This window comes from Geodermatophilus sp. SYSU D00766, from assembly GCF_054049915.1.
On the sequence record NZ_JBJGYI010000005.1, the window covers coordinates 1 to 54,378 of the forward strand.

At 76.6% G+C, this 54,378-nt stretch carries 63 protein-coding genes and 1 pseudogene (1 of these 64 only partly in view); 38 read left to right on the forward strand and 26 right to left on the reverse strand.

What is annotated here, in order from left to right; translation table 11 throughout:
- The first annotated feature begins 108 nt into the window (after positions 1-108).
- Both mshB and ACI8AD_RS06100 read left to right on the forward strand, forming a co-directional pair.
- Positions 109-1,005, forward strand: a complete 897-nt coding sequence (gene mshB / locus ACI8AD_RS06095) for an N-acetyl-1-D-myo-inositol-2-amino-2-deoxy-alpha-D-glucopyranoside deacetylase (protein WP_456869633.1) — start codon at positions 109-111, stop codon at positions 1,003-1,005.
- Entirely contained in the window at positions 1,002-1,403 is a 402-nt protein-coding gene (locus tag ACI8AD_RS06100; protein ID WP_456869634.1) for a hypothetical protein, read from the forward strand. The genes mshB and ACI8AD_RS06100 overlap by 4 nt, the downstream gene beginning before the upstream one ends.
- Here the strand turns inward: ACI8AD_RS06100 and ACI8AD_RS06105 are convergent.
- Positions 1,376-2,119, reverse strand: coding sequence for a GNAT family N-acetyltransferase (locus ACI8AD_RS06105; protein ID WP_456869635.1), 744 nt, complete (start codon positions 2,117-2,119; stop codon positions 1,376-1,378). The genes ACI8AD_RS06100 and ACI8AD_RS06105 overlap by 28 nt on opposite strands.
- A 161-nt stretch (positions 2,120-2,280) precedes the next feature.
- Here ACI8AD_RS06105 and fdxA point away from each other — a divergent pair, with 161 nt between their 5' ends.
- From fdxA to ACI8AD_RS06120, 3 genes are all read left to right on the forward strand, one after another.
- Positions 2,281-2,607, forward strand: a complete 327-nt coding sequence (gene fdxA / locus ACI8AD_RS06110) for a ferredoxin (protein WP_089404596.1) — start codon at positions 2,281-2,283, stop codon at positions 2,605-2,607.
- Positions 2,608-2,627: 20 nt separating this feature from the next.
- Positions 2,628-3,722, forward strand: a complete 1,095-nt coding sequence (dapC, locus tag ACI8AD_RS06115) for a succinyldiaminopimelate transaminase (protein ID WP_456869636.1) — start codon at positions 2,628-2,630, stop codon at positions 3,720-3,722.
- 126 nt (positions 3,723-3,848) lie between these two features.
- Positions 3,849-4,013 (forward strand): hypothetical protein, encoded by a 165-nt coding sequence (locus ACI8AD_RS06120; protein ID WP_456869637.1) that lies wholly within the window; start codon positions 3,849-3,851, stop codon positions 4,011-4,013.
- 4 nt (positions 4,014-4,017) lie between these two features.
- On the opposite strand, the gene ACI8AD_RS06125 is transcribed toward ACI8AD_RS06120, so the two are convergent.
- The gene (locus ACI8AD_RS06125; protein WP_456869638.1) at positions 4,018-4,674 is read right to left on the reverse strand and encodes a hypothetical protein; all 657 of its coding nucleotides are present in this window, start codon (positions 4,672-4,674) and stop codon (positions 4,018-4,020) included.
- Between the two features lie 116 nt (positions 4,675-4,790).
- Here ACI8AD_RS06125 and ACI8AD_RS06130 point away from each other — a divergent pair, with 116 nt between their 5' ends.
- The 3 genes from ACI8AD_RS06130 to ACI8AD_RS06140 all read left to right on the forward strand — a co-directional run bounded on the left by ACI8AD_RS06130 (position 4,791) and on the right by ACI8AD_RS06140 (position 6,704).
- On the forward strand, positions 4,791-5,891 hold the full coding sequence (locus ACI8AD_RS06130) for an alpha/beta fold hydrolase (protein ID WP_456869639.1): 1,101 nt from the start codon (positions 4,791-4,793) through the stop codon (positions 5,889-5,891).
- 71 nt (positions 5,892-5,962) lie between these two features.
- Positions 5,963-6,103: a hypothetical protein gene (locus ACI8AD_RS06135; protein ID WP_456869640.1), complete on the forward strand. Its 141-nt coding sequence runs from the start codon at positions 5,963-5,965 to the stop codon at positions 6,101-6,103.
- 22 nt (positions 6,104-6,125) lie between these two features.
- The gene (locus tag ACI8AD_RS06140; RefSeq protein WP_456869641.1) at positions 6,126-6,704 is read left to right on the forward strand and encodes a class I SAM-dependent methyltransferase; all 579 of its coding nucleotides are present in this window, start codon (positions 6,126-6,128) and stop codon (positions 6,702-6,704) included.
- Between the two features lie 69 nt (positions 6,705-6,773).
- On the opposite strand, the gene dapD is transcribed toward ACI8AD_RS06140, so the two are convergent.
- A complete protein-coding gene (dapD, locus tag ACI8AD_RS06145) occupies positions 6,774-7,751 on the reverse strand; it encodes a 2,3,4,5-tetrahydropyridine-2,6-dicarboxylate N-succinyltransferase (protein WP_456869642.1) in 978 nt (325 codons plus the stop codon).
- 10 nt (positions 7,752-7,761) lie between these two features.
- A complete protein-coding gene (locus tag ACI8AD_RS06150) occupies positions 7,762-8,964 on the reverse strand; it encodes an MFS transporter (protein ID WP_456869643.1) in 1,203 nt (400 codons plus the stop codon).
- Between the two features lie 29 nt (positions 8,965-8,993).
- On the opposite strand from ACI8AD_RS06150, the gene ACI8AD_RS06155 reads away from it, so the two are divergent.
- Genes ACI8AD_RS06155 through ACI8AD_RS06175 form a run of 5 tightly spaced genes read left to right on the forward strand, consistent with a single transcriptional unit; the run spans position 8,994 to position 12,963 of the window.
- Positions 8,994-10,079 carry a LacI family DNA-binding transcriptional regulator gene (locus tag ACI8AD_RS06155; protein ID WP_456869644.1) on the forward strand — a complete coding sequence of 362 codons (1,086 nt, stop codon included), beginning with the start codon at positions 8,994-8,996 and terminating at the stop codon, positions 10,077-10,079.
- Between the two features lie 11 nt (positions 10,080-10,090).
- Positions 10,091-11,197, forward strand: coding sequence for a succinyl-diaminopimelate desuccinylase (gene dapE / locus ACI8AD_RS06160; RefSeq protein WP_456869645.1), 1,107 nt, complete (start codon positions 10,091-10,093; stop codon positions 11,195-11,197).
- Entirely contained in the window at positions 11,194-12,036 is an 843-nt protein-coding gene (locus ACI8AD_RS06165) for an LOG family protein (RefSeq protein WP_456869646.1), read from the forward strand. Before dapE ends, ACI8AD_RS06165 begins: the two co-directional genes overlap by 4 nt.
- A gap of 8 nt (positions 12,037-12,044) precedes the next feature.
- A complete protein-coding gene (locus ACI8AD_RS06170) occupies positions 12,045-12,458 on the forward strand; it encodes a DivIVA domain-containing protein (protein WP_456869647.1) in 414 nt (137 codons plus the stop codon).
- Positions 12,451-12,963: an SRPBCC family protein gene (locus tag ACI8AD_RS06175; RefSeq protein ID WP_456869648.1), complete on the forward strand. Its 513-nt coding sequence runs from the start codon at positions 12,451-12,453 to the stop codon at positions 12,961-12,963. Before ACI8AD_RS06170 ends, ACI8AD_RS06175 begins: the two co-directional genes overlap by 8 nt.
- Here the strand turns inward: ACI8AD_RS06175 and ACI8AD_RS06180 are convergent.
- Together ACI8AD_RS06180 and ACI8AD_RS06185 are read right to left on the reverse strand one after the other, a co-directional pair.
- Positions 12,906-13,667, reverse strand: a complete 762-nt coding sequence (locus tag ACI8AD_RS06180; RefSeq protein WP_456869649.1) for a cytochrome c oxidase assembly protein — start codon at positions 13,665-13,667, stop codon at positions 12,906-12,908. The two genes, ACI8AD_RS06175 and ACI8AD_RS06180, sit on opposite strands and share 58 nt — an antisense overlap.
- The gene (locus ACI8AD_RS06185; RefSeq protein WP_456869650.1) at positions 13,664-14,137 is read right to left on the reverse strand and encodes a DUF2243 domain-containing protein; all 474 of its coding nucleotides are present in this window, start codon (positions 14,135-14,137) and stop codon (positions 13,664-13,666) included. The genes ACI8AD_RS06180 and ACI8AD_RS06185 overlap by 4 nt, the downstream gene beginning before the upstream one ends.
- Before the next feature lie 108 nt (positions 14,138-14,245).
- On the opposite strand from ACI8AD_RS06185, the gene ACI8AD_RS06190 reads away from it, so the two are divergent.
- Positions 14,246-15,061: a MerR family transcriptional regulator gene (locus ACI8AD_RS06190; protein WP_456869651.1), complete on the forward strand. Its 816-nt coding sequence runs from the start codon at positions 14,246-14,248 to the stop codon at positions 15,059-15,061.
- A gap of 21 nt (positions 15,062-15,082) precedes the next feature.
- Here the strand turns inward: ACI8AD_RS06190 and ACI8AD_RS06195 are convergent, their stop codons facing one another.
- Positions 15,083-15,418 carry a hypothetical protein gene (locus ACI8AD_RS06195; protein ID WP_456869652.1) on the reverse strand — a complete coding sequence of 112 codons (336 nt, stop codon included), beginning with the start codon at positions 15,416-15,418 and terminating at the stop codon, positions 15,083-15,085.
- A gap of 70 nt (positions 15,419-15,488) precedes the next feature.
- On the opposite strand from ACI8AD_RS06195, the gene ACI8AD_RS06200 reads away from it, so the two are divergent.
- The 6 genes from ACI8AD_RS06200 to ACI8AD_RS06225 all read left to right on the forward strand — a co-directional run bounded on the left by ACI8AD_RS06200 (position 15,489) and on the right by ACI8AD_RS06225 (position 21,592).
- Entirely contained in the window at positions 15,489-16,379 is an 891-nt protein-coding gene (locus ACI8AD_RS06200) for a DMT family transporter (protein WP_456869653.1), read from the forward strand.
- Positions 16,380-16,473: 94 nt separating this feature from the next.
- Entirely contained in the window at positions 16,474-17,646 is a 1,173-nt protein-coding gene (locus ACI8AD_RS06205; RefSeq protein WP_456869654.1) for a DUF222 domain-containing protein, read from the forward strand.
- A 29-nt stretch (positions 17,647-17,675) separates the two neighbouring features.
- A complete protein-coding gene (locus tag ACI8AD_RS06210; RefSeq protein WP_456869655.1) occupies positions 17,676-18,224 on the forward strand; it encodes a DNA-3-methyladenine glycosylase I in 549 nt (182 codons plus the stop codon).
- 117 nt (positions 18,225-18,341) lie between these two features.
- Positions 18,342-18,509, forward strand: coding sequence for a DUF3117 domain-containing protein (locus ACI8AD_RS06215; RefSeq protein ID WP_012947303.1), 168 nt, complete (start codon positions 18,342-18,344; stop codon positions 18,507-18,509).
- 89 nt (positions 18,510-18,598) lie between these two features.
- Positions 18,599-20,125, forward strand: coding sequence for a leucyl aminopeptidase family protein (locus ACI8AD_RS06220; RefSeq protein ID WP_456869656.1), 1,527 nt, complete (start codon positions 18,599-18,601; stop codon positions 20,123-20,125).
- Between the two features lie 9 nt (positions 20,126-20,134).
- The gene (locus ACI8AD_RS06225; RefSeq protein ID WP_456869657.1) at positions 20,135-21,592 is read left to right on the forward strand and encodes a hypothetical protein; all 1,458 of its coding nucleotides are present in this window, start codon (positions 20,135-20,137) and stop codon (positions 21,590-21,592) included.
- Positions 21,593-21,599: 7 nt separating this feature from the next.
- Here the strand turns inward: ACI8AD_RS06225 and ACI8AD_RS06230 are convergent, their stop codons facing one another.
- Together ACI8AD_RS06230 and ACI8AD_RS06235 are read right to left on the reverse strand one after the other, a co-directional pair.
- The gene (locus ACI8AD_RS06230; RefSeq protein ID WP_456869658.1) at positions 21,600-22,109 is read right to left on the reverse strand and encodes a DinB family protein; all 510 of its coding nucleotides are present in this window, start codon (positions 22,107-22,109) and stop codon (positions 21,600-21,602) included.
- A gap of 20 nt (positions 22,110-22,129) precedes the next feature.
- Complete coding sequence (locus ACI8AD_RS06235) at positions 22,130-23,632, reverse strand: phytoene desaturase family protein (protein WP_456869659.1); 1,503 nt, start codon at positions 23,630-23,632, stop codon at positions 22,130-22,132.
- Positions 23,633-23,767: 135 nt separating this feature from the next.
- Between ACI8AD_RS06235 and ACI8AD_RS06240 the strand changes: the two genes are divergently transcribed.
- Together ACI8AD_RS06240 and ACI8AD_RS06245 are read left to right on the forward strand one after the other, a co-directional pair.
- A complete protein-coding gene (locus ACI8AD_RS06240) occupies positions 23,768-24,145 on the forward strand; it encodes a hypothetical protein (protein ID WP_456869660.1) in 378 nt (125 codons plus the stop codon).
- 94 nt (positions 24,146-24,239) lie between these two features.
- A complete protein-coding gene (locus ACI8AD_RS06245) occupies positions 24,240-24,914 on the forward strand; it encodes a DUF6766 family protein (protein WP_456869661.1) in 675 nt (224 codons plus the stop codon).
- On the opposite strand, the gene ACI8AD_RS06250 is transcribed toward ACI8AD_RS06245, so the two are convergent.
- From ACI8AD_RS06250 to glgA, 5 genes are all read right to left on the reverse strand, one after another.
- Complete coding sequence (locus ACI8AD_RS06250) at positions 24,911-26,023, reverse strand: spore photoproduct lyase family protein (protein ID WP_456869662.1); 1,113 nt, start codon at positions 26,021-26,023, stop codon at positions 24,911-24,913. The genes ACI8AD_RS06245 and ACI8AD_RS06250 overlap by 4 nt on opposite strands.
- 70 nt (positions 26,024-26,093) lie before the next feature.
- On the reverse strand, positions 26,094-26,828 hold the full coding sequence (locus ACI8AD_RS06255; protein WP_456869663.1) for a GAF domain-containing protein: 735 nt from the start codon (positions 26,826-26,828) through the stop codon (positions 26,094-26,096).
- A gap of 40 nt (positions 26,829-26,868) precedes the next feature.
- On the reverse strand, positions 26,869-27,945 hold the full coding sequence (locus ACI8AD_RS06260; RefSeq protein WP_456869664.1) for a hypothetical protein: 1,077 nt from the start codon (positions 27,943-27,945) through the stop codon (positions 26,869-26,871).
- Positions 27,942-29,144, reverse strand: coding sequence for a PP2C family protein-serine/threonine phosphatase (locus tag ACI8AD_RS06265; protein ID WP_456869665.1), 1,203 nt, complete (start codon positions 29,142-29,144; stop codon positions 27,942-27,944). Before ACI8AD_RS06265 ends, ACI8AD_RS06260 begins: the two co-directional genes overlap by 4 nt.
- A 43-nt stretch (positions 29,145-29,187) precedes the next feature.
- Positions 29,188-30,360: a glycogen synthase gene (gene glgA, locus ACI8AD_RS06270; RefSeq protein ID WP_456869666.1), complete on the reverse strand. Its 1,173-nt coding sequence runs from the start codon at positions 30,358-30,360 to the stop codon at positions 29,188-29,190.
- Between the two features lie 62 nt (positions 30,361-30,422).
- Here glgA and glgC point away from each other — a divergent pair, with 62 nt between their 5' ends.
- Both glgC and ACI8AD_RS06280 read left to right on the forward strand, forming a co-directional pair.
- A complete protein-coding gene (glgC, locus tag ACI8AD_RS06275) occupies positions 30,423-31,643 on the forward strand; it encodes a glucose-1-phosphate adenylyltransferase (RefSeq protein ID WP_456869667.1) in 1,221 nt (406 codons plus the stop codon).
- Positions 31,644-31,662: 19 nt separating this feature from the next.
- Positions 31,663-32,274: a 2'-5' RNA ligase family protein gene (locus ACI8AD_RS06280; protein ID WP_456869668.1), complete on the forward strand. Its 612-nt coding sequence runs from the start codon at positions 31,663-31,665 to the stop codon at positions 32,272-32,274.
- A gap of 4 nt (positions 32,275-32,278) precedes the next feature.
- Here ACI8AD_RS06280 and ACI8AD_RS06285 read toward each other — a convergent pair whose 3' ends face one another.
- A complete protein-coding gene (locus tag ACI8AD_RS06285; RefSeq protein WP_456869669.1) occupies positions 32,279-32,938 on the reverse strand; it encodes an O-methyltransferase in 660 nt (219 codons plus the stop codon).
- Positions 32,939-33,133: 195 nt separating this feature from the next.
- On the opposite strand from ACI8AD_RS06285, the gene sigE reads away from it, so the two are divergent.
- From sigE to ACI8AD_RS06310, 5 genes are all read left to right on the forward strand, one after another.
- Positions 33,134-33,730: an RNA polymerase sigma factor SigE gene (sigE, locus tag ACI8AD_RS06290; protein WP_456869670.1), complete on the forward strand. Its 597-nt coding sequence runs from the start codon at positions 33,134-33,136 to the stop codon at positions 33,728-33,730.
- Positions 33,727-34,302, forward strand: coding sequence for an anti-sigma factor family protein (locus ACI8AD_RS06295; RefSeq protein WP_456869671.1), 576 nt, complete (start codon positions 33,727-33,729; stop codon positions 34,300-34,302). Before sigE ends, ACI8AD_RS06295 begins: the two co-directional genes overlap by 4 nt.
- A 79-nt stretch (positions 34,303-34,381) precedes the next feature.
- Positions 34,382-35,962, forward strand: a complete 1,581-nt coding sequence (locus tag ACI8AD_RS06300) for a trypsin-like peptidase domain-containing protein (RefSeq protein WP_456869672.1) — start codon at positions 34,382-34,384, stop codon at positions 35,960-35,962.
- A 52-nt stretch (positions 35,963-36,014) separates the two neighbouring features.
- The gene (locus tag ACI8AD_RS06305) at positions 36,015-36,395 is read left to right on the forward strand and encodes a twin-arginine translocase TatA/TatE family subunit (protein WP_456869673.1); all 381 of its coding nucleotides are present in this window, start codon (positions 36,015-36,017) and stop codon (positions 36,393-36,395) included.
- A 25-nt stretch (positions 36,396-36,420) separates the two neighbouring features.
- Entirely contained in the window at positions 36,421-36,891 is a 471-nt protein-coding gene (locus ACI8AD_RS06310) for a mycothiol-dependent nitroreductase Rv2466c family protein (protein WP_456869840.1), read from the forward strand.
- 50 nt (positions 36,892-36,941) lie between these two features.
- On the opposite strand, the gene ACI8AD_RS06315 is transcribed toward ACI8AD_RS06310, so the two are convergent.
- The gene (locus ACI8AD_RS06315; RefSeq protein ID WP_456869674.1) at positions 36,942-38,102 is read right to left on the reverse strand and encodes an Mrp/NBP35 family ATP-binding protein; all 1,161 of its coding nucleotides are present in this window, start codon (positions 38,100-38,102) and stop codon (positions 36,942-36,944) included.
- 220 nt (positions 38,103-38,322) lie between these two features.
- On the opposite strand from ACI8AD_RS06315, the gene ACI8AD_RS06320 reads away from it, so the two are divergent.
- The 4 genes and pseudogenes from ACI8AD_RS06320 (at position 38,323) to ACI8AD_RS06335 (ending at position 39,908) form a co-directional block, all read left to right on the forward strand.
- Positions 38,323-39,012 (forward strand): AzlC family ABC transporter permease, encoded by a 690-nt coding sequence (locus ACI8AD_RS06320; RefSeq protein ID WP_456869675.1) that lies wholly within the window; start codon positions 38,323-38,325, stop codon positions 39,010-39,012.
- Complete coding sequence (locus ACI8AD_RS06325) at positions 39,009-39,326, forward strand: AzlD domain-containing protein (protein ID WP_456869676.1); 318 nt, start codon at positions 39,009-39,011, stop codon at positions 39,324-39,326. The genes ACI8AD_RS06320 and ACI8AD_RS06325 overlap by 4 nt, the downstream gene beginning before the upstream one ends.
- A pseudogene (locus tag ACI8AD_RS06330) lies at positions 39,323-39,646 on the forward strand (SDR family NAD(P)-dependent oxidoreductase); the annotation flags it as partial. The gene ACI8AD_RS06325 and the pseudogene ACI8AD_RS06330, both read left to right, overlap by 4 nt.
- Before the next feature lie 34 nt (positions 39,647-39,680).
- Positions 39,681-39,908: a hypothetical protein gene (locus ACI8AD_RS06335; RefSeq protein ID WP_456869677.1), complete on the forward strand. Its 228-nt coding sequence runs from the start codon at positions 39,681-39,683 to the stop codon at positions 39,906-39,908.
- A gap of 19 nt (positions 39,909-39,927) precedes the next feature.
- Here the strand turns inward: ACI8AD_RS06335 and ACI8AD_RS06340 are convergent, their stop codons facing one another.
- The 3 genes from ACI8AD_RS06340 to ACI8AD_RS06350 are packed head-to-tail and all read right to left on the reverse strand — an operon-like array spanning position 39,928 to position 42,214.
- Positions 39,928-40,404, reverse strand: coding sequence for a methylated-DNA--[protein]-cysteine S-methyltransferase (locus ACI8AD_RS06340; protein WP_456869678.1), 477 nt, complete (start codon positions 40,402-40,404; stop codon positions 39,928-39,930).
- Positions 40,405-40,443: 39 nt separating this feature from the next.
- Positions 40,444-40,983: a DUF1003 domain-containing protein gene (locus tag ACI8AD_RS06345; protein WP_456869679.1), complete on the reverse strand. Its 540-nt coding sequence runs from the start codon at positions 40,981-40,983 to the stop codon at positions 40,444-40,446.
- Positions 40,976-42,214 (reverse strand): magnesium transporter MgtE N-terminal domain-containing protein, encoded by a 1,239-nt coding sequence (locus ACI8AD_RS06350; RefSeq protein ID WP_456869680.1) that lies wholly within the window; start codon positions 42,212-42,214, stop codon positions 40,976-40,978. Before ACI8AD_RS06350 ends, ACI8AD_RS06345 begins: the two co-directional genes overlap by 8 nt.
- 24 nt (positions 42,215-42,238) lie before the next feature.
- Between ACI8AD_RS06350 and ACI8AD_RS06355 the strand changes: the two genes are divergently transcribed.
- The 4 genes from ACI8AD_RS06355 to ACI8AD_RS06370 all read left to right on the forward strand — a co-directional run bounded on the left by ACI8AD_RS06355 (position 42,239) and on the right by ACI8AD_RS06370 (position 46,463).
- Complete coding sequence (locus tag ACI8AD_RS06355) at positions 42,239-43,108, forward strand: PhzF family phenazine biosynthesis protein (protein ID WP_456869681.1); 870 nt, start codon at positions 42,239-42,241, stop codon at positions 43,106-43,108.
- Positions 43,105-44,037, forward strand: a complete 933-nt coding sequence (locus tag ACI8AD_RS06360) for a DMT family transporter (RefSeq protein WP_456869682.1) — start codon at positions 43,105-43,107, stop codon at positions 44,035-44,037. The genes ACI8AD_RS06355 and ACI8AD_RS06360 overlap by 4 nt, the downstream gene beginning before the upstream one ends.
- A 107-nt stretch (positions 44,038-44,144) precedes the next feature.
- Positions 44,145-45,098: an HpcH/HpaI aldolase/citrate lyase family protein gene (locus tag ACI8AD_RS06365; RefSeq protein WP_456869683.1), complete on the forward strand. Its 954-nt coding sequence runs from the start codon at positions 44,145-44,147 to the stop codon at positions 45,096-45,098.
- Between the two features lie 168 nt (positions 45,099-45,266).
- The gene (locus tag ACI8AD_RS06370; RefSeq protein ID WP_456869684.1) at positions 45,267-46,463 is read left to right on the forward strand and encodes an acyl-CoA dehydrogenase family protein; all 1,197 of its coding nucleotides are present in this window, start codon (positions 45,267-45,269) and stop codon (positions 46,461-46,463) included.
- A gap of 47 nt (positions 46,464-46,510) precedes the next feature.
- On the opposite strand, the gene ACI8AD_RS06375 is transcribed toward ACI8AD_RS06370, so the two are convergent.
- The 6 genes from ACI8AD_RS06375 to ACI8AD_RS06400 all read right to left on the reverse strand — a co-directional run bounded on the left by ACI8AD_RS06375 (position 46,511) and on the right by ACI8AD_RS06400 (position 51,677).
- Positions 46,511-47,218 (reverse strand): DUF4230 domain-containing protein, encoded by a 708-nt coding sequence (locus ACI8AD_RS06375; RefSeq protein ID WP_456869685.1) that lies wholly within the window; start codon positions 47,216-47,218, stop codon positions 46,511-46,513.
- A gap of 138 nt (positions 47,219-47,356) precedes the next feature.
- A complete protein-coding gene (locus tag ACI8AD_RS06380; protein WP_456869686.1) occupies positions 47,357-48,148 on the reverse strand; it encodes an ABC transporter permease in 792 nt (263 codons plus the stop codon).
- The gene (locus ACI8AD_RS06385; RefSeq protein ID WP_456869687.1) at positions 48,145-49,077 is read right to left on the reverse strand and encodes an ATP-binding cassette domain-containing protein; all 933 of its coding nucleotides are present in this window, start codon (positions 49,075-49,077) and stop codon (positions 48,145-48,147) included. Before ACI8AD_RS06385 ends, ACI8AD_RS06380 begins: the two co-directional genes overlap by 4 nt.
- 11 nt (positions 49,078-49,088) lie before the next feature.
- Positions 49,089-49,880, reverse strand: a complete 792-nt coding sequence (locus tag ACI8AD_RS06390; protein WP_456869688.1) for a DUF4097 family beta strand repeat-containing protein — start codon at positions 49,878-49,880, stop codon at positions 49,089-49,091.
- Between the two features lie 77 nt (positions 49,881-49,957).
- A complete protein-coding gene (locus ACI8AD_RS06395) occupies positions 49,958-50,458 on the reverse strand; it encodes a hypothetical protein (protein WP_456869689.1) in 501 nt (166 codons plus the stop codon).
- Between the two features lie 58 nt (positions 50,459-50,516).
- The gene (locus tag ACI8AD_RS06400; RefSeq protein WP_456869690.1) at positions 50,517-51,677 is read right to left on the reverse strand and encodes an MFS transporter; all 1,161 of its coding nucleotides are present in this window, start codon (positions 51,675-51,677) and stop codon (positions 50,517-50,519) included.
- Positions 51,678-51,782: 105 nt separating this feature from the next.
- On the opposite strand from ACI8AD_RS06400, the gene ACI8AD_RS06405 reads away from it, so the two are divergent.
- A complete protein-coding gene (locus tag ACI8AD_RS06405; protein ID WP_456869691.1) occupies positions 51,783-52,913 on the forward strand; it encodes a LacI family DNA-binding transcriptional regulator in 1,131 nt (376 codons plus the stop codon).
- On the opposite strand, the gene ACI8AD_RS06410 is transcribed toward ACI8AD_RS06405, so the two are convergent.
- Positions 52,879-54,378, reverse strand: partial view of an ArnT family glycosyltransferase gene (locus ACI8AD_RS06410; RefSeq protein ID WP_456869692.1) — the 3' portion only. Its footprint extends 501 nt past the window's final position; 1,500 of the gene's 2,001 nt are visible here — the last part of the coding sequence; its start codon lies beyond the right edge, outside the window; its stop codon occupies positions 52,879-52,881. The two genes, ACI8AD_RS06405 and ACI8AD_RS06410, sit on opposite strands and share 35 nt — an antisense overlap.

Genomic DNA, 54,378 nt, shown 5'->3' on the forward strand with positions numbered 1-54,378 from the left:
GCGTCCTCCCTCACGGTCTGCGGTGAGGGAGGACGCCCGGCGGTGCGGGAGGACGCCGCCCGGGCCGTCCCACCGCCCGTCCCGGCGCCCGGGGGAGAATGTCCCCTCGTGACCGCCGACCGACGCCTGCTGCTCGTGCACGCCCACCCCGACGACGAGACGATCAACAACGGCGCCACCATGGCCCGCTACGTCGCCGAGGGCGCCCGGGTCACGCTGCTCACCTGCACGCTGGGCGAGGAGGGCGAGGTCCTCGTCCCCGAGCTCGAGCTGCTCGGCCCCGAGCACGCCGACCAGCTCGGCGGGTACCGCATCGGCGAGCTGCGGGCGGCCATGGACGCGCTGGGCGTCACCGACTGGCGCTTCCTCGGCGGGCCCGGCCGCTACCGGGACTCCGGGATGATCGGGACGCCGGCCAACGCCCGCCCGCGGGCGTTCTGGAACGCCGACCTCGACGAGGCCGTGGCCTCCGCGGTCGCCGTCGTCCGGGAGGTCCGGCCGCAGGTCGTCGTCACCTACGACGAGAACGGCGGCTACGGCCACCCCGACCACATCCAGGCCCACCGGGTCGCGATGGCCGCCGTCGAGGCCGCCGCCGACCCCGGCTACCGCCCCGACCTCGGGGAGGCGTGGGACGTCGCCAAGGTCTACTGGTGCTGCGTGCCGCGCTCGGTGCTGCAGCAGGGCGCCGAGGCGATGGCGGCGCTGGGGGAGGAGTCGCCGTTCGACCGGCTCGGCGACGTCGACGACATTCCCTTCGCCGTCCCCGACGAGCAGGTCACCGCCGCCGTCGACGGCCGGGCCCACGCCGGCGCCAAGGACGCGGCCATGCGCGCGCACGCCACCCAGATCACCGTCGACGGGCCGTTCTTCGCGCTGTCGAACAACCTCGGCCAGGAGGTGCTCGGCGTCGAGTACTACCGGCTCGTCCGCGGGCGGCGCGGGCCGGCCGGGGACGCGTCGAACGGCTGGGAGGACGACCTGTTCGCCGGCCTGTCCGGATGACGCGGGCCGCCAGGCTGGCCGCCGCGGCGGTCGCGGCGGTGGCCGTCTCGGGGTGGCTCGCGCTGGTCCAGGTGTTCTGGCTGCCGCTGCGGGTCGGCGGGGTCCTGGTGCCGCTGTCGGTCCTCGCCGCCCTCGTCGGCAACCCCCTGCTGGTCACGCTCACCCACCGGCTCACCGGCTCGCGCGTCGTCGCCGTCCTCCCGGCGGTGACCTGGCTGGTCATCGCGCTGGCCGCCACGTCCCGCCGCCCCGAGGGCGACCTGGTCGCCGTCGGCACCGGCGGGCTGGGCACCGTCACGCTCGCCTTCCTCGGCCTGGGCGTGGTGGGGGCCGCCCTCGCCGTCGGCCGGGTGCTGGCCACCCCCCGCCCTCAGGTGTCCTCGGGCGCCCAGCGGTAGTGGTAGCGGTGGTGCTCGACGTACCCCGTGCGGCGGTACAGCGCCCGCGCCGGCGCGTTCGACACCGCCACCTGCAGGTACACCCAGCGCGCCCCGCGCTCGGCGCCCCACCGGGTGAGCGCGCCCATGAGGGTGGTGGCCAGCCCGCGACGGCGGTGCTCCCCGGCCACGGTCAGCGCGCCGACGCCCAGCCAGTCGTCGGTCACCACCCCGCGGGCGACGGCGACCGGCCCGGCACCCGGGTCGGGGCGCACCGCCGCGAAGACGACCTCCGAGGCGTTGGTGAGCACCGCGCGGGCGACCGGGGGCGCGTCGCGGTAGGCGGCCAGCCAGGCGTCGTCCGGGGCGGGCGCCAGCTCCACCGGCACGCCGTCGGCGGTGCCCGGGACCAGCGGCGCGGTCAGCACGAGGACGTCCTCGCCGCGCTCCCACCCGGCGGCGGCCAGGGCGGCGTCGACGGGGCGCGACGCCACGCCCGGCAGCTGCACACCCGGCCGCAGCCCGCGGGCGCGGTACCAGGCGCCGACGGCGTCCGTCGCCTCCTCCAGCGGCCGCCCGGGGTCGCCGGTGACCAGCGCGGTGTTGGCGCGGCCGGTGAACCCGCCGGCCGCGCGCAGCAGCCACCCGCCCAGCGCCTCCTCCTCCGGCGCGCGCCAGCCGCGGGCCGCGACGCGCTCGAGCTCGGCGACCCCCAGCGGCGAGCGGTTCTGTCCCATGCCGGCGATCCTGCGCGGTTCCCGCGGGGGTCCTCCGACCGGGTCGCACCGCCCGACCCGTCGCGCCCGGGGCCGCGGTACGGGGCCATACTGACGGGCGACACGCGCGAGCCCGGCCGCGAGCCGGGGCGCTGCCCGCACGTCCCCCGGGAGGACCCACCGTGACCTACGTGATCACCCAGGCCTGCGTCGACGTCCTCGACAAGGCGTGCATCGACGAGTGTCCGGTGGACTGCATCTACGAGGGCGACCGGATGCTCTACATCCACCCCGACGAGTGCGTCGACTGCGGTGCCTGCGAGCCCGTCTGCCCGGTGGAGGCCATCTACTACGAGGACGACGTCCCCGACAAGTGGAAGGACTTCTACAACGCCAACGTGGAGTTCTTCTCCGACCTGGGCAGCCCCGGCGGCGCGGCCAAGACCGGCCGGGTCGGGAAGGACCACCCGCTGGTGGCGGCCCTGCCGCCGCAGGGCGAGGGACACTGACCACCACGGCGGCGGGGCGGGTGGCCGGCCGGCTGCCCGACTTCCCCTGGGACAGCCTCGAGGCCGCCCGCGCCCGGGCGGCGCAGCACCCGGGCGGGCTGGTCGACCTGTCCATCGGGACGCCGGTCGACCCCACCCCCGACCTCCTGCGCACCGCGCTGGCCGCGGCGGGGGACTCCCCGGGCTACCCCATGGCCCTGGGCACCCGGGAGCTGCGCACCGCCGCGGCCGGGTGGCTGCAGCGCCGCCTCGGGGTGACCCTGGCCGACCCGCTCGGCGCCGACCCGTCGGTGGTGCCCACGATCGGCTCCAAGGAGCTCGTGGCGCTGCTGCCCACCCTGCTCGGGCTGCACGAGGGCACGATGGTCATCCCGGAGGTCGCCTACCCGACCTACGAGGTCGGCGCGGTCCTGGCCGGGCTGGCGGTGCGCCGCACCGACACCCCGCCCGACGACGCCGCCGGGATCGTCCTGGTGTGGCTGAACTCCCCGGGGAACCCGCACGGCCGGGTGCTGTCCGACGACGAGCTGCGCGCCTGGGCGGCGTGGGGCCGGGCGCACGGCGTGCCGGTGGTCGCCGACGAGTGCTACGCCACCCTCGGCTGGGACGTGCAGCCGCGCTCGCTGCTGCACCCCGCCGTCGCCGGTGAGGACCACACCGGCCTGCTCGCGGTGCACTCGCTGTCCAAGCAGTCGACGGCGGCCGGCTACCGCGCCGGGCTGCTCTCCGGGGACCCGCTGCTGGTCCGGCGGATCTGGGAGGTGCGCCGCCACCTCGGCCTGCTGGTGCCGGGCCCGGTGCAGGCGGCCATGACCGCCGCCCTCGACGACGACGCCCACGTCGACGCCCAGCGCGAGCGGTACCGCCGCCGCCGGGAGCGGCTGGCCGCGGCGGTCCGCGCCACCGGCGCCCGGATCGACCACTCCGAGGCCGGCCTCTACCTGTGGGTCACCCGCGACGAGGACTGCTGGACGACGGTCGACTGGCTGGCGGGCCTGGGCATCGTCCCGGCGCCCGGTTCCTTCTACGGCCCGGCCGGGGCCCGGCACGTGCGGATGGCGCTGACCGCCAGCGACGAGCGCATCGACGCCGCCGTCGCCCGCCTGACCGCGTAGCGGCCGCGGGCCCCACTAGTGGCCCGCAAGTGGGCGCCGGTCGGCCGCCAGAGGGTCGCAAGCCCCTCGGGCCACGGTGGTCCCAGCCGCCGGGCAGCCCGCCCGGCCCCACCGCGGAGGCCCGCCGTGACCCTCGTCGTCTTCCTGCTCGTCCCCGTCCTCGCCCTCGTCGCGCTCGTCGCCCTCGAGGCGCGCCTGCACCGCGGCCGCAGCCTCGCCGGCGCCGCCGGGGTGCCGGTCACCTTCGACCGGCCCGAGCTCCACGGCAAGGGCCGCAACCGGGTGTCCTGACCGGTCAGCCGCAGGGACCCTCCGCACGGGCGAGCGCCGCGGTCAGGGCGACCGCCAGGTCCTGGTGCTTCTGGTAGGCCTCCGGGAACCCGGAGCGCTGGACCCACTGCGCGGCGTCGGTCAGGCGCATCGTCTCCCAGCCGGGGACCTGCACCAGGCCGTCGTAGAACCTCCCCGCGGCGTAGGCCGGGTCCTGCACCTGTGCCGGCGTCCCCCAGCCCTGCGACGGCCGCTGCTGGAACAGGCCGAGGGAGTCGCGGTCGCCGTGGTCGAGGTTGCGCAGCGTCGACTCCTGCATCGCCGTCGCCAGCGCGATGACGGTGGCCCGCTCGGGCAGCCCCCGTTCACGGGCGACGTCGGCGATGGTCTGCGCGTTGGCCCACTGCTCCGCCGAGAGGGTCACCGAGGTCGACGGCACGGTGCACAGCCCGGTCGGCACCGGGTCCTGCGAGCCGTCGGCCCGCCAGGCGAGGGCCAGGACCATCGCGATCCCCAGGACCATCGCCGGCCACCAGTGGCGCAGCGCCCACGGGCCGGCCGACCGCCGCCGCCGGGCCGGGGTCCCCTTGCCCGCGGGGCGCCGCGCCGGGTTCCGCGCCGGGGTCCGCTTCGCCGCGGGTCGGCGGGCGGCGGGGCGCGTGCCGGTCCGTGCGCTGGTCATCGCCGTCGACTCTAGGTCGGCCCCCGGACGGGTGACCGGAGGTCCGCGGACCGGCGAGGCGCCCCGGCGGGCCCGCTAGCGTGTGCCCGCCGCCCGACACCTCGAGGAGTACCGCCATGGCCGACGTCCTGCTCCCCGGGGTCACCGCCTCCCGGGTCCCCACCGCGCGCCTGGTGCAGAACGTGCTGCACCCGGAGGGCACCGACCCCGCCGGGCCGGGCGAGGCGGTGCTGTTCGTGCACGGCAACGTGAGCTCGGCGCTGTTCTGGCAGCCGACGCTGCGGACGCTGCACGAGACCGGCCGGCACCGCGCGCTCGCCGTCGACCTCCGCGGCTACGGCGACACCGACCCGCTGCCGATCGACGCCGGCCGCGGCGTGCGCGACTGGTCCGACGACCTGGCCGCGCTCGTGGACGCGCTGGGCCTGGACCGGGTGCACCTGGTCGGCTGGAGCATGGGCGCCGGCGTCGTCCTGCAGCACCTGCTCGACGCGCCGTCGCGGGTGGCCTCGGTGACGCTGGTCGCGCCGGTGTCGCCGTTCGGCTTCGGCGGGACCGCCGGGCCGGAGGGCCGCCGGCTCGGTGCCGACGGCGCGGGCTCGGGCGGGGGAGCGGCCAACCCGGAGTTCGTGGCGGCGCTGGCCGCCGGCGATCGCTCCGACGCCGCGCCGACCAGCCCCCGGTCGATCCTGCGCGCGTTCTACGTGGCGCCGGGCTCACTGCCGCTGGACAAGGCCCTCGAGGACGTGTTCGTCGCCGCGATGCTGTCCACCCGCACCGGTGAGGACCACTACCCGGGCGACGCGGTCGCCAGCGACACGTGGCCCGGGACGGCGCCGGGACGCCGCGGGGTGCTCAACACGATGGCGCCGACGGTCTTCGACGTCTCCGGGATCGTCGACTCGCCGGTCCGGCCGCCGGTGCTGTGGGTGCGCGGCGACGCCGACGCGATCGTCTCCGACACCTCGGCGTTCGACCTGGCGTTCCTCGGGCAGCTGGGCGCGGTGCCCGGCTGGCCCGGCGCGGAGGTCTGCCCGCCGCAGCCGATGGTCACCCAGACTCGCGCGGTGCTGGACCGGTACGCGGCCGCGGGCGGCGCCTACCGGGAGGTCGTGCTGCCCGGCGTCGGGCACTCGCCGCACGTCGAGCGGCCACACGAGTTCGCCGTCGCGCTGCTCGAGCACCTCGACGCGACGGCGCCCGCCGACCTCGCCTGAGGCGGGGACGCGGACGCCCCACCCGCGCGGGTCCCGGGGGGACGATCCCCGCGGGAGGGCGCAGGGACGGGATGCGGGAGCGCGTCGCCGGGGTCTTCGACCGGGCGGCGCCGACGTACGACGCCGTGGGTGTCGAGGTGTTCGGCCCGATCGCCGAGCGGCTGGTCACCGAGCTCGACCCCCGGCGCGGGTGGGCCCGACCGGGTCGGTGACGAGTGTGGACCTGGCGCCGGGGTGGTCGAGCGGGCGCGGGCGGCGGCCGAGGCGACCGGGGTCCCGGCCGACGTGCGGATCGCCGACGCCGAGGACCCCGGAGGCGGCCCCTACGACGTCGTCGCCTCGTCGCTGGTGCTGTTCTTCCTGCCCGACCCCGCGGCGGCGATGCGGGCGTGGCGGGCGCTGCTCGTCGACGGCGGCCGGGTCGGGGTGACGACGTTCGGTCCCCACGACGAGGCGTGGCGCGACGTCGACGCGGTCTTCGCCCCGTACCTGCCGCGGCAGCTGCGGGACGCGCGCACGAGCGGCGCCAGCGGGCCCTTCGCCTCCGACGCCGGCGTCGAGGACCTGCTGCGCGGCGCCGGCTTCGCGGACCCGCGCACGACCCACCTGACCGTGCCGGTGCGCTTCACCGACGAGGACCACTGGCACACCTGGTCGTGGTCGGTCGGGCAGCGGGGCTTCTGGGAGCTGGTGCCCGAGGGCGAGCGCGACGCCGTCCGGGCGGAGGCCTACCGGCGCGTGCGGCGCTGCCGCCACGACGACGGGCGCTTCGGCTTCGACCAGGACGTCCGCGTCACCCTCGGCCGGGCCTGACCCACCAGGCATAGGAAGCTCTCCCCACGTCCGGGGGGTCCGGACGTGGGGGAAGCTTCCTTTGCCGAGTCAGTCGTTGGCGTGCAGCGCCGCGTTGAGCTCGCCCCAGGTGCCCGTGCGGGGCAGCGCCTCGAGCGCGCCGGTGACGCTGTTGCGGCGGAACAGCAGGCCGTCACGGCCGGAGAGTTCGCGGGCCTTGACCACCGAGCCGTCGGGCAGGGTCACCCGCGAGCCGGCGGTGACGTAGCAGCCGGCCTCGACGACGCAGTCGTCGCCCAGGGAGATGCCGATGCCGGCGTTGGCGCCGAGCAGGCAGCCGCGGCCGATGGACACGACCTCCTTGCCGCCCCCGGACAGCGTCCCCATGATCGACGCGCCCCCGCCGACGTCGCTGTCGGCGCCGACGACGACGCCCGCGCTGATCCGCCCCTCGACCATCGACGGGCCCAGCGTGCCGGCGTTGTAGTTGACGAAGCCCTCGTGCATGACCGTCGTCCCCTCGGCCAGGTGCGCGCCCAGCCGGACCCGGTCGGCGTCGGCGACCCGCACGCCCGGCGGGAGGACGTAGTCGACCATCCGCGGGAACTTGTCCACCGCCAGCACGGTGAGGCTGCCGTGGGCGGCCCGCAGCAGCGCGCGGCGGGCCGGGGTGAGCTCGGTGGCCAGCACTGGCCCGGCGCTGGTCCAGGCGACGTTGGCCAGCAGCCCGAAGACGCCGTCGGTGTTGACCTCGTGCGGCCGGACCAGCCGGTGCGAGAGCAGGTGCAGCCGCAGGTAGACGTCGTGGGTGTCGGCCGGCGGGGCGGTGAGGTCGGCGATGGTGGTCCGGACGCCGACCACCTGCACGCCGCGGGCGTCGTCGGTGCGCACCAGCCCCGAGAACTCCGGGCCGAGCTCGCCCTCCAGCTCCAGGGTGCCCAGCTGCTGCGTGCCCGACGGCCCCTCGCCGCCCAGCGCGGGCGCGGGGTACCAGGTGTCGAGGACGGTGCCGGAGGTGGTGACGGTCGCGAGACCGGCGGCGACGGCGGAGCGGGCGGGAGCGGTCACGCGCCCGACGCTACCGAGCGCACTCCGCCGGCTGCCGGGCCGCCGTGTCCCCCGCCGCGACCGGGGGCCGCGGGGCCCGGGCGCCGACGACGGCGCCGAGCAGGCTGAGCACCGCCACGCTGGCCAGCGCCCACCGCAGCGTGACGACCTCGGCGAGCAGGCCGATCAGCGGCGGCCCGGCGAGGAACCCCGCGTAGCCGATCACCGACACCGCCGACACCCCGCGGCCGCCGGGGACCACCTCGGCGCCACCCTGCATCGCGACCGGGAACGCGGTGGCCAGGCCCAGCCCGGTCAGGCCGAAGCCGACCAGCGCCGCCGTGGGGCTGGCCGCCCCGACCGCGAGCAGCACGCCGGCGGTGGCCAGGACCCCCGAGCCGGCCAGCGCGCGGGCCCGCCCGACCCGCGCGAGCAGCCACTCCCCGGCCAGGCGGGCCACGGTCATGCTCAGCGCGAAGGCGGCGTAGCCCAGCGCGGCCACGCCGTCGCCGGCGCCGGCCTCGTCGCGGAGGAACAGCGCCGTCCAGTCGGCCATGGCGCCCTCGCTGAAGGCGGCGAAGAGCGCGATCAGGCCGAAGACCCAGATCCCGCGGTGCCGCCAGGCGCTGCCGCCGGCGGACCCCTCCGGGCGCTCCTCGGGCTCGTCGGCCGGCAGCCGGGAGGCCACGGCAACGACGCCGGCGGCGGCCACCGCGCCGACCAGGCCCAGGTGCACCGCCGGTGAGATCCCGGCCCCGGCGGCGAGGGCCCCGGTGCCGGCGCCGGCCAGCCCGCCGAGGCTGAACGCGGCGTGGAACGAGGGCATCAGCGGGCGCCCCGAGCTGCGCACGACCTGGACGGCGCCGACGTTCATCGCGACGTCGAGGACGCCGAAGACGGCGCCGTAGACGAACAGCACCGCCCCGAGCGCGACGACGTCGGTGACCTGCCCCGGCAGGGTGACCGCGGCCGCCGTCGCCAGGCCGGTGACCACGGTGACCCGGGCCGACCCGTAGCGGTCGACCGCCCGCCCGGCCAGGGACATGGCGAGGATCGAGCCGACGGCGATGCACAGCAGCGCCAGGCCGAGCGCGCCGGGTGTCGCGCCGGTGCGGTCGCTCACCGCGGGGATCCGGGTGACCCAGTTGGCGAACACGACGCCGTTGAGGAAGAAGACGGCGGAGACGGCCGCGCGGGCGCCGGCGACCTGCTCTCTGGATCGATCCAGAACCATGGCGCCAGCGTAGGCCGTAGCCTGCCGCCGTGCCACGACGACCGACCCTGCGCGACCTCGCGGCCGCCGCCGGGGTCAGCCGCTCGACGGCCTCGAACGCCTACAACCGGCCCGACCAGCTCAGCGCCGAGGTGCGGGAGCGGGTGCTGGCCACCGCGGCCCGGATCGGCTACCCCGGGCCGAGCCCGGCGGGCAGCGCGCTGCGCCGCGGCCGGTCCGGCTCGCTGGGCGTGCTGCTCGGCGACCGGCTCGGCTACGCGTTCAGCGACCCCGCCGCCGCGGTCTTCCTCGACGGGCTGGCCGAGGCGGTCGAGGACGAGGGCCTCGCGCTGCTCGTCCTGCCCGGCGCCCGCACCGGCGGCGGGCCGCCACCGGAGGCGGTGCGCTCGGCCGTCGTGGACGCCGTCGTCGCCTACTCCCTGCCCGACGGCGACCCCGCGCTGGCCGCCGTCCGCGAGCGCGGGCTGCCGCTGGTGACCGTCGACCAGCCCGACCTGCCCGGCGTCCCCGGGGTCCGGGTCGACGACGCCGCCGGCGCCCGGGCGGTCGCCGAGCACGTGCTGGGCCTGGGCCACCGGCGGCTGGCGGTGGTCGCCTTCGAGCTGGCGGCGGACGGGGGTGAGGGGCCGGCCGACGCCGACCGCCAGGAGCACGCCACGTTCACCGTCACCCGCCAGCGGCTGGCGGGGTACCGCGCCGCGGTCGAGGCGGCCGGGCTCGACTGGGCCGGCGTGCCAGTGCACGAGTGCCCGCACAACACGCACGCCGACGGCGTCCGCGCCCTGCCCGGGCTCCTCCCCGGCCGGCCGACGGCGGTGCTGGCGATGAGCGACGAGCTGGCGCTGGGCGTCGTCCAGGCGGCCGCGGACGCCGGGCTGGCCGTGCCCGGCGACCTGACGGTGACCGGCTTCGACGACACCCCGGCCGCCGCACGCGCCGGGCTGACCACCGTGCGCCAGCCGCTGCGCGACAAGGGGCTCCTGGCCGGCGAGCAGCTGCTGGCGCTGCTGGCCAGCGAGGACCCGGAGCCGGCGACCCTGCCGACCGAGGTGGTCGTGCGGGGCTCGAGCGCTCCGCCCGGCGCCGTGCCGCGGTCCGGGGCTCCCCGGCCGTAGGCTCGGGCACCGTGACCAGCCGGCCCGACCTCGACCTCTCCGCCGACGTGCTGACCCTCACCCGCGCGCTGGTCGACACCCCCTCGGTGTCCGGGGACGAGCGCGCGCTGGCCGACGCCGTCGAGGCCGCGCTGCGGGCGCTGGGCGGCCTGGAGGTCGAGCGGGTCGGCGACACCGTGCTCGCCCGCACCACGCTCGGCCGCGACACCCGCATCGTGCTGGCCGGGCACCTCGACACCGTCCCGATCGCCGACAACGTGCCCAGCCGGCTCGAGGACGGCCGGCTGTTCGGCTGTGGCACCAGCGACATGAAGTCCGGCGACGCGGTCGTGCTGCGGCTGGCCGGCCGCTTCGGCGTCCCCGGCGCGCAGCCCGCGCACGACCTCACGTTCGTCTTCTACGACAACGAGGAGGTCGAGTCGGTCAAGAGCGGGCTGGGCCGGGTGGTCCGCGAGCGGCGCGGCTGGCTCTACGGCGACCTCGCCGTTCTGCTCGAGCCCACCGACGGCGAGATCGAGGCCGGCTGCCAGGGCACGCTGCGCGCCGAGCTCGAGGTCCGCGGCCACCGGGCCCACTCGGCGCGCAGCTGGCTGGGCGTCAACGCCATCCACGGCGCCGCGGGCGTCCTCGCCACGCTGGCCGCCTACGAGGCGCGCGAGGTGGAGATCGACGGCTGCACCTACCGCGAGGGCCTCAACGCCGTCCGCGTCGAGGGCGGGGTCGCCGGCAACGTCGTCCCCGACCTGTGCCGGGTCACCGTCAACTTCCGCTACGCGCCCGACCGGGACGAGGACGCCGCCGAGGCGCACGTGCGCGAGGTGTTCGCCGACGCGCTGGCCGCCGGGGTCACGCTGACCGTCACCGACAACGCCGGCGGCGCCCCGCCCGGGCTCACCGAGCCCGCGGCCGCGGCCTTCGTCGCCGCCGTCGGCCGCCCCGCGCGGGCCAAGCTCGGCTGGACCGACGTCGCCCGGTTCGCCGCGCTGGGCATCCCGGCGGTGAACTACGGCCCCGGCGATCCGCAGCTCGCGCACACCCGCGAGGAGTCCGTCCTGGTCGAGCGGCTGCAGCCGGCCGAGGACGCCCTGACCGCCTACCTGTCCGGAGACAGCGCATGACGACCACCCCTCCGCCCGACGGCGCGCGCCGGCCCCGGCCGACCCGCCACCGCGGGCCGGTCCTGCTGCGCGGCGGCGAGCCGGACCCCCAGACGGTCGGGACGACGACCGACCAGCGGCTGCTCGACCGGCGCGGGCCGACCGACTGGGTGCACACCGACCCGTGGCGGGTGCTACGCATCCAGAGCGAGTTCGTCGAGGGCTTCGGCCTGCTCGCCGAGCTGCCGCGGGCGGTCAGCGTGTTCGGCAGCGCCCGCACGAAGCCCGACCACCCGCACTACGCCGCCGGCGTGCGCATCGGCGCGGCCCTGGCGCAGGCCGGCTACGCCGTCATCACCGGCGGCGGGCCCGGCGCCATGGAGGCGGCCAACCGCGGCGCGTCGGAGGCCGGTGGGCTGTCGGTGGGGCTGGGCATCGAGCTGCCGTTCGAGCAGGAGCTCAACGAGTGGGTCGACGTCGGCATCAGCTTCCGCTACTTCTTCGTCCGCAAGACGATGTTCGTGAAGTACGCGCAGGCCTTCGTCATCCTCCCCGGCGGCTTCGGCACGCTCGACGAGCTGTTCGAGGCGCTCACGCTGGTCCAGACCCGCAAGGTCACCCGGTTCCCGGTGGTGCTCTTCGGCACGGAGTACTGGGGCGGGCTGGTCGACTGGATCCGCGGCAGCCTGCTGGAGTCGGGCACCATCAGCGCCCGCGACCTCGACCTGTTCACCGTCACCGACGACGTCGACGAGGTGCTCTCGCGCATCCGGGACGCGGAGACCGCCCGCGCGGGAGGGGACGGCGGCGGCGGGATGCGCGCCCCGCTGAGCCCGCCGGTCGAGCCGGTCGAGGGCTGAGGGCGCCGGTGCTGTCCGCCCTCGTCGGGGTCGCCGCGGTCGCCGTCGTCGGGGCGCTGCTGTTCCTCGGCGGCTCGCTGCTGCTGGGGCGCGGGGAGACCCAGCCGCCGGCCGAGCTGGACCGCTCGCCGGTCGAGCTGCCCGACGACCGCCCGGTGACCGGCGCCGACGTGCGGGCGCTGCAGGTGTCGGTGGCGGTGCGCGGCTACCGGATGAGCGAGGTGGACTGGCTGCTCGAGCAGCTCGCCCAGGCGCTCGAGGAGCGCGACGAGGTGATCGCCGCACTCCGCGACCGCCGGCCGGCGCGGGCCGCCGACGCCGACACCGACCCCGGCCTCCCGTCGCCGGCCGACGGCGCATCCGGCGGCGGGCCCGGCGACGAAGGACCGTCCGTGGACGAGGAGGTGCGCAACGGTGCCTGAGCTGGTGCTGCCGGTCGCGGTGGCGGCCCCGCCGGAGCGGGTGTGGGCGGTGCTCACCGACTGGCCGGCCCAGGGCCGCTGGATGCCGGCCACCGACGTCGAGGTGGTCACCGCGCACGAGGAGGGCATCGGCGTGCGGCTGGCCGCGCGCACCGGCGTCCCGCTGCCGTGGCGGCGCGGCCGGCACGGCGCCGTCCGGCACCTGGGCGTCCTCGACACGATGGTCGTCACCGAGTGGGACCCCCCGCGCCACGTGGTCGTCCAGCACACCGGCCGGATCGTGCGCGGCCCCGGGATCTTCGACCTCGCGCCCGCTCCGCACGGCACGGACCTGGTGTGGACCGAGCGGCTGTACCTGCCGTTCGGGGTCCTCGGGCGGCTGGGCTGGCCACTGGTGAAGCCCTTCGTCGTCCTCGGGTTCCGGCTCTCGCTGCGCCGCTTCGCCCGCTACGCCGCCTCCGGTGCCGCCACCGACGCCGCCCCGGACGCCGCCGGCGCGGGCTGAGCCGCGGCCCGCACCGCCTCGCGGCCGGTGTACCAGCGGCGCCACAGCACCGCCGCGGTGACCAGGGTGACCACCGTGCCGCCGTCGTACATCAGCCGCGCGCCCTCCTCGGCGCCGGTGACGCCGGCCGGCGGGTGGGCGTAGAGCACCTTGGCGAGCACGTCGTGCGCCGCGGCGCCGGCGGCCAGCGCCCCGGCCCGGACGCCCACGCCGCGGCGGTGCGGTGCGGGGTCGACGGCGAGCACGGCGGCGGTGGCGAGGTACCCGCTGACCAGCAGGTGGGCGCTGACGAGCGCCGACCACCCCGGTGCGTGCCCGACGGCGGCGTGCAGGCCGGTGCCGTAGAGCACCCACAGCCCCGCGGCGTGGAGCGGGACGGCGACGAGCGGGTCGGCGAGCCACCGCAGCGGGGCGGTGCGCAGCAGTCGGCTCACCCGGCGGGCGGCCGGTACCGGCAGCGCCCGCAGCGCCAGCGTGACCGGGGCGCCGAGCACCAGGAGCAGGGGCGCCACCATGCCCAGCAGCAGGTGCCCGGCCATGTGCGCGCGCAGGTCGCCGTGCGCCGCCAGCGGCCCGGCGACGGCGACGGCGGCGGTCGCCACGCCGGCCAGCCAGGCCGCCGTGCGGGCCAGCGGCCAGGGGCTGCGGCAGCGCCAGGTGGCGGCGACGTAGGCGGCCGCCAGCAGCAGGACCGTGACGGTCATCGCGCGGGCGCGGGCGCGGGCCGGGCCCGGCGGCGCAGCAGCAGGACCAGCCCGGCTCCGAGCAGGAGGGCCCCGGGGACGATCCAGCCGACGTCGTAGCCGGTCGGGTCGACGCCGTAGCGGACCTGGTGCAGGCGCAGCAGCTTGTGGTGGACCACGCCGTCCCACACCTGGAACGCGCCGGCGCCGGTGAGCACCGCGCCCCACCACAGCGCCGGCAGGAACGGGCCGCGGCGGCGGGCGTCGGCCAGCAGCGCCATGCCGGCGACCGCGGCGGAGAACGTGCCGGCGTGCAGCACGCCGTCGGAGACCAGGCCGGCCGCGCCGCTGGCCCGGTCGTAGAAGTGGTGCCAGTGCAGCAGCTGGTGGAAGACGATCTCGTCGACCGCGCCGGCGGTGCCCAGCCCCAGCAGCAGGCCGGACACCAGCAGCCGCCGGCGGGCCGGGGGGCGGGGGAGTGCGTCGGCCACGGGGCCTCCCGTCGTCGCAGGTGCCCCCGCGCTGCCCGCCCGGTCCCGGCGGGAAACCGGGAGCTCCGGCTGGACCCGGCCCCTGGGGCATGCCGCAGGCTCGGGTCCGTGAGCGGAGACCTGCTGCGGCCCGGGGAGTTCCTGCGCCGCACCCGGCTGTCGGCCAAGGCGCTGCGGCTCTACGCCGAGCAGGGGCTGCTGGTGCCCGACGCCGTCGACCCCTGGACCGGCCACCGCGGCTACGCGGCCGGCCAGGTCGACCGGGCGCGCCTCATCGCCGCCCTGCGCCGCGCCGGCATGCCGCTGGCGCGGGTCCGGGACGTCGTCGACCTGGAGCCGGCGGCCCGGCGGGCGGCGGTGGCGCGGTGGTGGGACGGCGTGGAGGAGGACCTCCGGCAGCGCCGGACGTGGGTGTCCGCCCTGACCGTGGGACCGGACGACGAGGAGGAGGACGACGTGCACGAGGTGTACCTGCGCGAGGTGGCCGAGCAACCGGTGCTGACCGCCGAGCGGCGGCTGACCGTGGACGAGCTCGAGGGCTTCATCACCGGGGCGGGGGAGGAGATCGACGCGCACCTGGCGCGGTCGGGCGCGGTGCCCGCCGGCCCGCTGCGGGTGGTCTACCACGGCATGGTCACCGAGGACGGCGACGGCCCGGTGGAGGTGGTGCGCCCGTTCACCGGCCGGGTCGAGCCGGCCGGTGACCTGCGGATCCGGCTGCAGCCGGCCGGGCGGGAGGCGGTCACCTGCCTGTCCCGCGGGCAGGCGGAGTTCCCCGGCATCCTGCGGGCCTACGACGCCGTCGGTGCCTGGGTGGACGCGCGGGGCCTGGAGCGCGCGGGCAGCCCGGCGGAGGTCTACCTGTCCGCCCGCGACGTGGGCCCCGACGAGCCGCACGTGGAGGTGGCCTGGCCGGTGACCTGACCCCCGTCCGGGGGCGCCTCCCTAGGTGCGCCGGCGCGAGGCCACGAACGCCATGGCCTCCTCGGCCACGGCCAGGTCGGACTCCGGCGTGCCGTGGTCGAGGGCGACCCACTCCCGCATCGGGGTGCCGTTCGCCGCCGCGAACGGCAGCCCCGTGCCGGCCGCCACCAGGCCCTCGACGCGGTGCCGCGGCAGCTTGAACACCAGCGCGCCGCCGACGACCATCGCGAAGATCGACCCGTCGACGGTGAGCGCGGCCGAGCCGAAGCCGGTCCGCCCGCCCGCGCCCGGCGGGCCGACACCGGGGCGGGTGGCGAGGGCCTCCACCAGGAGGTCGAAGCGCTGACCGGGGTCCACGGCACCGAGTCCAGCGCCGGTCGGCGGGGATGGCAACGGGAACGTCCGCCGCATCGGTGAGGATGTCGCGGTGAGTCGTCGCGGGTGGGTGCTGTTCCTGGCGATGTCGGTCATCTGGGGCGTGCCGTACCTGCTGATCAAGGTCGCCGTCGACGAGGTGTCGCCGGTCGTCCTCGTCTTCGCTCGGTGCGCCGTCGGGGCGGCGCTGCTGCTGCCCTGGGTGCTGGCGCGCGGGCAGGTCCGGTCGGCGCTGCGGCACTGGCGGGCGCTGCTCCTGTTCACCGTGCTGGAGATGACCGCGCCGTGGCTGCTGCTGTCCTACGCCGAGGTGACGCTGTCGAGCTCGCTGACCGGGCTGCTGGTGGCGTCGGTGCCGTTCGTCGCCGCGCTGGCCGCTCGGTTGCTCGGCGACGAGGAGCGGCTGACCCCGGTCCGGCTGGCGGGCATGGGGCTCGGCGTCCTCGGCATCGCCGCGCTGCTCGGGTTCGACGTCGAGGGCATCGCGCTGCTGCCGGTGCTGGCCGTCGTCCTCGTCGTCATCGGGTACGGGACGGCACCGCTGGTGGCCAGCCGCGCGCTGGGCGACCTCTCCGGGGTGACGGTCAGCGCGGTCGCGCTGGTGGTCACCGCGGTGGTCTACGCGCCGTTCGCGCTGCCCCGGCTCGGCGAGCTGACGACGGCGTCGCCCGAGGCGCTCGGGTCACTGGCGGCGCTGGGCGTCGTCTGCACGGCGCTGGCACTGGTGCTGTTCTTCTCGCTTATCCGCGAGGCCGGCCCGCAGCGGGCGCTGGTGATCACGTTCGTCAACCCGGCGGTCGCCGTCGTCGCCGGGGTGCTGCTGCTCGACGAGCCGTTCACCCTGGGTCTGGCGGTGGGGCTGCCGCTGGTCCTCGTGGGCTGCGTGCTCGCCACGCGGCGCAACGCCCCGGCGCCGGTCCCGGTGGAGTCCCCGGTGCCCTGAGTGCGTCCCTCAAGGCCGTCCGTGGATCTGTGGACAGACTTTTGACCTGCGGATACGGGTCGCGAGAGGGCCTCCGTTCGGATATTCTTCGATCATGTGTTCGAGTGAGTGGCGGGACGGTGATGTGCTCGACGACGCCGCCGCGCTGGTGGCCGAGCGCAACCGCATCGACGCGGCATTGGCCCGGCGGGTGCGGGCGGCGGAGCTGGTCCAGGCCCCGGAGCGCGACGGGTTGAAGTCCATGAGCTCGTGGCTGCGGGGGCACTGCCGGCTCACCGACGCCGCGGCCGCCCGGCTGGTGACCGTCGGGCGGGCGCTGGAGCACCTTCCGACCCTCGCCGAGGCCCACGACGCCGGCTGGGTGAGCGCCGAGCAGGTCGCCGAGGCCGCCCGGATCGTCACCCCGCGCCGGCGGGCGGCGTTCGCCGCCGCCGGGGTCGATCTGGCCGAGGTCGACGGGGTGCTCACCGGGGTGGCCGTCGAGCAGGAGCACGCCGCGCTGGTGGCGCTGGTCAAGAGCTACGAGAACGCGCTGGACCCCGACGGTCCCGAACCCGACCCCACCGAGGGCCGGTCGCTCACGCTGTCGAAGCACGGTGACGGCAGCCTGTCGTTCCGCGGGCACCTGGACGCCGTCGGCGGGGAGAAGTTCCAGGCGGCGCTGGAGCCGTTCGTGCAGCGCGACCGGCCCGCCGGGGACGAGCGCACGAGAGCGCAGCGGCAGGGTGACGCGCTGGTGCAGCTGGCCGACACCGCGCTGGCGTCGGGGAGCCTCCCCGTCCTGCGGACCGTGAAGCCGCACGTGGCCGTGCGGGTGGACCTCGACGACCTTGCCGACCCGGCCACCGGCCCCGGCGCGGGCACCATGGGGTTCGGGGCGGTGATCTCCGCCGCCCGCGCCCGCTGGCTGGCCTGCGACGGCGCGATCAGCCGGGTGGTGTTCGGCCCCGACGGCGTCCCCCTCGACCTGGGGCGGAGTCAGCGGCTGGTCAGCCGGCAGCTGCGCCGGGCGGTCGAGCTGCGCGACGGCGGCTGCGTCTTCACCGGCTGTGATGCGCCGAGTCACTGGGCCGACGTGCACCACCTGGTGCACTGGATCGACGGCGGCGAGACCAGCCTGGACAACAGCGCACTGCTGTGCGAGCGGCACCACACCCAGGTCCACCACGGCTTCCGCGTCGAACGCCAACCCGACGGCCGATGGCGCACCTGGCGACCCGACGGGTCGCAGATCAGCACCCCGACACCGCTGGTCCCCGCGGCATGACGTCGGCGGGCGGCGCTAGCGTCGGCGGGGTGGACAGGGTGCGCTGCGGGTGGGGGGACAGCTCGCCGGAGTACCAGCGCTACCACGACGAGGAGTGGGGCTTCCCGCTGCGCGGCGACGACGCGCTGTTCGAGCGGCTCACCCTCGAGGCGTTCCAGTCCGGCCTGTCCTGGATCACCATCCTGCGCAAGCGTCCGGCCTTCCGGGCGGCGTTCGCCGGCTTCTCCATCGACGCGGTCGCCGAGTTCACCCCCGACGACGAGGAGCGGCTGATGGCCGACGCCGGCATCGTCCGCAACCGCGCCAAGATCACCGCCGCGGTCCGCAACGCCCGCGCCGCGCAGCGGGTGCCGGAGGGCCTGTCGGACCTGCTGTGGTCCTTCGCGCCCACCGCGCCGCGGCCCCGCCCGGCCACGCTGGCCGACGTCCCGGCCACCAGCCCGGAGTCCACGGCGATGGCGAAGGAGCTCAAGCGGCGCGGTTTCGTGTTCGTCGGCCCGACCACCGCCTACGCGCTCATGCAGGCCACCGGCATGGTCGACGACCACGTGGCGACCTGCTTCCGGGCGACCCCCTGAAGGGGCTCCTGTTGGTCCCGCGGCAGGGATACGGGATCATGTGCCGAGAGCTCAGCACCGAGGAACAGCCACACCGCAGCCGCAGAGGGCGGCGGGTGGCCGGCGAAGGAGGCACGCATGGCGGCCATGAAGCCGCGCACGGGTGAAGGTCCCCTGGAGGTCACCAAGGAGGGGCGCGGCCTGGTCATGCGGGTGCCGCTCGAGGGTGGTGGCCGCCTGGTCGTCGAGCTGTCGCCCGACGAGGCCGCAGCGCTCTCCGAGGCCCTGAAGGGCGCGACCAGCTGAACGCCTCCGCGAGCCTGCCCTCGGGCAGCCCCGCGCAGGACGACGCGGCCCCGGCCGCCGGCAGCACGCCGGCGACCGGGGCCGCACCCTTGCCGCGGGTCGACCTGCTGACCTCCCTGCCCCGGCTCGGCGAGGACGACGTCCTGGCCGTCCCGGTCGGCACGGGCGCCACGCTGCCGCCCTGGCTGGCCTCGCCGGCGTTCGGCACCCTCCCGGCGGTCCCGGTCCGGCTGCTGGCCGGTGCGCTGGCCGACACCGGCAACACCGGCCGTCCCGGCACCGTCACGAACCTGCCGGTCGCCGGCCGCCGTCCCCGCAGCGTCGTCGCCGTCGGGATCGGCGACGGCACCCTCCCGCACGTGCGCGGCTACGTCGCCACCGCCGTCCGCCGTGCGCAGACCCTCGCCGAGCACGGCGCCACCCGGCTGGTGCTGCCCCTCGACACCGCCCTCGCCCCGGCCGGTGCCGACGAGGTGCGCGCCGCCGTCGAGGCCGCGCTGCTCGGCGGCTACCGCTTCCGCGACACGTCGACGCCGCACCCGCCGCGGCTGGCCACCGTCGCCCTGGTCGCCGCCGACGCGGCCGACCCCGCCGTGGCCGCCGCCGCCCGCGCGGGCGAGGTCACCGGCTCCGCCGTCGCCTGGGCCCGCGACCTGGTCAACACGCCCAGCAACACCAAGGACCCCGCCTGGCTGGCCGACCAGGCCGTCGAGCGCCTCGCCGGCCTGCCGCACGTCACTCTCACCGTGCTCGGCCCCGAGGAACTCGCCGCCGGAGGCTTCGGCGGCGTCCTGGCCGTCGGCGGCGGCTCGGCCTCCCCGCCGCGGGTGGTCGTCGCCTCCTACGCGCCGCCCGGTGCCGGCCCGGCGCACCCCGTGCTGGTCGGCAAGGGCATCACGTTCGACACCGGCGGCATCTCGATCAAACCCAACGCGGGCATGCGCGAGATGAAGACCGACATGGCCGGGGGTGCCGCCGTCCTCGCCGCGCTCGACGCCGCCGCGCGCCTCGGGCTGCCCGTCGGGGTGACCGCCGTCGTCCCCGCCGCGGAGAACGCCGTCTCCGGGTCGTCCTACCGCCCGGCCGACGTCGTGCGGCACGTCGGCGGGCGCACCACCGAGGTGCAGAACACCGACGCCGAGGGCCGCATGGTGCTCGCCGACGGCCTCGCCCACGCGCGGCTGTCGCTGGGCGCCACCGTGCTCGTCGACGTCGCCACGCTCACCGGCGCCATGAAGGTCGCACTCGGCACCCGCACCGCCGGCCTCTACGCCACCACCGACGGGCTGGCCGGCGCGCTGGGCACCGCCGCGCTGCACGCCGGCGAGCAGGTGTGGCGGATGCCGCTGGCCGAGGAGTACGCCGAACTGCTGCACAGCGACGTCGCCGACGCGAACAACGCCCCCGGCAACCCCGGCGGCACCACGGCCGCGCTGTTCCTGCGGCCCTTCGCCGGGGACCTGCCCTGGGCCCACCTCGACGTCGCCGGTCCCGCCCGCGCCGCGTCCGACGACGCCGAGGTCGTCAAGGGCGGCACCGGGTTCGGCGCGCGCACGCTGCTGCGCTGGCTGGAGGCCGGGGCACCGCTCGACCCCGCGCCGGCCACCACCGACTGAGGGAGCCCGATGAGCACCGACGACACCGGCGTCGTCTTCCCGGCCGGCCCCGACGGGCGGCGCAGCACCGCGGCGGTCGGCCGGGCGGTGGTGGCCGACGCGCTGCGCCCGGTCGACCCGGTCGGCGCCCGCGCGGCCGAGCAGGAGACCAACTGGCGGGCCGGCTACCTCACCCACTTCCGCCGGCTGGTCGAGGCCGGGCTCGCCTCCCCGGAGGCGGCCCGCACCGTCGCCGGTGCCGGGCTCGACGCCGTCCATGGCCGGCTGCGGGTCGCGGAGGAGGGGAGTGAGCAGCCGCTGGACCGGCTGCTCACCGCACCGGCCGGCCGGGCGCTGCGCACCACCGAGGTCACCGGGCAGGGCGAGCCCGAGCGCGCGTTCACGCTGCCCTTCCACGGCCGCCGGCTCGGCGGCGACGACCTGTCCCGGCGGCTGGACACCTGGGTGGAGTGCGGCGTGCTGGAGCCCACGGCGGCCGCGGCGGTGCGCGAGGTCGCCGCGCACCCCGAGTGGCTGGCGCTGCCCGGCCGCACCGTGGCCGTGCTCGGCGCGGGCGCGGAGATGGGGCCGCTCACCGCCTTGCTGCGCTGGGGCGCCACCGTCGCCGCGGTCGACCTGCCCCGGCCCGACCTGTGGCGCCGGGTCCTCGACACCGCCCGCCGCGGCGCCGGGACGCTGCTGGTGCCCACCGCCGGTGGCGACCTGCCCGACGCCGCCGGCGCCGACCTGGTGCACGAGGTGCCGGCCGTCGCCGACTGGCTCGCGGAGCTGCCCGGCGAGCCGGTGCTCGGCAACTACGTCTACGCCGACGGCGCCGCCAACGTCCGCGTGTCGGCCGCCGTCGACGCGCTGACGCTGCGCGTGCAGGCCGCCCGGCCCGAGGCGGCGCTGGCCTTCCTCGCCACGCCCACCGACGTCTTCGCCGTCCCCGCCGACGCCGTCGCGCAGTCGGTGCGCGCCTACGAGGGGCGCTCGCGGGTCGGCAAGCTGCTGGGCCGGCCGCTGCGGACGCTGTCGGCCGGCCGATTGCTGCGGCGCGGGTACGTGCCCGGCGCCGACCCCGGGCTGCACGACGCGCTGGTGCCGCAGCAGGGCCCGAACTACGCGCTGGCGAAGCGGCTGCAGCGGTGGCGGGCCACGGTCGCCCGGGCGGCCGGCGCCACCGTGTCGCTGAACGTCGCGCCGCCCACCCGCACCCGCTCGGTGGTGAAGAACCGCGCGCTGGCGGCCGCCTACGCCGGCGCGCACCGCTTCGGCGTCGAGGTGTTCGAGCCGGCGACGTCGAACGTGCTCATGGCCGCGCTGCTGGTCCACGACCTGCACACCGGCGGCGGGCCGCGGCACGACCACCCGTGGCAGGACGAGGCGTACGCCGCCGTCCACGGCGGGCTGTGGCGGGCCGCCTACGCCCCGCGCAGCGCGCTCGGGCTGGCCGCGGTGCTCGGCGTCGGCGCCGCCCGCGGCTGATCCGGGCTCACTCGCCGACGGCGCCGTCGACCGCCTCGCGCAGCAGGTCGGCGTGCCCGTTGTGCCGGGCGGTCTCCTCCAGCAGGTGCAGCAGCATCCACCGCAGGCTGAACGCGGCACCGGTGCGCCGGGGCACCGCCGACAGCGCGCCGAGGTCCCCGGCGGCCGCGACCACCGCGTCGGTGCGCCGGCACGCCTCCCGGTAGCGCTCGCGCAGCGCCTCCGGCTCCAGGCCGAGCGCCTCGTCGAACTCCCAGTCGGGCGTGGCGTCCCAGTCGACCCCGGACCACGGCTCGGGGACCGGCTGCCCGGCGAAGCGCTCCACCGCCCAGCTCTCCTCCACCAGCGCCAGGTGGTACAGCAGCCCCGCCAGGGTGAGCGACGACGGCGGGGAGGTCCGGCCGAGCTGCTCGCGGGTCAGCCCCGCGGTCTTCTGCAGCAGCGTCTCGCGCTGGTAGGCGAGGTAGCCGGTCAGCAGGACGGCCTCGGACCCGTTCTCGGGCGGCTCGGTGCGCACCGGTCGACCCTCCCACGCGCTCAGGCGGGCCCGACCAGCCCCGCGACGATCTCGGCCGACAGGGTCACCAGCGGCAGCCCGCCGCCGGGGTGGGAGGAGCCGCCGACCAGGTAGAGCCCCCGCACCGGCGCGGCGTTGCCCGGCCGCAGGAACGCCGCGCGGGCGCCGTTGCTCGACGTGCCGTAGATCGAGCCGCCGACGGCGCCGGTCTCGCGGGCGAGGTCGGCCGGGGTGCGGGCCACGCACCAGCGCACCCGGTCGCGCACGTCCAGCCCGCGGGCGGCCATGACCTCCAGCACCCGGCCGGCGTAGCGGTCGGACAGGCCGGGGGCGTCCCAGTCGACGCCGGCGTCGGGGTCGTGCCGCGGTGCGTTGACCAGCACGAACCACGACTCGCTGTCGTCGTCGGGCCGGGTGGCGGGGTCGTCGGGCGCGCTGACGTAGACCGTCGGGTCGGGCACCGGGCACGGGACGCCCCGGTGCCGGCCGGTGCCGAAGACGGCGTCGAACTCGGCGTCGTAGTCGGCGGGGAAGGCGACGGTGTGGTGCGCCAGGCCCGGCGTACGCCCGCGCAGCGCCAGCAGCAGCACGAACCCCGACAGGGAGGGCGTGGCCCGCGTCAGCCCGCGCCGCACCGCGCGGGTGCGGCGGCTCGGCGGCAGCAGCCCGGCGTAGAGCGCGGTGGCGTCGGCGCCGGAGACGACGACGTCGGCGGTGACCTCCCCGCCGTCGGCCAGCTCCACCCCGGAGACCCGGCCGCCGTCGCTGAGCACCCGCCGCACCGGGGTGCCGGTGTGCACCTGCGCCCCGCGCTCGCGGGCGCGGTCGGCCACCGCGGTGGCCAGCCGGTGCAGCCCGCCGCGGACGTACCAGGAGCCGAAGGCCTGCTCCACCCACGGCACGGTGGCCAGCACCGCCGGGGCGCGGCGGGGGTCGGAGCCGGAGTAGGTGGCGTAGCGGTCCAGCAGCACCCGCAGTCGCGGGTCGCGCAGGTGGCGGGCGCCCAGGCCGCGCAGCGTCTGCCACGGCGCCACGGTGCCGACGTCGGAGGGGTCGCGGGCCAGCCGGGCCAGCGTCGCCGCGCCGCGCAGCGGGGACCGCAGGAACGGCTGCTCGGTGATCGCCCACATCGCCTCGGCGCGGTCGAGCAGCGCCCGCCACTGCGCACCGGCGTCGTCGCCGAGCGCGTCGTCCAGCGCGCCGGGGACGTCGTCGAGGTGCCCGGGGACGGCCAGCCGGGTGCCGTCGGCGAACCGGTAGTCCACCGCGGGGTCGAGCCGGACCAGGTCGACGGCGTCCTCCAGCGGCCCGCCGGTGGCGTCGAACAGGTCGCGCAGCACCTGCGGCAGCGTGACCAGGCTCGGGCCGGTGTCGAAGGCGTGCCCGTCGCGCTCGTACCAGCCGAGCTTGCCGCCGACGTCGTCGGCCTGTTCCAGCACCGTGACCCCGTGGCCCAGCGCGGCCAGCCGGGCCGCCGCCGCCAGGCCGCCGAGCCCGGCACCGACGACCACCACCCGCGCCACGCCGTCACCGTAGTGCTCGATCCCACGACCCGATCGGGTGATCACCAGGAGTGGCGGGACCAGCGGCCGGGGAACAGGATCGGACCCGGACGCCGAGCAGACGCGACCCCCGGGGACGGGAGGAGGCGGCGATCCGTGCGTGCGACAGCGCTGTGGCCCGCACTCGGCGTCCTGCTGCTGAGCGGGTGCTCCGACGTGCACCTGCCCGCCGTGGAACAGGTGGCCGGGGACTTCGCCGCCGGCGACTCCGTCGTCCGGTGCGAGCTGCTCACCGAGGCCGCGGTCTCCAGCCTCGAGCACGAGGAGCCCACCGGTTGCGCCACGGCGCTCGAGGACCTCGAGCTGGGCGGCGGTGGGGTCGTCTCCGCCCAGGTGTGGGGCGCGGAGGCGCAGGTCCGGTTGACCGACGACACGCTGTTCCTCACCCAGACCGCCGAGGGCTGGCGGGTCGCCGCCGCCGGGTGCGCGCCGTCGGACGAGGACCGCTACGACTGCCTGGTGGAGGGCTCGTGAACGCCGTCCGTGCCGTGTTCCTGGCCTACCTGCTGACCGTCCTCGGCGGGGTCGCGTACTGCGTCGTGCTGGCGCTGCTGGGGCGGTGACCGGCGTGCGGCGGGTCCTGCGCGACAACGGGCTGAGCCTGGCGTTCGGTGGGCTGTTCCTGGCCACCCTCGTCGGCCAGGCGCTCGCCGGTGCGGCCGAGGAGAGCGAGCAGCGCCTCGACCAGGGGCTCGACCCCGTGTCGCTGGCCGACTACGTCACCTCCTCGTCGTTCGCCGTCGACGTCATGGAGAACTGGCAGTCGGAGTACCTGCAGTTCTTCCTCTACGTGTTCGCGACGGTGTGGCTGGTCCAGCGCGGCTCGGCGGAGTCGAAGGAGCCCGACCAGGTCGGCACCGAGAGCGACGAGGACCAGCGGACGGGCGCGCACGCGCGCCCGGACTCGCCGTCGTGGGTGCGCGCCGGCGGGTGGCGGGCCGGCCTGTTCTCGCGCTCGCTGGGCCTGCTGATGGGCGCGCTGTTCCTGCTCACCTGGGTGGCGACGTCCATCGCCGGGTGGACGGCGTACAACACCGAGCAGCTGCAGTCCCACGCCGACCCGGTCAGCTGGGTCGGCTACCTCGGCCGGGCCGACTTCTGGAGCCGCACCTTCCAGAACTGGCAGTCGGAGATGCTCGCCGTCGGGTCGATGGCGGTGTTCGCCGTGTACCTGCGCCAGCGCGGCTCCCCGGAGTCCAAACCGGTGGGCGCCGCCCACGGCGACACCGGCGAGACGGGCTAGAAGGCGTAGCGCACGCGCAGCCAGGGCGCGTGGTGGGCGATGAGCTCCTGCAGCCGCTCGACGCCGGCCCGCTTGACATCGTTGCGGTAGCGCACGTTCCACTGGCCGTTCTGGCTGCGCTTGGGCTGCTGCAGGTCCGGCCGCCACAGCAGGTCCTCGGCCCTGGGGTGCCAGCCGAGGTTGACCTCGTGCAGGTCCCGGTTGTGGGTCAGCATGATCACCTCGGCCGCGGCCTGGGCCTTGGCGGCGGGGGAGAGGGTGTCGTCGAGGCGGCGCAGCAGGTCGGCCCAGTCGGCCTCCCACCCGTCGCGCAGCACCACCGGCGAGAGGTTGAGGTGCACCTCGTAGCCGGCCTCGACGAAGTCGTCGACGGCGGCGACGCGGTCGGGCACGCGGCTGGTCCGGACGTCGATCACCTTCGAGTCGGCGTCGGGCATCAGCGAGAACCGGATGCGGGTGCGGCCCTGCGGGTCGAGGTCGAGCAGCTGCCGGTTGACGTACTTGGTGGCGAAGGACGCCTTGGCGGTCGGGAGCCCGCGGAACGTGGCGACCAGGTCGGCCACGTTGTCGCTGACCAGCGCGTCCACCGAGCAGTCGCTGTTCTCACCGATGTCGTACACCCAGCTCACCGGGTCGCACTGGTCGGGCTCGGCCTTGACGCCCTGCCGGGCCACGTGCCGGCGCAGGTAGCCGGTGATCTGCTCGATGTTGGTGAACACGGTGATCGGGTTGGCGTAGCCCTTGCGCCGGGGGACGTAGCAGTAGGCGCAGGCCATGGCGCAGCCGTTCGCCGTCGACGGGGCGATCCAGTTCGACGAGCGGCTGTTCGGCCGGGCCGACAGCGACTTCTTCACCCCGAGCACCAGCGTCTCGGTCTTGACCCGCACCCAGCGCTCGACGTTGCCCGCGTTGCCGTTGAGCTCGGGGATCTGCCAGTGCGAGGGCACCTCGACCACCTCGGCCCCCGGGAACCGGGCGAGCACCTCGCGGCCGCGCGCGGACTCCAGGGCGGCGGGCTCGGCGTAGAGGGTGCGCACGTCGAGCAGGCGGGTGGGGGAGGGGACGGGTGCGGGAGCCGGGACGGCGGACGGCGGCAACGCGTCGGTCACGGGAGGTGCAGCACCCCCCGCAGGGCACCGATTCCGGCGCTGACCTGCGGGAACGGTCACACGGGACGGGTCAGGCGGCGGGCCCGGGGACGACGTCCTCCACCCGCAGCCGGCCGCTCTCGAGGTCCTCGGCGAGGTCCTCGACGGTCCGCCCGCCGGCGTAGGCGGCGCCGCGCAGCAGCGCCAGCGCGGTCACCGGGTCCGACTGCAGCACCATCGCCGCGCGGCCGGCGGCCCGCAGCACCGCGGACCGCCGGCGCGCCTCTGGGCCGTGCAGCCACGCGGGCCCGCTCTCCGCCGGCCAGTCCGACCACACGGCGGCCTCGGTCAGCGCCGCGGTCACCAGCTCACCCACCGCCACCGCCGAGAACACGTCGAGCGCCGGGACCGCCGCCTCGTCGGTGAAGTAGAGGTCCAGCGCGCCGGCGCCGGCCAGGTCCTCCCGCAGCGGGAAGGCCACCACCGCCCGGAACGGGGTCTGGTCGGTGAGCATCTCGGCGAAGGCCGGCCAGCGGCGGTGCAGGTCGGCGGAGACGGCGAACACCGGCAGGCGGGCCCGCTGGGCCTCCCAGCACGGCCCGGAGCCGGCGGTGAACTGCAGCCGCTCGGCGCACGCGGACTCCGCGTTGCTGGCCCCGAGCGGGATCCGCTCGCCGGTGGGGTCGACGATCGACAGGCCCGCCCCGTCCACGCCGAGCGTGACCGCGGCGGCCCGGGACAGCCGCACCGGCAGGAGCTCGGCGTCCCCGGACCCGCCGGCGCTCTCGCGGTCGAGCGCCGCGGCGAACCGCGTGGCGATGGTCACGGTTCATCCTCCCCCCGCTCGGGTGGGCGGGACCAGCGGGTCACCCGCCGGCACCTGGCCGGTGGGTGTAGGCGGCCTCGCGGACGGCCTCGTCCTCCTCCAGCCCGGCGCCCAGCGCGCCGCCGACGGTGGCCAGCGAGCTGGTCAACCAGGCCAGCTCCAGGTAGTCGCCGAGGCCGGCGCGGTGCCCGAGCCCCTCGGCGAACAACCCGGAGGGCACCAGCAGCAGGGCACCGGTCAGCGCGAGTGTGAACAGGACGGCGTAGAGGGTGAGCACGCCGAGCACCACGGTGGCGACCGTGGCCAGGTTGAACAGCGCCACCTGCTTGCGCACCCGCGGCGAGCCGGCCCGCTCCCAGAGCCGGGCGCCGACGACCAGCGTCGCGCAGATGGCCACCACCGAGCCCAGCCCGACCGCCGCGAGCCGCACGGGACCGAACCGGTCGGCCAGCCGCCAGATGTCGGAGGTGACCAGGGCGAACACGCCGGCGGCCACCGCGGCGGCCAGCGCCCGCGACAACGACGCGGTCAGCCGCCACGGCCGGTTGGCCCGCACCATGCCGACCAGCAGGCGCAGGTTGCCGGTGAGCACCCGCGCGGTGAACCCGACCCCGGCGTCGCCCTGGTCGGCGGCCAGTTCGCGCAGCCGCCGGCGCAGCGCCCCGGGGTCCCCTCCGCCGTCGCCGAGCAGCGCGCGGACCAGTCCGAGCGACGTCTGCAGGGCCCGTCGTCGGCGGCCGACGGCGCCCAGCGCCGGCAGCGACAGCAGCGCGACGCCGTGGACGGGGCTGGCGTGCGCCACCACGGTGCGACGGGCGACGGTCAGCGGCAGGTCGGTCACGCAGACGGCGAGGTCCCACTCCTCGGCCAGCAGCCGCTCGCGCGCCGCGGCCACGATCTCGGCGTCGTCGGCCGGCGGGGTGACGAGGCCGTCCTCGACGACGCGCACGTCCCAGGCGACCTCCGGGTGCTCCCCGCGCAGGGCACCGGCGAGGTCGGCGGCCAGCTCGTCGGCCACCTCGGCCGGCGCCCCGGGCGCGGCGACCAGGCCGACGACGACGTCCGGGCGGGCGACGGCGCCGGGACCCGGCCCGTCGCCGACTGCTGCGGTGCTCACGGCAGCAGCCGGCTCTCCCGGCCGGTGCGCCACTCGACCATGACGATGCTGGCGTCGTCCTGCAGCTGCCCGTCCTGGTGGTCCATGACGCTGCCCATCAGCCGGCGCATCGTCTCCGGCGGCGGGTCGCCGGCGAGCTCGGCGCGGACGACGAGGTCGGCCAGCCGCTCCTCGCCGAAGAACTCCCCGTCCGGGGAGCGCGCCTCGACGACGCCGTCGGTGTAGAGCAGCACCCGGTCGCCGGGGCGCAACTGCACCGCGCAGACCTCCGGCTCGGCGGCGAGCAGCCCGAGCGGCCGCGACACCCGGCACGGCGGCGGGTGCAGCGGCACGCCGTCGCGCACCAGCAGCGGTTCGGGGTGCCCGCAGTTGACCCAGCGCAGCAGCCCGGTGCCCAGGTCGAGCCGGGCCACGGCGGCGGTGGCGAACCGGCTGTCGGGGAACTGCCCGGCGACGACGGCGTCCATGGCCGCGGCGACCGCGGGCAGGTCCAGCCCCTCGCGCCGGGCGTGCCGGTAGGCGCCGACGGCCGCGGTGGCCAGCAGCGCCGCCGGCAGCCCGTGGCCGACGGCGTCGAGCACCGCGAGGTCGACCAGCGGGCCGTTGACGGCGTAGTCGAAGGTGTCCCCGCCGATCTCGTACGACGGCTCCAGCGCACCGGTCACCACCACCCGCTCGCTGGCGTAGGTCAGCGGGGGCAGCAGCTCCCACTGCATCTCCGCGGCCAGCGTCAGCGGCCGGCGCCGGCGCAGCCGGGAGAAGACGTCGCTGTAGGAGTCGCGGGTGACCACCAGCTCGGCGACCAGCGAGGCGAACGACCGCGTGTCGTCCTCGAGGGCCGGTGAGACCTCATCCGGCAGCACGAGCTCCAGGACGCCGATCCGCTCGGCGCCGTCGAGCAGCGGCAGCCACAGGCTCCCCGGCCCGTCGTGCGGGGCCGGCCGCACCGGCTCCACCCGGCGGAAGGCGCGGCCGGCGACCGAGCCGTCGATGGTCAGCAGCGGCCGGTCGGGCACGCCCGCGCCGGCGAGCGGGACGAGCTGGTGCTGGGCGTAGTCGGCGAGGTAGACGACCGCGTCGTGGGCGCCCAGCCGACGCGCGTGCGCGGCGACGACGGCGCCCAGGTCGTCGGCGGGCAGCCGGTGCGACGCGCGCACCAGTGCGCGGATCGGGTCCTCGGCGGAGGGCTGGGACGTCACGGGGGGACAGCTTCCCACCCGGCGCCCGCGCACACCGACGGACTCAGCCGCGCGCCTCCAGCACCGACGTGTAGACCTGCACCGTCTGCTGCGCGATCGCCGCCCAGCCGAACTCCGACAGCACCCGCTCCCGGCCGGCCGCGCCCATCGCCGCCGCGCGCGCCGGGTCGGCGAGCAGCTCGGCGACCCGCTCGGCCAGGCCGGCCTCGAAGGCGGCGACGTCGTCCGGGTCGTAGGGGACCAGCAGGCCGGTGACGCCGTCGGCGACGACCTCGGGGATGCCGCCGACGGCGCTGGCGACCACGGCCGTGCCGCAGGCCGCGGCCTCGAGGTTGACGATGCCCAGCGGCTCGTACACCGAGGGGACCACGAACACGGTGGCCCCGGTGATCAGCGGCACGAGCTGCTCGCGCGGCAGCATCGCCTCGATCCACACCACCCCCGGGCGGCGGGCCTGCAGCTCTGCGACGGCGTCGGCGACCTGCTGCCGCTCCGCCGGGGTGTCGGCGGCCCCGGCGCACAGCACCAGGCCCGCGTCGGCCGGCAGCCGCTCGGCGGCCCGTAGCAGGTGGACCACGCCCTTCTGCCGGGTGATCCGCCCGACGAACAGCGCGTAGGGCCGGTCGGGGTCCACGCCCAGCGAGCGGACGACGTCGGGGTCGTGCACCGGGCGGTAGGCCTCGGCGTCGACGCCGTTGCCGACGACGTGCACCCGGGCCGGGTCGAGGTCGGGATAGGCGTCGAGGACGTCGGCGCGCATCCCGCGGCTGACCGCGATCACGCCGTCGGCGGCGAGGTAGGCGGTGCGCTCCACCCACGACGACAGCCGGTAGCCGCCGCCGAGCTGGTCGGCCTTCCACGGCCGGCGCGGCTCGAGGGAGTGGGCGGTGACCAGGTGGGGGAGGCCGTGTACGAGCCCGGCCAGCAGGCCCGCGCCGTTGGCGTACCAGGTGTGGCTGTGCACCAGGTCCACGCCGCCGAGCGCGGCGGCGATCTCGACGTCGGTGCCCAGCGCCTGCAGCGCGCCGTTGGCGCCGGCCAGCCCCGGCGGCACCGGCCAGCCGACGGCGTCGGGCCGCGGGGAGCCGAAGGCGTGGACGTCGACGTCGGGCCCCGCGGGCAGCGAGCGCAGCGCCGCGACCAGGTGCTCGACGTGCACCCCCGCGCCGCCGTAGACGTCGGGGGGCCACTCGCGCGTGACGATGCCGATCCGCACGTCGGTCACCCTAGGGGGGACGGCGAGGGGCCGCCGGACGCCGGAGCGGCTAGGTTCGCCCCATGCGTGGGGGTCCCCGGGTGCTCGGCATCGTCCTGGCCGGTGGTGAGGGCAAGCGGCTGGCGCCGCTGACCGCTGACCGTGCCAAGCCGGCGGTCCCCTTCGGGGGCAACTACCGGCTCATCGACTTCGTGCTGTCGAACCTGGTGAACGCCGAGATCCGGCAGATCGCGGTGCTCACCCAGTACAAGAGCCACAGCCTCGACCGGCACATCACCACCACGTGGCGGATGTCGCAGCTGCTCGGCAACTACATCACCCCGGTGCCGGCCCAGCAGCGGCTCGGCCCGCGCTGGTACACCGGCAGTGCCGACGCGATCTTCCAGAGCCTCAACCTGATCTACGACGAGCGGCCCGACATCGTCGTCGTCTTCGGCGCCGACCACGTCTACCGGATGGACCCGGGACAGATGGTCGACCAGCACGTGCAGACCGGCGCGGGGGTCACCATCGCCGGGTTGCGGGTGCCGCGGCAGGAGGCCACCGGCTTCGGGGTCATCGACGCCGGGGCCGACGGCAAGGTGCGCGGCTTCCTGGAGAAGCCGGCCGACCCGCCGGGGCTGCCGGACTCCCCGGAGGAGTCCTTCGCCTCGATGGGCAACTACGTCTTCACCACCGACGCGCTGCTCGAGGCGCTGCGGGCCGACGCCGAGGACCCCGACTCCGTGCACGACATGGGCGGGTCGATCATGCCGATGCTCGCCGACCAGGGCCGGGCCCACGTCTACGACTTCTCCACCAACGTCGTCCCGGGCACCACCGAGCGCGACCACGGGTACTGGCGCGACGTCGGGACGATCGACTCCTACTACGACGCGCACCTGGACCTGGTGTCGGTGACGCCGGTGTTCAACCTCTACAACGACCGCTGGCCCATCTACACGCTGCCGCCGCAGCTGCCGCCCGCGAAGTTCGTGCTCGGTGGCCGGGCCGAGGAGTCGATGGTCAGCGCCGGGGCGATCATCGGCGGCGGGTCGGTGCACAACAGCGTCGTCTCACCGGGTGTGCACGTCGACCGCGGCGCCCGGGTCGAGGACAGCGTGCTGATGAACGGCGTGCACGTCGGCGAGGGCGCCTACGTCCGCCGGGCGATCCTCGACAAGAACGTCGTCGTGCCGCCGTGGGCCCGGATCGGCGTCGACACCGACGCCGACCGGGAGCACTACCACGTCAGCGCCGGGGGCGTGGCGGTCCTGGGCAAGGGCGCCCGCGCGATCGTCTAGCGGATGACGAAGGACCCCCGTGCCCCCCGAGAAGGACCCCGTCCCCCTCACCCCTCGCACGCTCGGGGCGAGCCTCCGGACGGGGCCATCCGCCGCTCGGGCCGGGCCCCTGCACGAGGGCCGTTCCAGCACGTCACCTCTGGTCGTCACGCTGCTGCTCGGCGCGCAGGCGCAGGCCCGCTTCGACCGGCTGCGCGCCGAGCACTTCCCGGCCGGTCGCAACCACGTGGCCGCGCACGTGACGCTGTTCCACGCGCTGCCCGGGGAGCAGCGGCCCGCCGTCGACGCGGCCCTGGCCCGGGCCGCGGACCGGCCGCCCTTCGACGTCGCGGTGACCGGCCTGCAGCTGCTCGGCCGCGGCGTCGCCTACCGGCTGCACGCCGGCGAGCTCTCGGCCCTGCACGCCGCCCTGGCCGCGGAGTTCGACCCGTGGCTGACCCGGCAGGACCGGCAGCGGCTGTCGGCGCACGTGACCGTGCAGAACAAGGTCGAGCCGCAGGTGGCCCGGCAGCTGCGCGACCGGCTCGCGGCCGGGTTCAGCCCGCACGTGGTGCCCGCCCGCGGGCTGGGGCTGTGGCGCTACCTCGGGGGCCCCTGGGAGCCGCTGGCCGAGCACGCGTTCGCGGCCTGACCCGTCACGGCCGGCGGGTGGCCAGCAGCAGGCCCGCGCCGACCGGCAGGACGGCGGAGGTGAGCTGCTCGTCCTCGCGGACCGTGCGGGCCAGGTCGCGCCAGGCCACCGTCTGGGGGTCGCGGGCGGCGCGGTCGCCGATGCGGCCGCCGGCGAGCAGGCCGTGGCAGACCAGCGTGCCGCCGGTGCGCACCAGCCCGGCGACGGCGCCGAGGTGGCCGGACCACTCCGTGGGCGGGGCGGTGCACACCACCAGGTCGTAGGCGCCCGGCGACAGCCGCGGCAGCACCTCGGCCGGCGTGCCGAAGATCAGCCGGGTCCGGCCGGGCGGGACGCCGGCCTCGGCGAGGGCGAGCCGGGCCGCCCGCAGCTGCTCGGGGTCGGTGTCCAGCACGGTGAGGACCCCGTCGGGGCGCATGCCGCGCAGCAGCCAGAGGCCGGCGACCCCGCCGCCGCTGCCGATCGAGACGACCGCGCGGGCGCTGCTGCCCGCGGCCAGGACGGCGAGGGCGGCGCCGACGGCCGGTTCCACCGGCGGCTGCCCGCCCAGCGCGCCCGCCCGGGTCCGGGCGGCGGCGAGGACGGGGTCCTCGGCGGCGTAGCGGTCGGCCCACGCGGCGCCGCCGGTGCCGCCCGCGTGCGGCGGGGGTCCCTCGGCGCTCATCACCGGCCGAGGGTAGAGGCCGCCGGCGCCGCGACCCGGGACGCGCAGGTGTGACCCGGACCTGTGAGGTCCCTGTGAACGGGAACACCGCGGGAACGACCGCCCGTTGGGCCGGGTGTGACACCCGAGCGTGCCGCCGTCCCCGCCCACCCCGCGGGGGAGGTCGGCAGCGTGCGCGTCCGCGATACTGGGGACGTGTCCGAGGCCGCCGTCCCCCCTGCCACCGACCAGCCGGGCGTGTCCGGCGCCGGTGAGGTGTGGGTCGCGCCCACCTGGGAGCAGGTCGTGCGGGACCACTCCGCCCGCGTCTACCGGCTCGCCTACCGCCTCTCCGGCAACGCGCAGGACGCCGAGGACCTGACCCAGGAGACCTTCGTGCGGGTGTTCCGCTCGCTCGCGGACTTCTCACCGGGCACCTTCGAGGGCTGGCTGCACCGGATCACCACGAACCTCTTCCTCGACATGGTCCGCCGCCGCCAGCGGATCCGCTTCGACGCGCTGCCCGAGGACACCGAGCGGCTGCCCGGCACCGCGCCCAGCCCCGAGCAGGTCTACGCCGACACCCACCTCGACCCGCAGGTGCAGGCGGCGCTCGACGCGCTGCCGCCGGAGTTCCGCGTCGCCGTCGTGCTCTGCGACATCGAGGGTCTGACCTACGAGGAGATCGCCACCACCCTCGGCATCAAGCTCGGCACCGTGCGCAGCCGCATCCACCGCGGCCGCGTGCAGCTGCGCCAGGCGCTGGCGCACCTCGCTCCCCGGGGGGTCGCCGCACCGGGGGCGACGGCATGAGCCTGCCGGAGAGCCACCTGGCGCAGGAGGCCATCGCGGCCCTGGTCGACGGCGAGCTGGCCAGCGGCCCCGCCGCCCGCGCCGCCCGTCACCTGGCCGGTTGCGCCGAGTGCCGGATGCTCGTGCAGGCCCAGCGGGAGGCCAAGGAGGCGCTGCACACCGCCGCCGACGTCGCCGTCCCCGGCGACCTGCTGTCCCGGCTGTGCGCCATCCCGTTCACCGCCGACGTCCCCGGCTCCGGCGGCCTCGGCGCGGTCGCCGCCGGGCCCGGGCAGCTGACCGTCACCGACTCCTCGGGCTGCTGGACCATCGCGCTCGACGACCCGCCCGCGCGCAGCGCACCCCTGCACCAGGCACGCTGGCTGCGCCGCGGGGTGGCCGGGACCTTCATCGGGCTGAGCCTCGGGGTCGCCGCGCTCGCCCTCCAGCTGCCCGACGTCGGCACCGCCTCGCCCGCCTCGCCGCCGTCGTCGGTGGCCGGCGGGTCCGGGCCCGACGAGCGCACCGAGGTGCGGCCCCCGGTGGTGCGGACGCTGACGCAGTCGCAGGACGCCGCCGGCACCACCCCCTGACCTGCGACACTCGGGGTCCCCCGGCGGCGGGGCCGACCCGCCGCGCCCACCTGCCAGGTCCCGGGAGGACCCTGTACCCGTGACGCCACCCGACGCCCGGCAGTCCGGGTCCGACGACGGCGAGCGCACCGCCGACCGCACCCCCGAGGCCGACGACGCGGCCTTCGCCCGTCCCGCCGGCGCCTCCGGACCGTTCGACCCGCCCGAGCGCGGGCGCCCCGCGGTGCAGGCGGCCGCGCCGCCGAGCCCGGCCCAGCAGGCCGCCTTCGGGCGGCCGGCCACCGTCCCCGGCAGCTTCGCCGGCGACCGGCCCACCCCGCCGCCGCGTCCGGTCGCCCCACCGCCGCCGGAGGCCGTGCTGCGCGCCTTCCGCGGCCCGGCCGGGCAGGCCGGGCTGCAGGAGCCGCCCGGCGGACGCCCGGGCCGGCGGCGCACCTCGGCCGGGCCCTGGTGGAAGTCCGACGCCCGGAGCGACCCGTGGCGCGACCCGCACGCCCCGGCCGGCCTCGCCGGCCCGGCGGTGTTCGAGGAGGAGGCCGAGCAGGAAGGCCCGGTCGTCGTCGACCGGAAGGGCCGCCGGAAGCTGCGGCTGCGGGACCTGTCGGTGCGGGTGGCCGCCCTCGTGCTGCTCGCGGTGCTGCTGGCCGGCGCGCTCGGCGGTGGCGTCGGCTACCTGCTGACCCGCGAGGCCGCGGAGACGCCGCTGCTCGCCCCGGGCACCACCCTGTCCGAGACCGACGACGCCGTCACCCGCGAGCCGGGGTCGGTGGCCGACATCGCCGAGCGCGTGACGCCGGCGGTGGTCTCCATCGAGGTGCGCATCGGCCAGGCCGGCGCCACCGGCTCCGGCGTGGTCGTCGACGGCGAGAACGGCTACATCGTCACGAACAACCACGTCATCTCCGGCGCCGACGGCGTCGAGGGCGCCGCGATCCGCGCGGTGTTCAGCGACGGCACCGGGTCCGAGGCGCGCATCGTCGGCCGGGACCCGGCCAGCGACCTCGCCGTCCTCAAGGTGGACCGGCCCGGCCTGGTCACCGCCTCGCTGGGCAGCTCCGACGACGTCGTCGTCGGGGACCCGGTGGTGGCCATCGGCTCGCCGCTGGGCCTGGCCGGCACCGTCACCACCGGCATCGTCAGCGCCCTCGACCGGCCGGTGCGGCTGGCGGGGGAGGGCAGCGACACCAACGCGGTCATCAGCGCCGTGCAGACCGACGCCCCGATCAACCCCGGCAACTCCGGTGGCGCGCTGGTCGACGCCACCGGCGCGGTGATCGGCATCAACACCGCGATCGCCTCGCTCGGCGGCGGCAGCGTGGGCCTGGGCTTCGCGATCCCGATCGACACCGCCCGCGACATCGCCGAGCAGCTGATCTCCACCGGCACGGCCGTGCACGCCTCGCTGGGGGTCAACGCCCGGTCGGTCACCGACGGCACCCGCGACGGCGCCCTCGTGCTCAACGTGGAGCCCGACAGCGCCGCGGCCGCCGCGGGGATCCGCGAGCAGGACGTGGTCATCGCCGTCGACGACGTGCCGGTCGGCAGCTCCGAGGAGCTCGTCGTCGCCGTCGACGCCCACCGGCCCGGGGACGTGGTGACCATCGAGCTGATCCGCAACGGGTCCTCGACGACGGTCCAGGCGACGCTCGACCAGGCCTAGTCGGGAGCTCGGGCGCAACTACCCTGGGTGCGACCGAGGACGGGAGTGGCGGGTGTTCGACTCGATCGGGTGGGGCGAGATCGTCGTCCTGGCGCTGGCCGCGCTGTTCATCTTCGGGCCCGAGCGGCTGCCCACCCTCGCCCGCGACGCCGCCGCCGGCCTGAAGAAGGTCCGCACGGCACTGACCGGGGTGCGCGCCCAGGTCGACGAGTCCCTCGGCGAGGAGCTCGCCGGCCTGCGCGACCTCGACCTGCGCAAGTACCACCCGAAGACGTTCATCCGGGCGCAGCTGTTCGAGGACGACGACGACACCCCGCCGGTGCGCCGCGGCAGCGCCACCGCCGCCGGGGCCACCGCGGCGAGCCTGGTGAAGCCGGCCCCGGCGCGGCGCGACCGCAGCGTCCCGCCGCCCTTCGACGTCGACGCCACCTGACCCCGGCGCGGGCGGTGGACGCCGACTGAACGAGGGCCGCGACGACGACCCCGAGGGGGATCCCGAGGGCTGGCTCTGGCAGCCGGTGCGCCTGTTCGCCGTGGTCGCCGACCGCCACGGGCAGGACGCGCTGACCGCCCCCTACCGGGTCTGGGGAGAGGCGGTGCACACCCGCGGCGAGTGGCCGGACCCCGGGGACGTGCTCGAGGAGGTCGGGCTGCCGCAGGACCTGGCGCAGGTCATGGGCTCCGCCGCGCACGACGACCTCGTCCGCGCCTCGCACGAGGCCGGCACCCGGCTCGTGGGCTCGCACGTCGGCACGCCCGTCGTCGCGGTGCCCGGCCCGCGGGGCCCGGTCGCCTGGTTCGGCCCGGTGCTGTCGCAGGTGCCCCGCGGGGAGGCCGCCGGCCGGCTGTGGGACGGCGTCGCGCTCGTCGCCGCGACCCGGGGGTTCCACGAGCTCCAGGCCGGGCCGCGCGAGCCGCCGCGGACCTGACCCGGAGACGACGGAGGCCCGGTCCCCGACGGGACCGGGCCTCCGGTGTCTCAGCGGCGGACGGGGGTGAGCCCCAGCGACATGCCGGACAGCCCGCGCTGGCGGACGGCGAGGGAGTCGGCGATCGTGGTGAGCGCCTGCGCGGCCGGCGTCTCCGGCTGGGCGAGCACGATCGGCGCACCCGCGTCGCCGGCCTCGCGCAGCCGGGTGTCGAGCGGGATCTGGCCCAGCAGCGGCACCCGGGCGCCGAGCGTGCGGGTCAGCGCGTCGGAGACGGCCTGCCCGCCGCCGGAGCCGAAGACCTCCATGCGCGAGCCGTCGGGCAGTTCGAGCCAGGACATGTTCTCGATGACGCCGACCACCTGCTGGTGGGTCTGGGTGGCGATCGCGCCGGCCCGCTCGGCCACCTCGGCGGCGGCCTGCTGCGGCGTGGTCACCACGAGGATCTCCGCGCCGGGCAGCAGCTGGGCGATGGAGATCGCCACGTCACCGGTGCCGGGCGGCAGGTCGAGCAGCAGCACGTCGAGGTCGCCCCACCAGACGTCGGCGAGGAACTGCTGCAGCGCGCGGTGCAGCATCGGCCCGCGCCACACCACGGGGGTGTTGCCCGGGGTGAACATGCCGATCGAGATGACCTTCACGCCCATCGACTGCGGCGGCATGATCATGTTGTCGACCTGGGTCGGCTTGTCCTCGACGCCCAGCATGCGGGGCACCGAGTGGCCGTAGATGTCGGCGTCGACCACGCCGACCGACAGGCCCCGCTTGGCCAGCGCGGCGGCCAGGTTGACCGTGACGCTGGACTTGCCCACCCCGCCCTTGCCGGAGGCGACGGCGTAGACGCGGGTCAGCGAGCCCGGCTGGGCGAAGGGGATGACCGGCTCGGCGGCGTCGGTGCCGCGCACGGTCCGGCGCAGCTCGGCGCGCTGCTCGTCGCTCATGACGTCGAGGCCGACCTGCACCGAGGTCACGCCGGGCACGGCGGACACCGCGGTGGTGACCCGGTTGGTGATCGTCTCGCGCATCGGGCAGCCGGCCACGGTGAGGTAGACCTCGACCCGCACCGCGCCCGGGTCGCCGCCGACCCCGATCTGCACGTCCTTGACCATCCCGAGGTCGGTCAGCGGACGGTTGATCTCCGGGTCCTGGACGGTGGCCAGAGCGGCGTTGACGGCGTCGAGCGCCGGCGAGCCGGTCAGCGTGTCGGACATGGGGGTGTGTGTCTCCTTCGACGGGGGGACCCGGCGCGGCCTGCCGCACGGGGCGGGGACGCGCTCTCCGGGCCACCTGCCACTGTACGGCGGTCGGCACCGGGTGCCGCCCGGCGCGGGGGTGACGTGCTGCGCAGTCCGGCGCCCCGCACCCGTGCAGGTCAACGCCGTGCCGGGCGCCTCGCTTCCCTCCCCGGGCGGGTCACTAGCCTCGGCTCCCGTGTCCGGAACCGCCCGCACCGCCGTCCTGCGCGACGCGATCGGGCTGGGGGTCGCCGTCGGTCTCTACGGCGTCGCCTTCGGGGCGGCCGCCGACTCCGCGGGCCTGGACCCCTGGCAGGCGCTGGCCATGTCGCTGCTGATGTTCACCGGCGCCTCGCAGTTCGCCCTCGTCGGCGTGCTCGGGGCCGGGGGTGGCGCGGCCGCGGCGATCGGCAGCGCGCTGCTGCTGGGCACCCGCAACACCGTCTACGGCGTCCGCCTCGCCCCGCTGCTCGCCCCCCGCGGGCTGCTGCGCCGGCTGGGCCTGGCGCACTGGGTGATCGACGAGACGACGGCGCTGGCCGTGGCCGCCCCCGACCGGGACCTGGCCCGGCTGGCGTTCCTCTCCGGCGGCGCGGCGATCTTCACCGTCTGGAACACCACCACGCTGGTCGGCGCCCTCGGTGCCGCGGCGCTGGGGGAGACCGCGCAGGCCGCCCTGGACGCCGTCGTCCCGGCCGCGTTCCTGGCCCTGCTGTGGCCGCGGCTGCGGGCCGGCGCGGAGGAGCCCGCGGTCGCCCGCCGGGTCGCCCTCGGCGGCGCGGCGGTGGCGCTGGCGCTCACCCCGTTCGTGCCGCCCGGCGTGCAGGTGGTGGCCGCCGTCGTCGCCGTCGCCCTGGCCGGCCCGCCGCGGGAGGAGAGCCGGTGAGCACCGGGACGCTGTGGGCCGTCGTGCTGGCCGGGTCGCTGGGCTGCTACCTGCTCAAGCTGGCCGGGCTGTCGGTCCCGGCGGCGTGGGTCGAGCGGCCGTGGGTCACCCGCATGGTCACCTTCGTCCCCGCCGCGCTGCTGGCCGCGCTCGTGGCGGTGCAGGCGGTGGCGGCGGGGCGCGACCTGGTCGTCGACGGCCGGCTGGCCGGGCTCGCCGTCGCCGCGGTGGCGCTGGCGTTGCGCGCCCCCTTCGTCGTCGTCCTGCTGCTCGCCGGCGTCACGGGGGCGCTCGTGCACGTCCTGGCGGGGTGAGGCGCCGGCGCGGTGACGGGGGACACCCCCCGGCTACGGTCGGGTGCTCGACCGGCATCGGCCGGGCGACCGCCCTCCGGCTGCTGGACGGGCCGCTGCCCGTGGTGGCCACCGCCCGGCGCCCGGAGACCCTGGCCGGGCTCGCGGACGCCGGCTGCGAGGTGCTGGCCCTCGACGTCACCGTCGAGGAGTCGATGGCGGCCGCGGTCGACACGGTGGTGCAGCGCCACGGCCGGGTGGGCGTCCTGGTCGACAACGCCGGCCACTCGCAGTCGGGCGCGGTGGAGACGCTGGCGATGGACGACCTCCGCCGGCAGTTCGAGACCGACGTCGTACGCCTCCTGCAACGCGGCGGTGGCCGACGCGACGCTGGCCGCCTGCACCCGCGGCCCGCTGGCCCGCTTCGGCGGCACGCCCGAGGACGTCGCGCGGGCCGTCGCGGCCGCCGTCGAGGCGCGGCGCGCTCCAGTGCGGGTCCGGGTGACGCCGTCGGCGCGGCTGCTCGTCGCCCAGCGCCGCCTGCTGCCCGACGCGCTGTGGGACCGCTTCCTGCGCACGCAGTTCCGCACGCCGGCGGGCTGACCGCCCGCGCCGCGCCGACTCAGAACAGCCGGGTGTCCCGCTGTTCGAGGTCGAGCAGGAAGCGCTTGCGCGCCAGCCCGCCGCCGAAGCCCACCAGGCTGCCGTCGGCCCCGACCACCCGGTGGCAGGGCACGACGACGGCCAGCGGGTTGCGCCCGCACGCGAGGCCCACGGCCTGCGCGCCGCCCGGCTCGCCGACGGCGGCCGCGACCGCGCCGTAGCTGCGCGTCTCCCCGTAGGGGATGCGGGTCAGCTCCCGCCACACCGCCCGCTCGAAGACGCTGCCCACCGGCCTCAGCGGCAGGTCGAAGGCCTCCCGCTCACCGGCGAGGTACTCACCGAGCTGACCGGCGACGTCGGCGAGGGCGGCGTCGTCCCGCGCACCGAGGTCGGCCTCGGGACCGGGCGGCGAGAGGTACAGCCGGACGAGCACGCCGTCGTCGGTGACGACGGTCAGCGGCCCCATGGGCGAGGGCACCACCGCGTGCGCACGCATGCCTGCAGGGTGCCGCAGGGGTACGACGGAACGGGGGGGCTACGCCGTGGGGTCGGCCAGCGCCGGCCGGGCGGCCTCCTTGTGCCGCTTCTTGGCCTTCTTCTCCCGCTCCTCGGCCGGCTGGGCCTCCACCAGCCGGTTGAGCTCGCCGCGGATGAAGTCTCGGGTGGCCACCTCGCCGATCGCCAGCCGCAGGGCGGCCAGCTCGCGGGCCACGTACTCGGTGTCGGCCCGGGTCTGCGCGGCGCGGGCGCGGTCCTCCTCCGCCTGCACCCGGTCGCGGTCGGCCTGCCGGTTCTGCGCCAGCAGGATCAGCGGCGCGGCGTAGGCGGCCTGGGTGGAGAAGGCCAGGTTGAGCAGGATGAAGGGGTAGGGGTCCCAGCGCAGCCGCACGGCGAACACGTTGAGCGCGATCCAGAGCACCACGATGATCGTCTGGACGGCGAGGAAGCGGCCGGTGCCCAGGAAGCGGGCGATGGCCTCGGCGAACCGGCCGACCGCGTCGGGGTCCAGCCGCAGGTAGCTGCCCAGCCCGCGGGGCGAGCCGCGGGGGACGTCGAGCCGCCGGCCGTCAGCCACGGCGGGCCCGCTCCCGCCAGTTCTCCGGCAGCAGGTGGTCGAGGACGTCGTCGACGCTCACCGCGCCCACCAGCCGGCCGCGGTCGTCGACCACCGGCGCGGCGACGAGGTTGTAGGTGGCGAAGTAGCGGGTGACCTCGGCCAGCGGGGCCTCCGGCCGCAGCGGCTCGAGGTCGTCGAGCACGCCGCTGACCAGCGCCGAGGGTGGCTCGCGCAGCAGCCGCTGGATGTGCGCGAGCCCCAGGTAGCGGCCGGTCGGGGTGGCCGACGGCGGCCGGCAGACGTAGACCTGGCTGGCCAGCGACGGGGTGAGCTCCGGCTCGCGCACACGGGCCAGCGCCTCGGCGATCGTCGCGTCGGGGGTGAGGATCACCGGCTCGCTGGTCATGATCCCGCCGGCGGTGTCCTCGGAGTACTGCAGCAGCTGGCGCACCGGCTCGGCCTCGCCGGGCTCCATGAGCTCCAGCAGCCGGTTGCGGTCGACGTTGGACAGCTCGGAGAGCAGGTCGGCGGCGTCGTCGGGGTCCATCTCCTCGAGGACGTCGGCGGCGCGGGCCTCCTCCAGGGTCTGCAGGATCGCCATCTGCTCGGTCTCGGGCAGCTCGCCGAGCACGTCGGCCAGCCGCTCGTCGTCCAGGGCGGCAGCCACCTCGTGGCGCCGCTTGACCGGCAGGTCCTGCAGCGCGTGGGCGAGGTCGGCGGCGTTGAGTTCGCGGTAGGTGGCGATGAGCGTCTCGGCGCCCTGGCCGGTCTCGGACAGCGCCAGCCCCGACACCTCGTCCCAGGCCAGCTGGTGCAGCTGCCCCCGCCGGCCCAGCCGGCCGGGCTCCTGGACGGCGAGCCGGGTGACCTCCCACTCCCCGGTGCGGGTCTGCTCGATCCCCGCGTCGACAACGGTGGCGCGCCGGCCGGACTCGCGGAGGCTGACCGTGCGGTCGAGCAGCTCGCCGAGCACCAGCGTCTCGCCGCGCCGCTGCTCGAACCGCTTGAGGTTGAGCGTGCCGGAGGAGAGCACGACCGCGCCCGGGTCGACCGTGGTGACCCGGCCCATCGGCACGAAGATGCGGCGGCGCGCCACCACCTCCACGACCAGGCCCAGCACCCGGGGGCTGGCGGTGCCCACGCGCAGGGCCACCACCAGGTCGCGCACCCGCCCGACCCGGTCGCCGTTGGGGTCGAAGACGGGGAGCCCGGCGAGCCGCGAGACGTAGGCCCTGGTCACCGTGCTCACGGTCGGTGAGGTTACCGTCGGCGGGTGGCCGCCCCCGGTTCCGTGGAGTACGAGGTCGTCGACGTCTTCGCCCCGCGGGCCTTCGCGGGCAACCCGCTGGCGGTCGTGTTCGACGCCGACGAGCTGAGCACCGCCCAGTGCCAGGCGCTGGCCAACGAGTTCGCGCTGTCGGAGACGTCGTTCCTCTGTGCGCCCACCGAGCCCGGCGCGTCCTACCGGGTGCGGATCTTCACCCCCTGGGCCGAGCTGCCCTTCGCCGGGCACCCCAGCGTCGGCGCGGCGCACACGCTGGTGCGCACCGGCCGGCTGCCCGCGGGCACGCTGCACCAGGAGTGCGGCGCCGGCGTGCTGCCGATCGAGGTCACCGAGGAGGGCGCCACCCTGACCGGCGGACGCCCGACCATCGAGGACGGGCCCGACCCGGAGGTCCTCGCCGAGGCGGTGGGACTGGCGGCCGCCGACGCCGTCGGCGTGCCCGCGTCGGTGGCCGGCTGCGGGCTGCCGTGGACCTTCCTCGCCGTGCACCCCGGCGTCGTCGACCAGGCCGCGCCCGACCCCGCCGCGCTGTCCGGGCTGGGCCTGGGGGAGGGGGTGGCGGTGCTGAGCTGGGACGCCGCGTCCTCGACCGCCTACGCCCGCGTGTTCGCCGACGACCTGCGCTGGAGCGAGGACCCCGCCACCGGGTCGGCCGCGCTCGGCGCCGGCGTCTGGCTGGTCGCCTCCGGGCTGCTGGCACCGGACGGCACGTCGTCCTACACCGTGCGCCAGGGCGAGGCGCTGGGCCGCCCGTCGGTGCTGCGGTGCACGGTCACCGCCACCGCCGGACGGGCGGAGGCCGCCACGGTGGCCGGCGCGGTGGTACCGGTCGCGGCCGGTCGCATCCGCGTCCCGTGAGCGCGGGCACGACGGCGGCGGTCGACCCGTGGGCGGTGCACCGCCCGGGCGCCCGCGACGTCGGGCTGATGGCGGTCGCCGTCGTCGGGATCTCGTTCTCCGGGCCGCTGACCGCGCTGGTCACCACCTCGTTCCTGGCGATCGCCTTCTGGCGCAACGCCGCCGGCGCGGCGTTGCTCGTGCCGGTGCTGCTCGGCCGCGAGCGGGGCACGCTGAGCGGCCTGCGGCCGCGGGACCTGACGACGTCGGTGGTGGCCGGGCTGTTCCTCGCCGCGCACTTCGCCGCGTGGCTGCCCAGCCTGTCGATGACCACCGTCGCCGCGTCGACGGCGCTGGTCACCACCACCCCGGTCTGGACGGCGCTGGCCGCGCGCGTCTCCGGCGTCCGGCTGCCCGTGCAGGTGTGGCTCGGGCTGGCGCTGGCCGTCGTCGGCGTGGCGCTCATCGTCGGGGTCGACGTCGCGGTGAGCCTGGAGGCGCTGGCCGGCGACGGGCTGGCGCTGCTCGGCGCGATCTGCGCCGGCGGCTACATGCTGGCCGGCGCGCGGGCGCGCACCCGGCTGGCGACGTCGGCCTACTCCGTCGTCTGCTACTCCACCTGCGCGGTGGTGCTGGCGGTCGCGGCGCTGGTGACCACCACCCCGCTCGCCGGGTTCAGCGCCCGCGACTGGTGGCTGATCGCGGCGATCACCGTCTGCGCGCAGATCCTCGGGCACACGCTGCTCAACCTGGTGCTGTCCACGGTCGGGCCCACCGTGGTCGGGCTGGCGGTGCTGCTCGAGGTGCCCGGGGCGCTGCTGGTGGCGCTGGTGCTGCTGCAGCAGACCCCGCCGCTGCTCGCGCTGCCGGGCCTCGCCGCCGTGGTCGCCGGGGTGGCGCTGGTGGTGCGCGCCGGCCGGCCACCCACGCCGGTCGAGCCGGTCACCTGACGAAGGACCCCCTCGCCCCCCACGACTCGCTCCGCTCGTGGCGGGACCCTGCGAGGGGCCGACGGGCCGTCACTACCCTCCGGTCAACGATCACCACTGGAGGCACCGTGGCCGAGCTCCGATCCCGCCGTTCCAACCTCGCCGTCCCGGGCAGCAACCCGCGCTTCCTGGAGAAGGCCAAGGGCCTGCCGACCGACCAGGTGTTCCTCGACATCGAGGACGCCGTCGCGCCGCTGGCCAAGCCGGGAGCCCGCAAGAACATCGTCGCGGCGCTGAACGAGGGCGGCTGGGGCGGGCGGATCCGCACGGTCCGGGTCAACGACTGGACGACGGAGTGGACCTACCGCGACGTCGTCGAGGTGGTCGAGGGCGCCGGCGCCGAGCTCGACTGCATCATGCTGCCGAAGGTGGCCGACGCCGCCCAGGTCGCGGCGCTGGACCTGCTGCTCACCCAGATCGAGAAGGCCAACGGGCTGGAGGTCGGGCGGATCGGCATCGAGGCGCAGATCGAGACCGCCCAGGGGCTGATCAACGTCAACGAGATCGCCTTCGCCAGCCCGCGGATCGAGACGATCATCTTCGGCCCCGCCGACTTCATGGCCAGCATCAACATGAAGTCGCTGGTGGTCGGCGCGCTGCACCCCGACTACCCGGGCGACCCGTTCCACCACATCCTCATGACCATCCTCATGGCCGCCCGCGCCCGCGGCGTGCAGGCCATCGACGGGCCCTTCCTGCAGGTGCGCGACGTCGAGGCGTTCCGCGAGGTCGCCAAGCGCTCGGCGGTGCTCGGCTTCGACGGCAAGTGGGTGCTGCACCCGGGCCAGATCGACGCCGCCAACGAGATCTACGCGCCGTCGCAGGCCGACTACGACCACGCCGAGCTCATCCTCGACGCCTACGACTGGTACACGTCGGAGGCCGGCGGGAAGAAGGGCTCGGCGATGCTCGGCGACGAGATGATCGACGAGGCCAGCCGCAAGATGGCGCTGGTGATCGCCGGCAAGGGCCGCGCCGCCGGCATGTCGCGCACGTCGTCGTTCACCCCGCCGGAGTCCTAGGTGCTTCGCAAGGCATAGGAAGCTCTCCCCACGTTCCCGGCCCCGAGACGTGGGGATTGCTTCCTATGCCTGCCGCGTCCGGGTCGTGACCGGCGACACAGGGGCGGTGAGCGGGGGGTGGCCCATACTCGCCGGTAACACGGACACCGGAGTCCCGGAGGAGCAGACGTGGCCCGACTGGCACAGACCGCCGACCTGACCGACGTGCAGCAGGAGATCCTGTCGACGGTCCGCAGCTTCGTGGACAAGGAGATCATCCCGCACGCCCAGCAGCTCGAGCACGGCGACGTCTACCCGCAGGAGATCGTCGACGGGCTCAAGGAGTTGGGCATCTTCGGGCTGATGATCCCGGAGGAGTACGGCGGCCTGGGCGAGTCGCTGCTGACCTACGCGCTGGTGGTCGAGGAGATCGCCCGCGGCTGGATGAGCGTCTCGGGCGTCATCAACACCCACTTCATCGTCGCCTACATGATCCGCCAGCACGGCACGCCGGAGCAGAGGGAGCACTTCCTCCCGCGGATGGCCACCGGCGAGGTCCGCGGTGCGTTCTCGATGTCCGAGCCGGGCCTGGGCTCCGACGTCGCCGGCATCCGCACCAAGGCGGTCCGCGACGGCGACGAGTACGTCATCGACGGCCAGAAGATGTGGCTGACCAACGGCGGCTCCTCCACGCTGGTCGCCGCGTTGGTGCGCACGGACCTCGGCGCCGAGAAGCCGCACCAGAACCTGACGACGTTCCTGGTGGAGAAGCCGGCCGGCTTCGGCACCGTCGCCCCGGGCCTGACCATCCCCGGCAAGATCGACAAGATGGGCTACAAGGGCGTCGACACCACCGAGCTGGTGTTCGACGGCTACCGCATCGGCGCGGACATGGTCCTCGGCGGCGAGCCCGGCCGCGGCTTCGCGCAGATGATGGACGGCGTCGAGGTGGGCCGGGTCAACGTCGCCGCCCGGGCCTGCGGCATCTCCATCCGCGCCTTCGAGCTCGCCGTCGAGTACGCCCAGCAGCGGGAGACGTTCGGCAAGCCGATCGCCCAGCACCAGGCGATCGCCTTCCAGCTCGCGGAGATGGCGACCAAGGTCGAGGCGTCGCACCTGATGATGGTCAACGCCGCCCGGCTCAAGGACGCCGGTCAGCGCAACGACGTCGAGGCCGGGATGGCCAAGCTGCTGGCCAGCGAGTACTGCGCCGAGGTGACCACCCAGTCGTTCCGCATCCACGGCGGCTACGGCTACTCCAAGGAGTACGAGATCGAGCGGCTCATGCGCGAGGCGCCGTTCCTGCTCATCGGCGAGGGCACCAGCGAAATACAGAAGACGATCATCAGCCGCGGCCTGCTCAAGGAGTACGGCCTCCGCCGTTGACCGCACGGGCGGCCCGGGACCACCGCGGTCCCGGGCCGCCCGTGCGGTCAGCCGGCGCTGTCGGCGGTCTCCGCGAAGCGGACCTCGACCTCGTCGACGCCGAAGGAGCGGGCGAGGCCGGTCAGCATCTCGCGGGTGTTGGTCTCGGCGCGCTCGCGCAGGTCGCTCTCGGCGGCCGCCGCGGTGAGCCGGTCCTCGGCCAGCGCGTAGAGCTCGCTGTCGTCGACCGGGTCGTCCCCGAGTGCGTCGCCGATCCGCTCGACCAGCCCCCGGTCCCGGTCGAGGACACGGCTCTCCTCCGGGTCGATCCGGACCTCGTCCAGCCGCGGCGCCGGCAGCTCGACAGTCGCGACGGTGCCGTCGTCGGAGAGGGTCACCGCGCCGGCGTCCAGGCCGGAGAAGTCGACGTAGGCGTCCGCGGTCCCGGTCGCGAGGAGCTGGACCCGCTCGCCGCTGATGGCCGACGGCACGTACCGGGTGTCCACCTCCCGGTCCACGACGACCTGGAAGGCGCCCGTCGCGGCGTGGTACTCGTGCAGGTCCTCGAGGGCGAGCAGGAGCGGGGTCGTGCTCCGGTCGACCTCGTCCTGCCCGAAGGGGTCCTCGGGCAGCCAGCCGGCGACCTGCAGCCCGACCGGCAGGAGCACGGCCGCGCCGGCACCGGCCGCCGCGAGGCGGAGGAGGCCGCGGCGACGACGGCGCGGAGCCGGCGGCGAGGCGGAGGAGGCGGGGCGGGGCGACAGCAGCGTGGGCATGCGCGGCCTCTCGGGGCGGGGGAGGGGGGCGTGCTCGACCGGGGCGATGCTGGACCGGGGCGGTGCTGGTGCGCGGACGGTGCCGATCCGGGAAGCGTCGGGCGCGCCGCCGCCATTCCCGGGCGGCGGCGCGTCGTCCTAACGTGCCGGGCGGCGCTCGTAGTTCGCCCGGGCCCACACGTAGCCGACCAGGGCGATGCCGGCGCACCAGGCCACCGAGAGCGCGGCGGCCGACCCGATCGCCGTCCCGGTGAGCAGGCCGCGCAGCGTCTCGATCAGCGGCGTGAACGGCTGGTGCTCGGCGAACCAGCGCAGCCAGCCCGGCATCGACTCGACCGGGACGAAGCCGCTGCCGAAGAAGGGCAGCAACATCAGCGGCATGGGCAGGTTGCTGGCCGCCTCCACCGTCCTCGTCCACAGGCCCATGGCCACCGACAGCCAGGACAGCGCGAAGCTCGTCATCGCCAGCACCCCGACTGCCGCGACCCACTCCAGCGCGCTCGCGTCCGGCCGGAACCCGACCAGCAGCGCGACGGCGAGGACGAGCGCGAGGCCGACCAGTGTCTGGACCACCGCGCCGACGACGTGCCCGGTGAGCACCGACGCCCGCGCGATCGACATGGTCCGGAAGCGGGCGATGATCCCCTCCGTCATGTCCATGGCGATGCCGATCGCCGTCCCCTGCGCGCCCCCGGTGATGGCCAGGACCAGGATCCCGGGGACGACGTAGGTGACGTACTCCGCCCGGCCGCCCGACGGGCCGCCCAGCCCCGCGCCGAGCGTCCCCCCGAAGACGTAGACGAACATCAGCAGGAAGACGATCGGCAGCGCGGCCACGACGAGCGTCAGCCCCGGGTAGCGCGCGGCGCGCTTCAGGTTGCGCCGCAGCATCGTCGCGGAGTCGCTCAGCGTGAGGCCCAGCGTCGTCACGAGGGCACCTCCTCGGGGGCCGGCCGGCCGGTGAGGGCCAGGAAGACGTCGTCCAGGTCGGGGGTGTGCACGGTCAGGCCGGCGGCCTCCACGCCGGCGTCGTCGAGCCGGTCGAGCAGGGCCCGCAGCGCGGGGACGCTGCCGTCGCCCGGGACCTCGAGGACCAGTGCCGCCGGGTCGGCCGCACCGGTGCCCAGGGCGCGGCGGGCCCGCTCGAGCGCGGCGGCGTCGGGCAGGCGCAGCCGCACCGAACCGCCGGGGACCAGCCGCTTGAGCTCCTCGGCGGTGCCCTCCGCCACCAGCCGGCCACCGTCGAGGACGCCGATGCGGTCGGCCAGGTGGTCGGCCTCCTCGAGGTACTGCGTGGTGAGCAGGACCGTGACGCCGTCGGCCACGAGCTCGCGGACGGCGTCCCACATCGCCCGCCGGCTGCGGGGGTCGAGCCCGGTCGTCGGCTCGTCGAGGACGACGACCCGCGGACGGCCCACGAGACCCATCGCCAGGTCCAGCCGGCGGCGCATGCCCCCGGAGTAGGTGGCCGGTGGCCTGCCGGCCGCGTCGACGAGGTCGAAGCGCTCGAGCAGCTCGGCGGCGCGGCGGCGGCCCTCCTCCCGGCCCAGGTGGTGCAGGTCGGCCATGAGCCGCAGGTTCTCGGCGCCGGTGAGCAGCGTGTCGACCGCCGAGAACTGGCCGGTGAGCGCGATCGCGGCGCGCACCGCGTCCGGTTCCCGGTGCAGGTCGTGCCCGGCCACGCGCACCTCGCCGCCGTCGGCGGGCAGCAGCGTCGAGAGGATGTCGACGGTGGTGGTCTTGCCGGCCCCGTTGGGGCCGAGCAGGGCGTAGACGCTGCCCTCGGGCACGGCGAGGTCCAGCCCGTCGAGGACGACGGTGGAGCCGAAGGCCTTGCGGAGTCCGGCGACGGAGATCACGGCAGGTCCCCTCACGCCCGGCGGACGAGGATGTCGCCGTAGCCGGTGCGGGCCCGCAGCTCGACGGTGCCGGCGGCGTCGTCGGGACCGTCGGCGGAGGTGAGCTCGTTGCGGATGCTGCCCGCGGCCGCCTGCAGGTCCAGCCAGGCCGCGGTGCCCGTGGGGACGCCGGCCTCGACCTCGCCGTAGGCGGTCTCGAGCACCACCGACCCGCGCACCGCCTCGCCGACGCGGACCCTGCCGTACCTCGTGCTGCCGAGCAGGGAGCCGGCGGCCCGGTCGACGGTGACGTCGCCGCAGGAGGTGTGCAGCCGGGCGTCGCCGTCGGTGCGGCCGACCCGCACGTCGCCGTAGTCGGTGCGCACGACCGCGTCGCCGTCCACGGCGCCGGCGGTGACGCCGCCGCTGCTGGTGCGCGCCCGGAGCCCGGTCGCGGTGTCGAGCCGGAGGTCGCCGTAGCGGGTCTCGAGGGTGACGGCACCGAGCCGGCCGGAGCAGGAGACGTCGCCGGCGGTCGTCCGCACGTCGAGCGCCGAGCCCTCCGGCAGGACGACGTCGACGTCGACCTCGCCGCCGGAGCCGAGGAAGAGCAGCCGCGGGCGGCCGGTGGAGCGGACCAGCAGGTGCCCGTCGGCGCAGCTCACCGTCGCCTGCTCGGCGGCCTGCACGTCGGCGCTGCTGCGGTCGTTCCGGGGGCGCACGGTGACCTCCGTGACCGCGCGGTCGGTGGCCCGGACGCGGACGCCGCCGGCGGCGACGTCGATGCGGGCGCTGATCGGGTCGGGGGTGTCGAAGGTGGGCATGGCGGCGCCTCCTGGGCGTGCCGGGTCGGCCCCCGTCCGGTCGGCCGGGGGTGCGGTGAGGGTGTGCGCGAGCGGGGCTAGCGGACCCAGCCGGTGTAGGACTGGCCCGACGACCACCGGGAGCGGCGGGCCTCGCCCGCCGGGCGCTCGACGCGGGTGAGCGCGTCGCTGACGGCGCGGACCAGCCAGGTGTTCACCGACGAGCCGAGGCGGGCGGCCGCCTCCTCGACCCGGGCCTTGAGCGGCTCGGGCAGCCGCAGCGTGATGCGGATCGTGGTGCCGTCGTCGATGTCCGGGACGCCGGGCTCGGGTGCCGGCGCGTGCGGCTCCGCGTCCGGCGGCGGGGTGACGACGAAGCCGATGTCGCTGCCCCGCAGCCGCACGTCGACCGAGCCGGGGGCCAGCTGACCGGTGAGCTCCTCCGCCGCCGCGGACAGCGCACTGAGCAGGGCCAGCCGGACCGAGGACTCCAGCGGGGCGGTCAGCCGCTCGGCGAGGGCCTGTGCCTCCTCACCGCCCGGTGCGGCGGCCAGCGCGAGCTCCCGGCGGAGCTGGTCGACGAACGGCGTCAGGTCCATGACGTCACGATGACACCACTGTGACGTCATGCGCAAGTCCTCGTGGTGTCGCGCGGTGTCAGCTCCGCCGCTCCTGCGCGCGGCGGCCGGTGAGCAGCAGCAGGACGCCGGTCCCGATGAGCACGGGCTCCAGCACGAACGCGACGGTGAGCCCGTGGACGTCGGCGAGGCTGCCGAGGAGGAAGGGCGCGGCGGCGGTGACCACGCCACCGAGCAGCTGCGTCCGGGCCTGGACCCGGTCCTCCTGTCCGGGGGCGGCGCCCAGGGTCAGGGCCACCGAGAGCGGATAGAGGTTGGCGATGCCCGTCCCGCAGACGAACAGGCCCAGGACGGCGGGTGCCGGGTGGTCGCTCAGCCAGAACAGGAGGAACCCGGCGGCGGTGACCGCCAGCGAGACGTGCAGCAGCGCGACGGTCCGGCCGGGGCGGCGGGTGAGCGCCGCGCCGGCGAGGCGGCCGACCAGCAGGCCGAGGTAGTTGCTGCTGAGGGCGGTGGCGGCCGCGGCGGTCGTCAGGCCCGTGCCGACGAGCACCTCGGTGCCGAAGTAGACCAGGCAGAACTCCACGGCGATGCCGACCGCGGTGAGCGCGGCGAAGAGCCAGCCGGCCACGGGGAGCCGCCCCGGGGTCCGGGGTGCGGTGGGCGCGCCTCCGTCGCCGCGGGGCCGGGGGGCCGCCGTCAGCGGGAGGCGGCGGTACCGCAGGTACAGGGCGACGAGGGCGACCGCCGGCAGTGCGAAGGCGGCGCGCCAGCCGGCCGGGCTGCCCGCCAGTGCGCCCAGGGCCAGCGGGGCGGTCACCGCACAGGCCGCGGCACCGACGTTGGCCTCGGTCAGGGCCCGGTCCCGCCGGGGACCGTGCCGGTCGGAGAGCACCGCCTGGACCACCGCCAGCAGGGTCGTCCCCGCCACCCCCAGCACCACGGCGCCGACGAGAGTGGGGGCGATCCCGGAGGCGAGGGTGAACAGCGCGGCGCCGGCGACGGTGGCGAGTGCCGAGCCCCAGAGCAGCGCGGCCCGCGGCAGGTGGCGCGCGGCGACCGCGAACCCGGCGCCGGCCAGCGCGGCGCCGCCGGACCACAGCACGGAGTAGAGGCCCAGCACGGTGTAGGAGAAGTGCACTTCCTCGCGCAGCAGGGTCAGTGCGGGCCCGAAGGCGTACAGCCAGAAGGTGAAGCAGGCCAGCGTCGCGTAGGCGACCACGGTCGGTGCGTCCCGCACGAAGGGGCCGGAGTCGCTCGCCGCGTCCGGTCCGGGGGTCGGGGAGACCTCGGACGCCGGGTCCGCTGTCCGCCGTGTGTATCGATACACAGCTAGAATCTACGGGTGGACAGGACCGGCGGCGACCCGGCGCGGCGTCCGACGATGCGGGACGTGGCCCGGGCCGCGGGCCTGTCCCCGATGACGGTGTCCTACGTCTACTCCCGGCCCGGACGGGTGTCGGAGGAGGCCGCGGCCCGAGTGCGGGCCGCGGCCGAGGAGCTGGGCTACCCCGGTCCCCACCCGGCTGCCCGCTCGCTCCGCCGGGGCCGCGCCGGGAGTCTCGGCGTCGTCCTCGGCGAGCGGTTGGCCTACGCGTTCGACGACCCGCAGGCGGCCCGGTTCCTCGCCGGCGTCGCCGACGTCTGCGCGGCGCAGGGCGTCGGGCTCACGCTGGTGCCGATCACCGGGGCCCCGAGCGATCCCGAGCGGGTCGCCCGGGCGGTGGTCGACGGCTTCGTCGTCTGGACCACCAGCGACGACGACCCGGTGCTCGACGCGGTGGCCGACACCGGGCTGCCCGCGGTGGTCCACGCCGGGCCGCACCGGCGGGGACTGCCGGTGGTCGGCATCGACGACCGTGCCGCCGCCACGGCGATCGGCCGGGTGGCCTTCGCCGGTGCGCGCCGCCCGGTGGTGCTCGGCTTCCCGCTCGACCGGGACCGGACCCGCCGGCTGCTCGCCGGCCCGGCGGTCGGGCCGGTGCGCTTCCCGGTCACCCGGCACCGGTGGGAGGGCCTGCGCGACGCCTGGACCGGCGCCGGGCACGCTCCCGAGGAGCTGCGGTTCGCCGTCTGCCCGGTCAACGACGCCGGGCACGGGGAGGCGTTCACCGCCGAGCTGCTCCGCGGCCCGCACCGCCCGGACGCCGTCGCCGCGATGAGCGACGAACTCGCGCTCGGGGCGCTGCGTGCCGTGGCGGCCGCGGGACTCGACGCCCCCGGCGACGTGGCGGTGACCGGCTGGGACGACAGCGACGCCGCCGGGCGCGCCGGGCTGACCACCCTCGCGCAGTCGCTGCGCCGGCAGGGGTCCCGCTGCGCCCTCGTCGCGCTGGGCCTCGAGCCCGGGGACCCGGTGCCGGACGAGTGGCGGGTGGTGGTGCGGGAGACCACCCGCTGGACGCGGGAGGGCCCGGGGGTCCCGGCGCCCTCCCGCGGTGTCAGCCCGTCGGCCGGCTCAGGTCGTAGACGGTGACGCCGTCGATCGTCTGGGCGGTGAAGTTCTCCGCCACCCAGGCGGCGATCTCGGCCGACGCCGAGCTGCCGCCGTCGCCGGCCATCCCCGTGCCGCCGCCGACGAACCAGTGGATCTCGTCGTCGGCGACGTACTGCTGGAACTGCTCGAGGGTCGGCGAGGGGTCGCTGCCGTTGAACCCGCCGACCGCCATCACGGGCAGCCCGGTGGCCAGCTGGTAGCCCGCCGCGGTGTTCGAGCCGACGGCGGCGGCGATCCAGGTGTACCCGTCCGCGTCGGCGGTCAGCGCGGTGACCGTCTCCTCGCTGACGTCCGCGGCGCCCAGCAGGCCGCCCATCCCGCCCCCCGGGCCGCGGGTGACGGTGCCCTGCGGCGCGGCGCCGGGGAGGGCGGCCGGCCCGCCGGCCGGGGGCTGCCCGCCGCGGAACGGGGCGCCCCCGCCCGGGCCGCCGCCGAACCCGGCCCCGGCGACGGCCGGCCCGGCGCTGGGGATGGAGCCGGTCTGCGGTGTGGCGGCGGTCTGCACGGCGTAGGCGGCCGGGCCGGCGACCCCGGCGAGCAGGCCGACGGCCAGCACCCCGGCGACGACGGCGCGCCCCAGCCGGTCGACGGCGAGCAGTCCCAGCGCCGCCACCAGGCCCGCGGCGAGGACGGACCAGCGCAGCCAGGGCAGGAAGTCCGCCGAGCGGCCCAGCAGCACCCAGGCCCACAGCGCGGTGCCGGCCGTGGTCACCGCCAGGACCAGCCTGGCCGCCACCCGGTCCCGCCGCCGCCAGACCAGCGCACCGCCGACGGCGACCAGCGCGGCGATCGCCGGGGCGAGGGCGACGGTGTAGTAGGCGTGGAAGATGCCCGCCATCAGGCTGAAGGTCAGCCCGGTGACGCCCAGCCAGGTGCCCCAGGTGAGCAGCGCGGCCCGGCGGGGGTCGGTGCGCGGCGCCCGGCCGACGGCGGCCAGCCCGGCCGCCAGCAGCACCAGCGCGGCCGGCAGCAGCCAGGCCACCTGCCCGCCGACCTCGGCCCCGAACAGCCGGCCGAGCCCGGTCTCGCCCCAGCCGGCGGCCCCGCCGACGCTGCCGGTCTCCTCGCCGGTCAGCCGGCCGAGCCCGTTGTAGCCCCAGATGAGCTCCCACACCGAGTTCGTCTGCGACCCGCCGACGTAGGGCCGCCACGACTCGGGCACCAGCTCGACCACGGCGACCCACCAGCCGCCGGCCACGACCATCGCGACCCCGGCGCCGAGCAGCTGCAGCACGCGGCGGCGCAGCGTCGTCGGGGCGGCCACCAGCCACACCAGCGCGAAGCCGGGGACCACCAGCACCGCCTGCAGCGTCTTGGTGAGGAAGGCGAACCCGAGCAGCACGCCGACGCCGACCAGGCCGCCGGTGGAGGCCCGTTCCAGCGACCGGGTCAGGACGTACGCCGCGGCCGTCATGAGCAGCACCAGCAGCGCGTCGGGGTCGTC

What these genes read in the sequence shown, in the direction of transcription:
- ACI8AD_RS06100 (WP_456869634.1), top strand. Translation starts at nt 1,002, where the DNA reads ATGACGCGGGCCGCCAGGCTGGCCGCCGCGGCGGTCGCGGCGGTGGCC.
- ACI8AD_RS06105 (WP_456869635.1), bottom strand. Translation starts at nt 2,119, where the DNA reads ATGGGACAGAACCGCTCGCCGCTGGGGGTCGCCGAGCTCGAGCGCGTC.
- ACI8AD_RS06125 (WP_456869638.1), bottom strand. Translation starts at nt 4,674, where the DNA reads ATGACCAGCGCACGGACCGGCACGCGCCCCGCCGCCCGCCGACCCGCG.
- ACI8AD_RS06130 (WP_456869639.1), top strand. Translation starts at nt 4,791, where the DNA reads ATGGCCGACGTCCTGCTCCCCGGGGTCACCGCCTCCCGGGTCCCCACC.
- ACI8AD_RS06135 (WP_456869640.1), top strand. Translation starts at nt 5,963, where the DNA reads ATGCGGGAGCGCGTCGCCGGGGTCTTCGACCGGGCGGCGCCGACGTAC.
- ACI8AD_RS06150 (WP_456869643.1), bottom strand. Translation starts at nt 8,964, where the DNA reads ATGGTTCTGGATCGATCCAGAGAGCAGGTCGCCGGCGCCCGCGCGGCC.
- ACI8AD_RS06165 (WP_456869646.1), top strand. Translation starts at nt 11,194, where the DNA reads ATGACGACCACCCCTCCGCCCGACGGCGCGCGCCGGCCCCGGCCGACC.
- ACI8AD_RS06180 (WP_456869649.1), bottom strand. Translation starts at nt 13,667, where the DNA reads ATGACCGTCACGGTCCTGCTGCTGGCGGCCGCCTACGTCGCCGCCACC.
- ACI8AD_RS06205 (WP_456869654.1), top strand. Translation starts at nt 16,474, where the DNA reads ATGTGTTCGAGTGAGTGGCGGGACGGTGATGTGCTCGACGACGCCGCC.
- ACI8AD_RS06215 (WP_012947303.1), top strand. Translation starts at nt 18,342, where the DNA reads ATGGCGGCCATGAAGCCGCGCACGGGTGAAGGTCCCCTGGAGGTCACC.
- ACI8AD_RS06225 (WP_456869657.1), top strand. Translation starts at nt 20,135, where the DNA reads ATGAGCACCGACGACACCGGCGTCGTCTTCCCGGCCGGCCCCGACGGG.
- glgC (WP_456869667.1), top strand. Translation starts at nt 30,423, where the DNA reads ATGCGTGGGGGTCCCCGGGTGCTCGGCATCGTCCTGGCCGGTGGTGAG.
- ACI8AD_RS06285 (WP_456869669.1), bottom strand. Translation starts at nt 32,938, where the DNA reads ATGAGCGCCGAGGGACCCCCGCCGCACGCGGGCGGCACCGGCGGCGCC.
- ACI8AD_RS06295 (WP_456869671.1), top strand. Translation starts at nt 33,727, where the DNA reads ATGAGCCTGCCGGAGAGCCACCTGGCGCAGGAGGCCATCGCGGCCCTG.
- ACI8AD_RS06315 (WP_456869674.1), bottom strand. Translation starts at nt 38,102, where the DNA reads ATGTCCGACACGCTGACCGGCTCGCCGGCGCTCGACGCCGTCAACGCC.
- ACI8AD_RS06340 (WP_456869678.1), bottom strand. Translation starts at nt 40,404, where the DNA reads ATGCGTGCGCACGCGGTGGTGCCCTCGCCCATGGGGCCGCTGACCGTC.
- ACI8AD_RS06375 (WP_456869685.1), bottom strand. Translation starts at nt 47,218, where the DNA reads ATGCCCACGCTGCTGTCGCCCCGCCCCGCCTCCTCCGCCTCGCCGCCG.
- ACI8AD_RS06390 (WP_456869688.1), bottom strand. Translation starts at nt 49,880, where the DNA reads ATGCCCACCTTCGACACCCCCGACCCGATCAGCGCCCGCATCGACGTC.
- ACI8AD_RS06395 (WP_456869689.1), bottom strand. Translation starts at nt 50,458, where the DNA reads ATGGACCTGACGCCGTTCGTCGACCAGCTCCGCCGGGAGCTCGCGCTG.